This is a genomic window from Rubrivirga marina (genome assembly GCF_002283365.1).
GTDB lineage: Bacteria > Bacteroidota > Rhodothermia > Rhodothermales > Rubricoccaceae > Rubrivirga > Rubrivirga marina.
Map to the genome: position 1 here is coordinate 1,708,824 of NZ_MQWD01000001.1, position 56,055 is coordinate 1,764,878.

Here is a 56,055-nt window from a genome sequence, read left to right on the forward strand (position 1 = left end):
TCGTCCACTCGCCCCGCTCGCCGTGGACGATGGCCGCCGCGATCATGACGGAGCCGAGCCCGAGCGCGGCCCACGGCACGAGCGCGCCCCACCCGACGAGCGGGGCGACCACGAGGCCGAGCGCGCCGAGCACCTCGCTCAGCCCGATGGCCTTGATGGAGATCGGCCGGAACCCCTCGAGCGCGCCCATCCGGCCGAGCAGCGCCTCCTTCGGCTTGATCAGCTTGAACGTCCCGAGGCCGACGAAGACGGCGGCGAGGACGGCTTGCAGGATCCAGAGGACGACGGTCATGAGGGCACGGGGGGCGACCGGACGTTAACGCCGGGCGTGGCCCGTCGCGAACCTTTCGGCTGGGCCCGCAGTAAGGCGCGTCCTCTCACTCGCCCCATCCCACCATGATCGGAGGACTCATCTTTTGGCTCATCGTCGGTGCCGTCGCCGGTTTCCTGGCCGAGAAGATCATGAAAGCCGACATGGGCCTCGGCATGAACATCGTCGTCGGGATTGTCGGAGCGCTCATCGGCGGGCTGATCGTTGAGTACCTGACGCCGTTTGACGACGACGGGGGGCTGATCTGGAGCATCCTCGTAGCCACGCTCGGCGCTGTCGTCCTGCTCTGGATCGTAAACAAGTTCAAGGAGAAGTCGGCTGCCCGGTAGCCGTTCTCCCTTCCGCCTGCGGGCGGCCCGGCGCTGGTGTCTGGCCGCCCGCGCTCCGTATCCGCCTCGCCCCCCGTGCGCACGCTTCTCCTCTTCCCCCTCCTCGCGGCCCTCGCCCTCGCGGCCTGTGACGACGAGCCCGCCGACCCGGCAACGACGGTCGCGGTCCCCGAGGCCGACGTCGAGCGGTTCCGGGCCGAGGTGTTCCAGGAGACGCTCGGGCTCGACGCCGACCTCGCCCGCCTCGAGGCCGAGGCCGCCGCGGCCGACTCCGTGGCGCAGGCCGCGTACGCGCCCGTCCTCGACCGGCTCCGGGCCGACCGCCGCCGGCTCCAGGTCCGCATCGACAGCCTCCGGCCGGTCCCGCCCGTCCAGTTCGACTCGGTCCGGACGTCCGTGCGCGCCCAGACCGAGCGCCTCGCCGAGGCTGTCCGCCGCGCTCGTTACGACGCCGCCCCGACCTACGACGCGCTCCGCGCCGCCGCCGTCCGCGGCCTCGGCGACCTCGACGCCCGGCTCGCCGCGCTCCGCGCCGCGGCCACGGCCGACACGACGGGCCGCCAACTCCGCGCCGTCGACTCGCTCGCGGCCGACCGGGAGCGCCTGAGCGCCCGCCTCGGCGCCTACCCCGACACCTCCGCGGCCCAGTTCCCGCCGTTCCGCCAGTCGATCACCGACGGCGTCCTGGCCCTCGACCGCCGCGCCGACGCCCTCGCCGCGGACACCACTCGCGTCCGGCCCCAGCCGGAGAGCTGAGCCTCTGGGGCGGGGTCACGCCGCGAGCGGCTCTCGTTCCAGGGACCGCCGCGGTTCGTACGCCCGGGACGCAGACGTCGTGATCGAGACGGAGGGCGTTTCGGGCCGCGCCGGAGGGTCGAGAACGGGGAGGACCACGCGGACGACCTAGAGGTAATTGCAGAGGTCGGCTGAGGCCGATCAGCGCCCGCGCGAAGAGCCCGAGGCCCCGGTAGACCCCGACGAGCCGGTCACACCGGACGACGACCGCCGGTAGCTCAGGAGCCACGCGGACGTCCGGTCGACCCGCCACCGCTCCCGCTACGCCGTCCGGTCGGTCACAACGGGGCGGCCCCTCTTCGGGCGGTAGTGGGCCGGCCGGCGCTGGGCCGGGATGCACGCCCGGCTCCCGCGCTTGCGGAGGCGGCGCCGGGACGCGCCGCTGTAGTAGGCCCGGTCGCACGTGGGCCGGCCGGGCCTCGTCCGGGGGCGCCCCCTCGGCCGGGCCACGCGGACGGTCGCCAGCGTCGGCTCTGCCAGCCGAACCTCAGCTACCTGCGCGCTCTCGACAAGGAGCCCGATCGGCATGCCGTCGCCGTCGGCCACGAGCATCAGCTTCGTCCCCTTCCCCTTCCGAGTCAGCCCGACGCAGGCGCCCCCTGGGCGGGGCGGACGCCCGCCCGGCCGGGACGAACGTGCCGTCCAGGGACGCCTGCACGCACGGCCATGCGTGGGCCCAGCGGAGCTTCGCGTCGGCGTTGAGCGAGGGGAGGGACGCCCGCGAGGCCTGCTCCCACGTCGAAGCGGCCGAGCCAGCGCCACGCCGTCGTGGGGGGCGCGGTCTCGGCATCTCCACATGAAAACAGATGAGTCCCCGCCCTGTCGAACACAGGGCGGGGACTCATCTGTTTTCATGTGGAGATGCCGGGAGTCGAACCCGGGTCCGAAAGGCGCTACAGTCCAGGCGTCTACGCGCGTAGTCAGCGCTTTGAGGTCTTTGCTCCGCTGGCAGGGCCCGCTGACGGGCTTCCGGTGGAGCGCAGGCTGATTAGCTCTCGTCCGTCGGGCTCAGCCGGAGCCTTCGGGACCAGCTCACTCTAGTCGGTGCTCTGTACGTCGATAGTGAGCGTCCGGTGTACAGAACAGCTAGCGGCGTGTATTACGCGGCCAGCGAGTAGGAGTAGTCGTTCGCAGCTACAATTGCGTTCCGATGGGTGTCACGGGCGTATCGGACACCACCCGGCGCGCGGCCTGCCGCACGAGCCTCTCGTCGAAACCGTGTCATCCCCAAAGAACAGCCGGCTCGCAGGGCGCGCCGGGCAGTCCACAACGTACGCACACTCGACGGCGTGCCTACTCCGTCGCGTCTTCATCTCGGTCGCGCGGCGTCCCGAGGGGGACGAGGCCCCGTTCTGAGAGGGCCGTCGACAAGGGGCCGAGGACCGATCGGCGGAGGTCTCCGTCGAGGGCGTAGACCTTCGTTCGCCCGCCCAGCCAGGACCGCTTCTCGGCGCGGACGTAGACCCGGACGAACCCGCCGTCGAGCGGGACGAGGTCGAGCACCGCATCCGTCCGCGAGCCGAGGCCAGAGGCCACCTGCCTCGGTGCCGTCGTGACCACAGCGGGGTCGAGCGACTCCGCCAGCGCCCAGCCGGCGTCCGAGGCGGCCTCCTGCAGAAGCGTCGTCACGTCACTCGGCTCTGCGCGCACCTCGTAGTCCCGATAGGGCGGGCTGAGGCGCGGGGCGCAGGCCGTGAGGGCCAGGACCGAGAGCAGGACGAGAACGCGGACCATGACGAGCAGACTAGCACCACCGTTCTGCCAGCGCGAGGGACAAAAAAAGCCGGGCGGACACGCTCACCCGTACGTGTCCGCCCGGCGTGCGCGGGCCGAAGCCGCGGTGCGCACTAGGTATCGCTCTGTCACGTCCCCGGCATCGCGTGCCGCTTGGGACGTGCTGGATCTTCTGACAAGGGCCGTGCCAAGCGCCCGTCCGTTCGGAAAGCGTGGCCTCCGAGGTGCCCCGTGGACCCGGTTCGACCCCCACCCGGATTGGCCGTCCATCCCAGTGGACGAGGCTGTCGCCAATCCGGTACGCTCTCTGGTTGCGGGCCCCGCTCCGCTCGCAGAGGACTGCACTAGGTAAGAGGATCAGGCGCTTAGGGACACGGGCGGAGGCACGGGCGCGTGAAGCCTCGGTCAGAACCCCGCATCGGGTTGAGAGAGTTGGCAGGCGGCCCTACCTTTGCTCTCTACGGCCCGAACGACCTACTCACTCAACCTTAGGCCTCTATGCCCTGCGGACGCAAGCGCAAGCGCCACAAGATCGCGACCCACAAGCGGAAGAAGCGGCTTCGCAAGAACCGCCACAAGAAGAAGGGCCGCTAGGTCGGCCTCGGGTGGCCGATGGCCGCCTCTCTTCCCGGATCCCGTCGCGGTTTTCCGGTTCCAGGCCGCTCCCGGAATGGGGGCGGCCTGTTTCGGGTTCGACCGGAACGAGTCGGCGGGGTGAGGCCGTTATCTTTACCCAGCCCATCGCCCTGGTCCCCCCAGCCCTCTCATGAGCCAGCGTAGCCGCGCCATCCGCGCCTCCATCTTCGGGTTCCTCGTCGGCGGCGCCGCCGGCGTGACCGTCGGCCTTTTGCTGGCGCCCGACGAGGGCCGCCAACTCCGCCGCCGTGCGGCCTACCTCCTCGACCGCTGGGCCGGCGACCTCGCCGCCGTGGTCGACCGGCTCGACGGGGCCGGCGTCCCGTCCGACGCCCGCGCCCGCGCCGACGCCCTCATCGCCGACGCGCGCCAGCAGGCCGAGTCGCTCCTCTCCGAGGCCGACGCCCTCATCAGCCAGGCCCGCCTCGGGCGGTCTGGCGACGGCGCCTGACTCACCCCTCTCTGTCTTCGCGCGCCTCGCGCGACCTCTCCGCCACCGGCACACGTGCGTTTTACGATTCTCCTCCCGAGCGCGGAGGGCAAGGAGCCCGGGGGCAACCCGCTGGCCCCCGACATGTTCGACTACCGCTCGTCGAACACGTTCAACTACTTCAACCAGCTCAACCCCGAACGCCGCGCGCTTATTGACGCGCTCCAGGCCCAAATCAAGGGGGCCGACGAGGACGAGCTCCAGCAGCTCTTCGGCATCAAGGGGGACGCGCTCGAGGAGGCCGTCGAGGCCAACCTCCAGATCTACCGGAGCCCGCTCATGGCGGCTGTCGACCGGTACGGGCCGGGGGTGATGTACGCCTCGATGGACTTCGCCGGGCTCCCGACGGGCTCGCAGCGGCGCCTTCTCGAGAACGGCGTCATCTTCTCGGGTCTTTTCGGGCTCCTTCGGCCGGACGACCTCATCCCGGACTACCGGCTCAAGATGGACGCCAAGGTCGAGGGCATCGGGAAGGCCTCGGCCTACTGGCGGGAGCCGCTCTCGGACGCGCTCAACACGCTCGTCGCGGGCCACGCCGTCTGGAACTTGCTCTCCGGCGTCCATGAGACGGCCTGGGACGACGCCGAGACCTACGCCCGGATGATCCGGGTGAAGTTCTACAAGGAGGATGAGGACGGCGAGCGGGCGGCCGTGTCGCACGGGGTCAAGGAACTCCGCGGCGCGCTCGTCGCCCACATCGTCAACGAGACGGCCGACTCGGTCGAGGCGCTGGACGACTGGGAGGCCCCCGACGGGTACGAGGTCGACCCCGACGCGTCGGAGATCAACGAGAACGGCGGGGGGACCGTCGTGATGGTTACGAGCCCGGGGTGGGAGAAGCGCCGCGCAGCTCGCCGGAAGGCCCGCGCCGAGGCCGAGGCGGAGGCCGCTGCGGCCAAGAGAGCCCGTGAAGAGGACGACGACGATTAGGACGTGAGGCGTCGGGAATGGGAGAGTGTTCTCGCTCCCAGCCCCGTGCCCCATCCCCATTGCCTCTCCCACCATGTCCGTCGTCATCGGGATCGCTGGAGGCTCCGGCTCGGGCAAGACGACCGTCCAGCGGCGTGTGATGGAACGGTTCGGGACGCGTCGGATCGCGCTCCTCGACCACGACGCGTACTACCGGCCGCTCGACCACCTGCCGCCGGAGCAGCGTGCGCGGTTCAACTTCGACCACCCGGACGCGCTCGAGACCGCGCTCATGGTCGAGCACCTCGACCGGCTGCTGGCCGGTGAGACGATCGAGAAACCGACGTACTCATTCGAGACGCACAGCCGGCGCCAGGAGACGGAGACCATCCAGCCCCGGCCCGTCGTCCTCGTCGAGGGCATCCTCGTGCTCGCCGAGCCGGCGCTCCGCGAGCGGATGGACGTCAAGCTGTTCGTCGACGCCGCGGCCGACGTCCGGCTCATGCGGCGGATGGAGCGCGACCTCCACGAGCGCGGCCGGTCCGTCGAGTCCGTCCTCGAGCAGTACCGGCGGACGGTCCGACCGATGCACCTCGAGTTCGTCGAGCCCTCGAAGCGGCACGCCGACGTGATCATCCCGCGCGGCGGCCAGAACCAGGTCGCCATCGACATGGTCCTCGCGCGCGTCCAGTCGCTCATCGACCTCGACCGCTAGCGGCACCAGCCGGGAGTCCCACGGCCTCGGCACCGAGTTGGGCGGGGTTAGCGGCGAGCCGCGAGCCGCCGGATGCCGTCGTGGACGAGGTAGGGCTCGACCCGGTCCACCTCGGGGAGCCGCTCGGCGAGCCACACGCCCCATCCACCGGTCGCGAGGACGAGCGCGTTGCCGCCGAGCGCGTCGCGGGTCCGGCGGAGGAGGCCGGCCACGCCGTCGAGCACGAGCGCGCCGAGTCCGGCCTGAATGGCCGAGACGGTCGAGTCCCCGATGGGCCTCGGCACGTCCGGCCATGGCACGTCGGGGAGCTGACGGGTGTCGCGGGCGAGCGAGCGACGGAGGAGGTCGGGGCCGGGCAGGATGGCGCCGCCGAGGTAGGCCGGCTCACTCGTGACGACCTCCGTCGTGATCGCCGACCCGGCGTCGAGCGCGATGACCGCCCGGCCCTCCGCGAGCGCGTGCGCGCCGACGGCCGCGGCCAACCGGTCGGTCCCGAGCGTCCGCGGCGTCGCGTAGGCGAGGCGGAAGGGGAGGGGAAGGTCCACCGACACGACGACGGGCGCCGTGCCCGTGAGCCGCTCGACGGCCTCCGCCAGAACAGGGGTCAGGTCCGGCACGACCGACGCGATCCCGCCCGCCTCGGCCCGTCCCGCGACGCTCCCGAGGCGGGCCGCCCAGACCTCGGCGGGCGCGTCGTCGGCCGGGAAACGCACGGTTTCGCCCCACGCGCCGTTCCACACGGCCGCCTTGACGGACGAGTTGCCGGCGTCGAGGGCGAGGAAGGCGGGGGGGGGCAATGGGAGCTGGGGACTGGCAGACACGGGATTCACTCGCGTCGTGCCACCTGGATGGAGCGCCGCCGCCGATCCGTCTCTGCCAGTCCCCCGTTGGCTTCGCTGGCCCGTCGGCTCCCCGTTCTCATGTCCGTGAGCGCAGCGAGCTACAGTCTCTCGATCCGGACCGCGTCGATCCGGTTCGGGGTCGCTTTCGTGACCGTGAAGCGGTAGTCCTCGTGGTCGAACGTCTCGTGCTCGGCCGGGACGGAGCCCAGCCGGGCGAGCACGAAGCCGGCCACCGTGTCGTAGTCGCCGTCCCCAAGGTCGATGCCGGCCTCGTCGGAGAGGTCGGCGATCTCGACCCGGCCGTGGACCACGACGGTCCGGTCGTCGATCCGGCGGATGGGCGCCGCGACGGGGTCGTGCTCGTCGCGGATGTCGCCGAACAACTCCTCCAGGAGGTCTTCGAGCGTCACGATCCCGGCCGTCCCGCCGTACTCGTCGACGGCGACGGCGAGCGTCGTACCGCCCTGGAGGAAGTCGAACAGGAGGTCGCGCGCCGGCTTCGACTCGGGGACCACGCGGGCCGGGCGGAGGATCGAGCCCAGCGACTCCGGCGCGTGGAACAGGTCGTGCGCCAGGACCACGCCGACGATCTTGTCGACGTTCTCGCGGTAGACCGGCAGCCGGCTGAAGCCGGTCTCGATGAACGTCTTCCGGACCTCCTCGATGGAGGCGCCCTCCTCGACGCCTTTGATCTCGGTGCGGGGGATCATCGAGTCCTTGACGCGTAGGCTCCGGAGCTCGAACACGTTCGACAGGATCTCCGACTCCTCCTCGTCGAGGTCGAGCGTCCCCGTCTCGCGGCTCTCGCGGATGACGAGCTCGAAGTCACGCTGGAGGAACTGCTGCACCGTGTCGCCCTCGCCCCCGACGGCCTTGACGAGCAGCCCGCTGACCCACCCGGCGGCCTTGATGAGGACCCAGAAGAGCCGGTACGTCAGCTTGAGCGGCCCCGCTAGCACGAACAGCACGCGGACCGGCGGCTGGCGGAGCAGCGACTTCGGGAGGACCTCGCCGACCACGAGGACGACGAGCGCGGCGATCACAGTCTGTGTGATGAGGACCCAGGCGGTCGGGTCTGCGATCCCGAGCGTCCCGCCGAAGAACGCGGCGAGCGGCGGCTCCAGGGCCAGGCTCATGAGCGTCGAGTAGACCACGAGCGCGACGTTGTTGCCCACGAGGGTCGTCGTGAGGAACGTGCCGGGGTCGGCCATGAACTCCTGCACCACGCCGCCGACCCACCCGGCCTGCCGCGCGCGGGCCTCGGTCTTGAGCCGGTTCGCCGTCACGAACGCGATCTCCGATCCGGAGAAGAACGCGCTCAGGGCGAGCATCAGCAGGATGAGGAGGAAGACCGTCAAGGAGGCGACAGGGCGAGGAGCGGGCAGAGTCTACGTTTGGAGCGTCCGGCCGGCAGGGGCAGGCTGCGCCCTGACCTCAGCGGCCCTGGAAGTCGGGCGTCTCGCGGTTGAGGAACGCCATGACGCCCTCGGCGAAGTCCTCCGTCGCGGCGCACTGGGCGAAGAGGGCAGCCTCCTGCTGGAGCCCCTGGGGAAGCGGGAGGTCGGCCGCACGGAGGGCCTGGAGCGTCATCGCCACGGCGACCGGGGCCTTCGACGCGATCGTGAGGACGAACTCGCGGGCCGTCTCGAGGAGCTGGTCGGCCGGGACCACGCGGTTGACGAGGCCGACCTCGTAGGCCCGCTGTGCCGAGATCCGCGCGCCGGTCAGGAGCATCTCCGCCGCGACGCCGTGGCCGACGAGCCGCGGCAGCCGCTGCGTCCCGCCGAAGCCGGCGATGAGGCCGAGCTGGACCTCCGGCTGCCCGAACTGGGCCGCCTCGGCGGCCACGCGGAGGTGGCAGGCCATCGCCAGCTCGCACCCGCCGCCGAGCGCGAACCCGTTGACGGCCGCGACGACCGGCTTCGGCAGGCCCTCAATGGAGTTGAACACGGCCTGCCCGCGGGCCGCGAACCGGTGGGCGTCGAGCGGTTCCATGCCCGCGAACTCCGAGATGTCGGCGCCGGCCGCGAACGCCTTCTCGCCCGCGCCGGTGATGACGACGCCGCGGACGTCGGGCTGGCGTGCGAGGCGGAGCGCCTTCGACAACTCGGCCACGAGCTGCTGGCTGAGGGCGTTGAGCGCGTCGGGCCGGTCGAGCGTGATCGTGAGGACGCCGTCGGCGTCGGTCTCGGCGCGGAGGGTCTGGAACTCCATGATGGGGGATGGGAACTAGGAAGTGGGAAAGGACGGGCTCGCTCGCCAGCTTCGGAGGTACACGTGAGGGTCTGCCCGTTCCCCGTTCCCCAATGGCCCAGTCCCCGCGAGCGGAGCGAGCCGCTACCCCTCGCGCTGGCGGCGGCGGGCGGCGGCCTCGGTCTCCTCGGCGTCGCCCAGGACGTCGTCGAGGTCGTCGAGGAGGCCGGCGTCGATCCGCTCCTCGATCTTGCCCATCTCACCGGCCGACGACGCCTCGAAGGCCTCGAAGTCGAGCTCCGTGAGCGAGCCCATTCCGAGCGTCTCGTCGAGGACCTCCATCGAGTGCTGCGTCTCCTCGACCTCGCTCATGAGCGTGTCGAGCTGGAACGAGACTTCCTCCGGGTTCTGCATCGTGAGGCTCTGCTCGTAGACGTAGCGCGTGACGTCCTCGATGGTCTCGAGCTGGGCCTCGATGATGGCGAGGTTCTCCCCGGCCTTCTTGAACCGGTCGAGCCGCTTCTCGAGGATCGTCAGCCGCCGCTGCTTGATGGCGCGGACGCGCGGTGGGTCGCCCTGCATCTCGTTCTGGAGCGCCGTGATGGCGCGGACGATGTCGTTCTCGCCGGTCCGCTTGGCGAACTGGACGTAGCGCTCCTTGAGCTGGAGGAGGTTGAGGTGGGCGTCGAGGAGCCCGTCGAGCTTCTTGAGGTGGGCGTCGAGGAGGCCCTGGCTGGAATACGGGAGCTTGGCGTAGTTGTCCTTGATCGCCTTCTCCATGTTCCGGAAACGGACGTACCGCTTCTGGTCGTCCTTCGCCAGCGTCCGGAACACCTCGCGGTCGCGGGGCTGCTTCCGCCGCTCGTCGACCTTCCGCGCGCGGACGGCCCGCTTGTAGCGCTCGTTGCGCGGGAGCGTGCCGAGGTACAGGAGCTCGGCGGCCGCCGCGAACACGAGGAGCACGTTGGCCGTGACGCCGCCCGTGAGGAGGGCGATCACGAGCGCGAGGATCAGGAAGCCCAGGTTCACCGGGCTCATGAAGGCCTCCTTCGTGAAGTTGATCGACTCGTCGGGCATGGTGGGGGGCGGAGGGAAGGGTGACGCGTGGTGAACGTCGCTACGGGCGGTCACGCATCACGAACCACGCTACGAGTCACGGCTTCGGCCGATGGTCTTGGCGCCCTGGTCGGGATCGGCGGAGGGCTCGTCCTCGGGCGGCGGCGGCCGGCCGATGGTCTTCGCGGAGCCCGGCGTCGTCGCCGAGGCGGGCGCACTCGGGTCGGCGGCGTTCTGGGCGGCCTCCTCGATCGACGGCGACCCGCCGCCCATCGCCGCCTTCATCTGGCGGACGAGCGCTTCGGCCTCGGCCTTCGCCAGGTCCTCGCGGTCGACCTCCTCGGCGTTGCCGGTCTGGGGCGCGTAGCCCTCCGTCGCCAGCTCGAAGCGGGCCTCGGCGTGGGCCGCGTCCCGGAGGAGCTTGTCGGTCATGGCGTCCGTCTCGCTCTCGAGCGCCTCGTTCCGCATGTTCCGGAGCGCCTCGGCGGACGACGCCATGCGCTGGGCGCCGCGGTGGGTCTGCTTGAGCTGGCGGAGCTGGCGGAGGTGCGCCTTCTCCTCGGCCTTGATCCGTTCGAATTCTTCCTTGTCCATGAGGGGTGCGGGATGTGGGACGGAGGGATGGGACGCGAGAACATCCCGCATGGCTCCACCCCTCGCCCCTCGTCTATTCCGTTCGCGTCCGGTCGCGCTCGGCGGGGGCCTCCTCCGAGGCGGCGGGCTCGTCGGGGATCTGGAGCTGTGGGGCGGGCGCGGCCTCCCGGGCCGGCGGCTCCGACATCCCCATCTCGAGCTTGAACTGCTTCACGAGCTCGGCCGCCTGGAGCTCCTGGGCGTCCTCCTCGATCTGCATGGCCTCCGTGTCGATCGAGTCGAGCGCCATCTCCATCCGCGCCTCGTTCTTGGCCGACTGCTCGTTGACGCGGCGGACCATCTCGTCGTGCGTCGAGTCGACGCCGGCGACCTCGAACTGCTCGAGCGTGTCGGCGATCTTGGCCTGCCACTTGGCCCGCTCGTGCGCGCGGAGGGCCTCCTTGGCCTCGCCGATCTTCTTCTCGCGCTCGCGCATGAAGGCCTTCTTGACCTGGAGCGCCTTGTCGTAGGCCTGCTCGGCGAACTGGAGCTGCTCGCCCGTCCGCGCCTGGGCCTCCTTGACGCCCTGGAGTTGGACGGCGTAGCGCTGGGCGATGTCGTCACGGCCGGCCTGGATGGCGGCCTTGATCTTCGACGTGAGCGAGGTCTGCTCGGTGGTGTACTTCCGGTGCTCCTTCTGAAGCAGCATCACGTTGGCCTTCACCGTCGCGATGTTCTCGTTCATCTTCGGGACCTGATCGTTCAACTCGCGCATGTTCTGCTCGAGGATCAGGCGGGGGTCCTCCATCGCGGAGATGGCCCCCCCAAAGAGAGACTTGATGAGACGGGAGAATCGCTTCCACATGGGGCAGTCGGGTCGGGTGAGAGCGGACGCGGGAAACTACGGGGTGCGTCGCGGGCTCGTGTCGTACGGCGGTGCGGGAAAATGGTTGTCCGCTCGTTTCGCTCGCGGGACATGGGGAACGTGAGACGCGGAGGCTGGCAGAGGGTGCTCGTCGAGCGTTGGCGTCAGAGCAGCCAATCAGCCCGTTCCCTCGTGCTCCTCTCCCGTGCCCCCACCCCATCCCGTCCCGTCGAAGCGGTCGAGGAGGAGCGGGCGCGGGGCCGGCGGGGCGGCGCCGATGGTGAACGCGGCCCGGACCGCCTCGGTGTCGGCGCGGTCGGGGTCGGAGGCGTAGATCTGGGCGATCGTTTCGCCGGCCTCGACGGGCTCCCCAGGCTTTTTGTGGAGGACGAACCCGGCCTTCGGGTCCACGTCGTCCTCCTTCTTGGCCCGGCCGGCGCCGAGGTCGACGGCGGCGTAGCCGAGCGCGAGCGGGTCGATGTCGGTCACGAAGCCGGATTCGTCGGCGGTGACGGTCGCGACGGGCTCGCCCATGAGCGAGTCGGGGTCGTCGAGCGCGTCGACGTCGCCGCCCTGGGCCTCGACGATCTCTTGGAGGACGCCGAACGACCAGCCGTCGCGGAGGGCGGCGGCGGCCAGACCGCGCCCGGCCTCGGGGGTCTCCGAGGCCCCGCCGAGGTGGAGCATCTCGCCCGCGAGCGCGAGCGTCACCTCGATCACGTCGTCGCACGGCCCGCCGGCCGGCGTCTCCTCCTTCAGGATCCGGACGGCCTCGGCCGTCTCGGGCCCGTTCCCAATCGCCCGGCCCAGCGGGACGTCCATCTGAGTGAGCAGCGCCACCGTTGGCGTGCCGAAGCCGCGCCCGACGCGGACGAGCGTCTCGGCGAGCTGGCGGGCCCGCGTCTGGTCCTTCATGAACGCCCCCCGCCCGGCCTTCACGTCGAGCACGAGCGCGTCGATGCCCTCGGCCAGCTTTTTCGACAGGATGCTCGCGGCGATGAGCGGGATCGACTCGACGGTGCCGGTCACATCGCGGAGCGCGTAGAGGAGCTTGTCGGCCGGGGCGATCTCGCCCGTCTGCCCGATGAGCACGGCGCCGACCTCGCCGAGCACCTCGCGGTACCGCTCGATGCTGAGGCCGACGTCGAAGCCGGGGATCGCCTCCAGCTTGTCGAGCGTCCCGCCGGTGTGCCCGAGCCCGCGGCCCGAGATCATCGGGACGGGGACTTGGCAGGCCGCGACCATCGGCGCGAGGATCAGCGACACCTTGTCGCCGACGCCGCCCGTCGAGTGCTTGTCGACCTTGACGCCGGGCACGTCGCTGAGGTCGAGGACGGTCCCGCTGTGGAGCATGGCCCGCGTGAGCGCGACCGTCTCGTCGTCGCTGAGCCCGCGGAGGAAGGCGGCCATGAGGAACGCCGCCATCTGGTAGTCGGGCACGTCGCCGGCGGTATAGGCGGCGACGAGAGCTTCGATGTCGTCGGCGGCGAGCTCGCCGCCGTCGCGCTTTCGGGTGATCAGGCGGACGACGTTGAGGTCGGGCACGGGCAGAGGCGTTGCGGGCGGGTCCGAACGCGCCACGGGGTGAGGCGTTCGCGGGGTGTGGGGGAGGGCACAGGGTACGAGGCGTGCCCGTCCCGTTCACCCCGCGCAGCGTTCTCCCACCTCCTTTCGCCATGCGCCAGGTCTGGATCCCCCGCACCGGAGCCCCCGACGTCCTCGAGGTCCGCGAGGCGCCCGATCCCACGCCTGGCCCCGGCGAGGTCCTCGTCGCCGTCGAGGCGGCCGGGGTCAACTTCGCCGACGTCCTCGCGCGGCAGGGGCTGTATCCAGACGCGCCCGACCTGCCGGCCGTCGTCGGCTACGAGGTGGCCGGCACGGTCGCCCGCCTCGGCGACGGCGTGAAGGGACTTGAGGAGGGCGACCCCGTGGTCGCTCTGACGCGGTTCGGGGGCTATTCGTCGCATGTCGTCGCGCCCGCGGCCGCGGTGTTCCAACGTCCGGTGGGGATGAGCGCGGAGGACGGCGCGGCCATCCCGGTCAACTACCTCACGGCGTACCAGATGATGGTCGTGATGGGGAGCGTCCGCCACGCGCGGGAGCTGGGCGGGCAGCGGATGCGGGTCCTCGTCCACGGCGCGTCGGGCGGCGTCGGGACGGCCTGCGGCGACCTCGGGACGATCTACGGCGTCGAGCTGTTCGGGACGGCCTCGCCGTCCAAGCACGGCTACGTCCGTGAGCGGGGCTACCACCACGCGATCGACTACCGACACAGGGACTTCGTGGCGGAAGTGAGGGACCTGACCGACGGTGAGGGCGTCGACCTCGTGCTCGACCCGATCGGCGGGGCGCACTGGGGGCGGAGCCTCGACGCGCTCGCGCCGGCGGGCCGCCTCGTCGTCTACGGCGTGTCGTCGGTGGCGGGCGGTGGCCGGCTCGCGCTCGCGCGGATGGCCCTGAAGGTGCCGTGGGTCCGGACGAGCCCGTTCGCGCTCATGAACGCGAACCACGGCGTGCTCGGCGTCAACCTCGGTCACCTGTGGACCGCCCGCGACCGCGTCGCCGGCTGGGCCCGCTCCCTCCTCGCGTATGCCGAGGCCGGGAAGGTCCGCCCCCACGTCGACCGCGTGTTCTCGTTCGACGAGGCGGCGGAGGCGCACCGCTATCTCGAGGAGCGGAAGAACCGCGGGAAGGTCTTGCTCCGTCCGTAGGGCGGGATCGCAGGGGCGTCCCGGCGCACCGATCGCTCGCCGGGGCGCCCACAAACAGATCGAGGCGGGCAGCCTGGGGCCGCCCGCCTCGGGGGGATCGGTGCGGAGGGGCGGTTAGCCCTCGGCGTTGGCCGCTTCGGCCTCGGCCTTCGCGTCTTCCTCCTGGCTCGCCGCGGCCTGCTTTGCGTTGGACTTGCCGTAGCGCCGCATGAACTTCTCAACGCGGCCGGCCGTGTCGACCATCGTCTTCTTGCCCGTATAGAACGGGTGGTTCGACGAGTCGACCTCGGATTTGTAGTCGCTTCCCATCGTCGAGCGCGTCGTGAACTCGGTGCCGTCCGCAAGCGTGACGGTGACGAAGGGGTAGTCGGGGTGGATGTCGTTCTGCATCGGAATCGGGGCCTCTGGGCAGACACGGAAGGTAGCGGAGCCCTCGGGGTGGCCCAAGGGGGCGGGCGCGTGTTCCTCCGGTCTTCGCGCGGGCGCCTAGGCGAGGAACCGGTTGAGGAGGTCGAGGGCGAGGGCGCCGACGAGCGCCCCGGCCGCGAAGTCGATCCAGCGCGGCCCCCGGCCCTCTCGGATCGCGATGCCGGTCACGACGAGGAGCGCCGCCAGCACGAGCTGGGCCGTCGGGAGGCCGGGCGACTCGGGCGAGGCGCCGAGGGCCCCGTAGCCCACGAGTGCGAGAACGCCGAGCGCGGCGAGGGCCGTGCCGCTGGTCGTGCGGGGGGGGGAGTCGTCGGTCATGGGGGGCATACGCGCGAGCGTCTAAAACGCTTCCATCCCGAAGACGGCGTTCGCGAACAGGAGCTGGCCGTCGGCCCAGAAGCCGCGGAAGAGGGGAGAGTCGAGCAGGTACACCACCGACCCGCTGCCGATCTCCTCGACCCCGAACACGAGCGAGTCCTCCAGCCGGCCCTGGGCCTCGGCGCCGGCGAACCCGGCCGCCGGCGCGCCAGAGCGAACGACGCCCACGTTCCACCCGTCGCCGGGCTCGAAAAAGTCGGACGGGGCGACGCGGCGCTTGAGGACGTACGTCCAGTCGGGGTAGCCGAAGGCGAGCGGGTGCGAGTTGTCGAGGGCGACGCGGTAGACGGCGCCGGGCACGTCGCCGGAGGCGCTCTGGCGGTCGCGCTCGGCGTAGCGTCGGAGGCGGGCCTCGGCGGTCGAGTCGGCGTCGGGCGCGTCGCGCGTGTCGAGGCCGAACCCATCGAGGCCCGCGAGCGCCGTCGCCCCCCGTTCCATCGCGACCAGCCGGCCGCCGGCCCGCACCCACTGGCGGAGCACGTCGGCGCGGTCGGTCGTCAGCCACGCCCCGTAGCCGCCGTCGGGCATCACGAGCACCTCGACGCCGTCGAGGTCGGACGCCGAGACCTCCTCGGCGGTGAGGAGCGTCGCGGGGTACGCGACGACGGCGTCGAGCCAGTGCCAGACCTCGCCGAGCGCCGTCGGCGAGACGGGGGAATCCGCGAGGACGGCCACCTTCGGGCGGCGGACGAAGCCGACCTGGTTGGATCCAAGGTCTGGGCCGGCCTCGGCGAACCCGCTGGCGAGCGCGGCCAGCGGCCGGCCGGTCTCCGCGGCGGCGCGTCGCACGACCTCGTCGAACCGGTCGCCGAGGCGGCTGTTGCCGGCCCGCGTGACTACGAGCGTCCCGCGCCCGAACGTCTGACCGTTCGCCTCGAACGGCTCCGGCACGACGCGGACGCCGACGCCCTCGCGGAGCAGCCGCGCCAGTAGCCGCGCGTCGCCCGGCGCGCTCCACCCGGCGACGTAGGCATACGGCCGTCCGGTCGGGAGGGCCGGCTCCGGGGGGGCTGGGCCGCCGGTCGCCACGGCGGCCTCGGCCGCGACGCCTTCGACGCCGTAGACGTAGGGCAGCGCCCACGCCGTCGCGTCGTACGTCACGGAGTCGGCGAGGGCCGGGTTCGGCTCGAACAGGACGGCCGCCAGCCGGCCAGCCGGCTGATCCGTCGAGACGACGAGCGCGCCGGATTCCACCGCGACCCGCTCCGCCTCGGTCGGCGCGCCGAGGCCTCCACCGTAGCGGACGCCGCGGACGCTCTGGTCGCCGCGCGCCCAGCCGTAGGCGATGCCCTGGAGGTCGAGGAGGTCGGCGAGCGCGTCGAGGCGGGCGGGGTCGCCCTGCGCGACGTAGGTCGGGGCGCCTTCTGGCGCCGCTTCGAAGCCGGCCGCGAACTGGCGGCGGACCTCGGCGGCGTCGCGGGCGACCGTCCGCACGGTCTCGATCCCGGTCGCCACGTGGTGGTCGATCCGGTCCGCCAGCGTCAGCGTGTCGCCCTCGGCGGTTCGGATCGCGAGGCCGGCCCGGCCGCTGCCGCCCTGCTCGTACGTCATCCCCACGGCCCCGTTGAACGAGGGCCATGTGTCGCCGTAGGCGGGGTAGAACAGGTCGAACACCTCGCGGGTGAAGTAGAGCCAGCCCTCGCGGTCGAACACCTCGGCGTTGGCCCGGCCGATCCGCGTCTGGAGCTCGCGCTGCCACGGCGTGATGCGCGGGTGGAACGGCTCGGCGGCCGGCGCGAAGTAGTACGGGCTCTCGACGCCCTGCTCGTGGAAGTCGACGTGGACGGCGGGCATCCACTGGCGGTAGAGCGCGAGGCGGGCGCGCGTCTCGGGCTGCGTGCCCCAGGCCCAGTCGCGGTTCAGGTCGAAGAGGTAGTGGTTGAACCGCCCGCCGGGCCACGGCTGCTCGTGCTCGCGGGCGTCGGGGTCGGCGTTCGGCTCGGCCCCGTACCGCTGGCGGTAGCCGTGTACGTAGCGCTCGCGGCCGTCGGGGTTCAGGCACGGGTCGAGGATCACGACGACGTCGCCGAGGAGCGCGCGCGACTCGGGCTGTGTGAGGCGGTAGAGCGTCCGCAGGGCGGCCTCGGTGCTCACGGCCTCGTCGCCGTGGACGTTGTAGCTCAGCCAGACGACGGCTTTTTCGGGCACGCCCTCGCCGCGCGTGGCGCCGATCTGGCTCCGGCGCGTGGACTCCGCGGCTTCCGGGCTCTCGGCGACGACGGCCACGAGGAGCGGCCGGCCCTCGACCGTCTCGCCATACGGCGTCAGCGTGACGAGCGGGCTCGCCTCGGCGACGGCCTCGACGTAGTCCACCACGCGGTGGTGCGGCGTGAACCGCTCGCCGAGGGCGTAGCCGAGGAAGCCCTCCGGGGTGGGGACCTGCGCCGAGGCGGCGACGGCGAGGAGCGCGAGCAGGAAGGGGAGACGACGGGGCATGGGCGGGGCGACGGGCGAGCTCGAAGCTACCGGCGTCCGTGCCCTCTCTTCGCCCGCCTCGACGCCGAGGGAGAGGGAGTGGGACGTGAACTCAGGACAACCCCGGGGCAGGGGAGGGGCGTTGACGACATCCCCTCTTCCACCCCTCCCCTCCATTCCATGTCGGACGCCCAGACGCCCAACCAGTACACGATGCAGGACCCGCGGACGCAGTACCCGCGGCCGCCCTTCCCGCGTCAGCCCCAGGACGCGCCGGGGCTCACTACGAAGATGGACCCCGTGCCGGACCACGGCGAGGAGAGCTACCGCGGCTTCGGCCGGATGGAGGGCCGCCGGGCGCTCATCACCGGCGGCGACTCCGGGATTGGCCGCGCGGCGGCCATCGCCTACGCCCGCGAGGGCGCGGCCGTCGCCATCAACTACCTCGACGTGGAGAGCCCGGACGCCGAATCGCTGAAGGACCTCATCGAGGGAGAGGGCGGCACGCTCCACCTCCTCCCGGGCGACCTCACCGACGAGGCGTTCTGCACGACGCTCATCGACGACGCCCGCGAGGCGCTCGGCGGGCTCGACGTGCTCGTCATCAACGCCGGGAAACAGACGTCGCAGGAGTCGATCCGCGACATCACGACGGAGCAGTTCGACCAGACCTACAAGACCAACGTCTACGCCATGTTCTGGTTGGCCAAGGCGGCCGTCCCGCACCTCGAGCCCGGCTCGGCGATCATCACGACGACCTCGATCCAGGGCTACAAGCCATCGGCGAACCTCCTCGACTACGCCTCGACGAAGTACGCCATCATCGGCTTCACGAAGGCGCTCGCGAAACAGCTCGCCGAGGACGGCGTCCGCGTCAACGGCGTCGCACCGGGCCCGTTCTGGACGCCGCTCCAGCCCTCCGGCGGGCAGCCTCAAGACAAGATCGAGGAGTTCGGGAAGCAGGTCCCGCTCGGGCGTCCGGGCCAGCCGGCCGAGATCGCGTCGACCTACGTGTTCCTCGCCACGCAGGAGTCGGGCTACATCACCGGCGAGATCGTCGGCGTGACCGGCGGCGACCCGACGATGTAACGGCGACTGGCCCCGCCTCGGCGCCGAGGCGGGGCTAGCTGCGCTTGAGGGCGAAGCCGGCCGCGAGCGCGAACAGCGGGGCCCACAGGAACCACGGGCCGCCGGTCGTGACCGCGATCACGCCGGACACGAGGCTCGCGCCCGAGAGGAGCGCCGTCCGGAGGCCCGCCAGCGGCGACGCGTCGGGGCTCCGGATCCGCGACTCCAGAAAGCGGATGCCCTCGGCCATCAGCGTCGGGCTCTTGACGATGAGGTCGACCAATTCCGGCGCGCCGCGGAGGCTCTCCTTCAGGAGCGCCGCCGGGTTGAACTGGTGCAGGAACAGCTTGTTGACGTGCTTCCGACTCACCTCGGCCACGTCGAACCCCGGCAGGAGCGTCTGGCCGACGCCCTCGAACGTCACGAGCGCCTTCGTCATGAGCACGAGCTCGACCGGGAAGTACATCCGGTACTGGCCCGCCAGCCCCACCGACTCCATGATGAGCTGGCCGACGTTGACCTCGCCGTACTTCTGCGCCCGGTAGAACCGGCGACACAGCTCCGCGACGGCCCGCTGGAAGCCGCGCGGGTCGGCCTTCTTGCCCGCCTGCGACACCGACGCGAGGTAGCGCGCGGCGTTCTCGGCGTCGCCGGTCACGAGCGAGAAGTAGTAGTAGAGGAGCGTCCGCCGGAGGTCGCCGTCGAAGTAGCCGACCATCCCGAGGTCGATGAACCCGACCTTCGGGTCGACGCGGCCCTCGGCGTCGGGCTCGGCGTCGAGCACGAACATGTTACCCGGGTGGAGGTCGGCGTGGAAGAAGCCGTCCTGGTAGAGCATCCGGATGATCGTGAGCGCGCCGAGGTCGACGAGCTTCTCGCGGGCCTCGAGCGGCAACGCGCGGCTGGCGGGCGTGTCCGGCCGGATGCCGCGGAACCGCTCCATCGTCAAGACGAGCCGGCTCGAGTACTCCCGGTAGATCGTCGGGAACCGGATGTCGGGCTGGTCGGCGAAGTTGATCGCCATCTGCTCCGCGTTGTCGGCCTCCCGCCGCAGGTCGACCTCCCGGAGCGTGTACTCGGCGAACTCGTCGAGGACCTTCTTCGGCTGGTAGCGGCTGAAGAACACCTGGAGGAACGACCCGAAAAAGCCGAGCAGCCGCGAGTCCCGCTTGAGGATGACGTAGATGTGCGGCTTGACGACCTTCAGGATGACGTCGTCGCCGTCGACCGTCGTCGCCGCGTGGATCTGGCCGATCGACGCGCTCCCGAGCGGCTTCGGGTCGATGTAGCTGAACATCTCGTCGACCGGCCGCCCGAGCCCCTTCGCCACACGGTCGAGGTACTCCGGGAACGGCATCACCGGGAGCCGATCCAGGAGGTTCTTCAACTCCTCCGTGATGAACGGCGGCAGGAGGTCCTCGCGGAGCGCCAGCACCTGCCCGAGCTTGATGTAGGTCGGCCCGAGGAGCTCGAGGCGGCGGCGGAGCTGTTTCTCGATCGGCAGCCCGCGGATGTCGCGGCGGACGAGCGGCTTGACGAAGAACGCCGCCAGCTTGATGAGGAACAGCGGGAAGCCCTTGACGAACGCAAACTGCTCCCGGTCGCGGGCCACGGCCACGGCGCTCCCATACACGAGGCCGGTCGCGTGGCGGAGCGTCGTGAAGTAGCGCCGGACGAGCGACGGCGGCTCGCCGACGTCCATGACCTCGAACCCGGCCTGCCGGGCGACCTCGGTGCCGGGGTCGAGGGCCGGCACGTCGTGCGTGCCGTGGCGGCGGCGGAGGCGGGCGAGGCGCCGGAGGTCGGCGGCGACGGCCTGCTCGCTCTCGGCTCGGTGCGCGCGCGGCGGCGGGTCCGTCGGGTCGGCGCGGACGGGGCCGGGCGCGGCCTCGGCGTGGAGCGCGGCGCTGGGCGACTCGCCCGCGGGGCCGGCCGGGCGGGCGTCGCCCTCCTCGGCCGTCTCGTGCTCCGCCTCCGTGATCGACGGCTCGTCGCGCTCCCGATACTCCGCGGGCGCGTCGTCGTCCGCCGGTGCCCCGTCGCCCTCGAAGGGCGCCGCGCCCGCGCCGACGGCGTCGTCGGGCGGGTGGACCGGCCCGGCCTCGGAGGCAGGGACCGGCTCGCTGCGGTCGCGGTCGGAGGGCGGCATGGCACATGGTACCATCGGCCGCGCCGCGGGCTCCCTTGAGGGGGGCGGTAGGCGCGAGCGTCTAGGGATCGCTCGGCCCGTCTCACTGTCATCCTGAGCGGAGCGAAGGATCTCGCGTCCGCTGGCGGTCCGCTCGTCGTCAGCGGAACGCGTGAGTCCGACGAGATCCTTCCCTCCGCCGCTGCGCGCCTTCGCTCAGGACGACCGGGCGGGGACGCCGAGCCCGCCCGCCTCGGCGCCGAGGCGGGCGGAGTCGGGGGCCAGCGGTTGGCGACGCCGACCTAGCGGTTCCGGCCGAACTTCTCGTGGCTCGACACCCAGTCGTTGGCCGAGATCGCCGAGGCCAGGCTGATCTCACCGGCCAGCACGACGCCGGCGATGATCTCGGCCAGCTTCCGGACCTTGTCGCGGCCGTAGCACCCGAGCATCTCCAGGCACTCGCGCTGCGTGGCGAGGCCGGTCCCGCCGCCGTACGTCGCCACGATGAGGCTGGGGATCGTGATCGACAGCATGAGGTCGTCGTCGTCCGTGTGCTCGGCGTAGAGGATGGCCGCCGACGACTCGGAGACGTTCGCGACGTCCTGGCCGGTCGCGATGAACATGGCCGTGATGCCGTTGGGCGAGTGGAGCCCGTTGTTGTTGGCGCCCGAGAGCACGCTCCCGACGCCGGCCGCGACGCCCCAGTGGTAGGCCAGCCCCTTCGGCTCGACGCGCATGACCTCGCGGAGCACGTCGCCCTTGATGAGGCACTCGGCCGTGACCCGCTTGCCGCGTGTCTTCATGATGTTGACCATCGAGGCCTTCTTGTCGGTCGCGAAGTTCGACTCGAGGAAGAACCGCCGGATGGTGTCGTTCCGCTCCAGGATCCAGGAGCACGCGGCGAAGGTGGCCCGCCCGACCATGTTCTGCCCGGCCGCGTCGCCCGTCGAGAAGTTGAAGCGGCAGAAGGCGAAGTGGTTCGAGAGGTACGTGTCGATGTACTGGAGCTTGCCGATCGACGTCGTGGACTCGGCCTGGGCCGCGATCTCGGCGAAGTTCTCGTCGAGCCAGCCGCGGAAGTCGCGGGCCGCGCGGGCGTCCTCGAAGATGAAGACGGGCGCCCGCTGCATCGCGTCATCGGAGACCGTGCACTTCACGCCGCCCGACAGGTTGAGCACCTTCATCCCGCGGTTGTAGCTCGCGACCAGCGTTCCCTCGGCCGTCGCGAGCGGCACGAGGAACTCGCCCTGCGCGTGCTCCCCGTTCACCTTCAGCGGCCCGGCCACGCCGATCGGGACCTGGGCCACGCCGATGAAGCTCTCGACGTTGCCGGCCGCCACGTGCGGGTCGAACGAGTACGACTTGACGTGCTCGAACGCCTTGCCGGTGTACGCCTCCACGAACTCCTGGCGCTCGTGGATGGCGGCCTCGGCGTAGTCGTCCTGGGCGTCGCGCGGGACCGTCACGCGGTTCGGGCGGTCGGGCTGGACCGAGTCCTTGACCTTGAACGACAGGTCGCCCATCCCCTCGATGGCGAACCGGAGTCGGATCTCGTGGACGCCCTCCCCGGGCGTCACGCCGGGCACGTTCACGGTGACCACCTTCCGGAGCGGGAACGCGACCGGGTTCGACGACGAGACCTCCGAGGCCGGCAGGGTCGTCCCGTCGTCGAGCGACAGCGAGAGCTGGTCGGCCGAGACCTCGCGCCCGTCGACGGACACGCTCTGGAGGCCGGTCAGCTTGGCGTCGGTGAGCCGGTTCTTGAGGCTGAAGGCGAGGCCCCCGTCCGTGGGCGTGAGGCTCCCGTTGGTGTAGAGCTGGCGGAGGACGAGCGAGGGGATCTTCATCGGGCGCGGGGAGGAGGGAGGGCCATGGTACTCCGAAAGCGCTCCCGGGTCTCAACGAGCGGGGAGGCGCGCTCCGCCCTGGCGCGAGGGGCCGCGCCGTGGCGGCCTCGCCTCCTGGCGGAGCGCGCGTCCGGGCCCGCTCACACCTCTCGCCACATCACGAAATGGGGCCCGATGCCCGGGATGTCGAACTCGGGCCCGACGGCCATCATCCCGAGGCGCTCGTAGAACGGGACGGCCACGAGGCGCGCGTTGCACCACAGGAACCGCCCGCCGCCCTCGCGGACGACGGCGAAGCACTCCTCCAGCACGGCGCGCCCGAGCCCGGTCCCCCGCGCGGCGCCCGACGTCGCCATCCCGCGGAGGCGCCAACTCGCGCCGTCGGCGTAGGCCGCCTCGGGGATCTCGTCGCGGTTCGCGTCCGGCGGCGCCTCCGCGTAGACCGTCCCGACGCCGTCGGGCTCGGCGGCGCCGTCGCGGAAGGCGGCGACGTGGACGGCCACGGTCTCGTCCTGGTCGTACGTCGCCAGCCGGTCGGTCCAGGTCGGGCGGAGGGCCTCGGTCCGCAACGGGCGGACGACGGCGGCGGGGACGCGGCGGGCGGCGGGCATTGGAGGGGCGGTCCAGTGGGGCGGGGCCCGAAAAGCTACCCGACGCCGACCCGCTCGCGCCGCCGGAGGTCTCACGGGCATGGACCTGTTCGACCCGCCCCCCGACTCGCCCGAGGCCGCCGCCGAACCGACAGGTCGACGCAGTCAGGCCGACCGCCTCCGCGTCAAGGCGCTCCGCATCCACGAGATCCTGTGCGAGGCCTACGGCTGCCCCGTCCCCTACTTCTCCGATAAGGGCCCGCTGAGCGAATTGGTCTCGGCCCTCCTCTCGCACCGGACCAAGAACGCCGACAGCGGCCGCGCCTACACCCAGCTCCGCGAGCGCTTCCCGACGTGGGAGGCCGTCCGCGACGCGCCGGCCGAGGAGGTGGAGGAGGCCATCGCGCCCTGCACGTGGCCCGAGCAGAAGGCGCCGCGCATCCAGGCCGTCCTCCGCGCGATCACCGAGGCGCCCGAGGTCGACGGCCTCGGCCTCGACGAGTTGGCGGACTGGCCGGCCGACGACGCCCGCCGCTGGCTCCAGGCGTTCAAGGGCGTCGGACCCAAGACGAGCGCGGCCGTGCTCCTCTTCAGCCGGCTCCGGGTCCCCGCGCTGCCCGTCGACAGCCACCACCACCGCGTGGCCCAGCGGCTCGGGCTGATTCCGATGTCGATGGCGGTCGGCCCCAGCCACGACGCCCTCGCGGCCCTCGTCCCGGGCGACTGGGACGCGCAGCGGGTCTACGACCACCACGAGGCGCTCATGCTCCACGGGCAGAAGTGCTGCTACTACCGGCGCCCCGCCTGCTCCCGCTGCCCGGTCTACGACCTCTGCGTGTGGGAGGGGAAGGGGGCGCCTCCGCCCGACGCGGAGACGAGCTGAGGTGCCCCGCCTCGGCACCGAGGCGGGGGGAGCCGGGACCTACTCGACGTAGCCGAGCTTGCTCTGGCGCCGGTCGCGGCGCTGCGGGCGCTGGACCACGACCTCCGGCTCGCACACGCCGGCGTCGTAGTCGCCGACCTCGCGGATCACCTCGTCCCGGCTCGCCTCGACGCGCCGGCCCTCGAGCTCGCTCGCGATGACGCGGACGATGAGGCCGTTGAGCGGGGTCACCTGGTAGCGGGCGGTCTTCGGCTCGGCGTTGGGGAGGCCGACGCCGCTGTCGTCGGTCAGGAAGAGGTGACGGGACTGGGTCAGCACGGCGGGGCGCGCGTGACGTACTCGGCCTCGTCGGCCACGCCGGAGGCGGCGACGGGGTAGAGGCGGAGGCCGCGCGCGCGGGCCTCGCGGACGGCGGCCAGCGTCCGGTCCACGCGGTCGTCGTGCGGCGGGGCATCGGCGACGAGGAAGGCGACGCGGGCGGCCGTCCGGTCCGCCAGTCGAGGTCGAGCGCGGCCTCGAGCGCCTCCCCCTTGCGATCGGTGAAGAAACGGCGGAGGGAGAACGTTATCTGTTGCAACAAATACCTATGCCTCAACCCACTCCCCCCCCCCACCCCCATGGCCACGCTCCGCGACAAGGTCGACGACCTCAACAACCGCATCCTCCAGGGCGACATCCTCGGCGCCTTCGAGGACTACTACCACGACGACGTCGTGATGACCGACGCCGGCCAAGAGCCGCGCGTCGGCAAGGACGTCAACCGGACCTACGAGGAGGCCTTCGTCAACGGCCTCACCGAGTTCCGCGGCGCCGAGGTCAAGGGCGTCGGCGTTGACGAGGAGGCCGGCAAGGCCCTCGTCGAGTGGCACTTCGACTTCACCCACGCCGACTATGGCGACCAGAAGTACGACCAGGTCGCCGTCCAGACCTGGGAGGACGGCCAGGTCGTCGACGAGAAGTTCTACAAGCTGATCGTCTGAGCCCCGCGCTCCGTACGACACGGCCCGCCTCGGTTCATCACCCGGGCGGGCCGTCCTATGTCGGCGCGGTCGCGGAATCGGCCCGGCCGTCCGCCGGGGCTAGTACGGCGGGTTGAGCGTCTCCGGGTCGGCCGGGGCGTTCGTGAGCTCCCAGTCCTCGAACCGGGCGAGGTCGTCGCGGATGGCCTTCATGATGTACGCGACGACGACGGCGTCGTCCAAGAAGCCCGTTCCGAGGATGAAGTCCGGGATCAGGTCGGCGGGGGTCACGAAGTAGAGCAGGCCGGCCGCGACGAACACGATGCTCTTCCACGGGAGGTGCCGGTACTCGCCCTTGGCGACCGCGCCGGCGAGGCGGACGAGGCGGGGGACGTCGGCGCGGAGCGAGCCGATCCGGCTACGGTCTTCCCGGAGCTGGGACTGCGCGCGGCGGATGACGGCGCGGAGCCGGCTTGGGTGGTCGGCGAGCTCCTCGGCGTCCTCGCGGACGAGGCGGAGGCCGCGGCGGGCGGTGGAGCGGTCGGAAGAAGAGGCCACGTCGGGTCGGGGGAGGCGTGGGCATGGTACGTCGCGGAGGCCCCACGGTTGCCAGCCGGCTCCGTCCGCCCCCCGCCGGCCGGGTACCTTCCAGCGACTCCCCCAGACCGATGCGCCGCGTTTCCGCTTTCGCCCTCCTCGCCCTGCTCGCGAGTTTCGCCGACGCCCAAAACGTCGATCCCGTCGTCCACCTCCCCAACGACGTCGCGCCGACGCCGGCGGCCGAGCGGCTGGAGGCGGCCGCTCAGCGCGAGCGGCTGGCCGAGGCGTCGCCCGTCGCCGAGGTCCCGTTCCGCTCCGTCGGCCCGACGGTCATGAGCGGGCGCGTGACCGCCGTCGAGGGGCGCCCCGGCGACCCGTCCACGTTCTACGTCGCCTACGCCTCGGGCGGGCTGTGGGTCACGGACAACGGCGGCGCCAGCTTCGTCCCGCTCTTCGACCACATGCCGACGATCACGATCGGCGACCTCGACGTGGACTGGCGCGACCCCGAGGGCGACGGACCGACGCTGTGGGTGGGCACCGGCGAGGCCAACTCGTCGCGGTCGTCGTACGCCGGGACGGGCGTCTACCTCAGCCGCGACGGCGGCGCGACCTGGGAGCACGTCGGGCTCGAAGAGACCCAGCACATCGGCCGCGTCGCGGTCCACCCCGACGACCCGCAGACGGTCTACGTCGCGGCCACTGGCCACCTCTACTCGCCGAACCCGGAGCGCGGCGTCTACCGCACGACCGACGGCGGCGCGACGTGGGAGAGGACGCTCTTCGTGGACGACGACACGGGCGCCATCGACCTGATCCTCGACCCGACGAACTCGGATCGCGTCTACGCCGCGACGTGGACCCGAAGCCGCCGCGCGTGGGACTTCCGCGAGGGCGGCCCCGGCTCGGCCATCTGGGCGAGCGACGACGGCGGCGCGACCTGGGAACGCCTGAGCGTCGAGGGCTCCGGCTTCCCGACCGGCGCGACGGTCGGGCGGATCGGTCTCGACGCCCACCCGAGCGGCGTGCTCTACGCCGTCGTCGACAACCAGGCGCGGCGGCCGGACGAGCCGGACGACGACGAGCCGGCCGTCACCCGTGACCGCCTCCGCACGATCTCGCGGGCCGACTTCCTCGAGCTGGCCGAGGAGGACCTCAACGCGTTCCTCGACGCCAACAACGTCCCCTACAGCTACACCGCCGAGTCGATCCTCGAGGACGTCCGCGATGGCCGTCTCGACCCGGCCGACCTCATCGCGTTCCTGGAGGACGCCAACGCCCAGCTCTTCGACACGCCTGTGATCGGGGCCGAGGTCTACCGCTCCGACGACGGCGGCCGGAGCTGGACCCGGACGCACGAGGACACGCTCGACGACCTGTTCTACTCGTACGGCTACTACTTCGCCATCGTCCGCGTCGACCCGGCCGACGCCGACCGCGTCTACGTCCTGGGCGTCCCGCTCGTGGCGAGCGTCGACGGCGGCGCGACGTGGGAGCGCGCCGACGCCGAGCACGTCCACGTCGACCACCACGACCTCTGGTTCGACCCCGAGCGGCCCGGGTTCGCGCTGTCTGGCAACGACGGCGGCCTCAACCTGACCTACGACGGCGGCGCGACGTGGACGAAGCTCAACCGTCCGGCCGTCGGCCAGTTCTACACCGTCCAGGTCGACGACGCCGAGCCGTACAACGTCTACGGCGGGCTCCAGGACAACGGCGTGTGGGTCGGCCCGAGCACCTACGAGCCGTCGCCCGAGTGGCGGGCCGAGGGCGACTACCCGTACCGCCGGCTGTTCGGCGGCGACGGGATGCAGGTCCAGGTCGACGAGCGCGACGGGACGGTCTACACCGGCCTCCAGTTCGGCAACTACGTCCGCACGACGCGCGACGGCGGCCCCATCGAGCGGACCGTGCCGGAGCACGAGCTCGGCGAGCGGCCGTTCCGGTTCAACTGGCAGGCGCCGATCTGGCTCAGCCGCCATCTCCCGGATGTCCTCTACATGGGCTCGGACAAGGTCCACCGCTCGCTCGACCGCGGCGAGACGTGGGAGGCGCTCTCCGAGGATCTCACCGGCGGCGGCCGGCCCGGGGACGTGCCGTACGGGACGCTCACGAGCCTCCACGAGTCGCCGTTCGAGTTCGGCCTGCTGGCGGCCGGCACCGACGACGGCCACGTCTGGGTGACGGAGGACGGCGGCCGGACGTGGCGCGACCGCTCGGCCGGCCTGCCCGAGGATCTGTGGGTAAGCCGCGTCGAGCTCTCCGGCCACGAGACGCGCCGGCTCCTCGTCGCGCTCAACGGTTACCGCTGGGACCACTTCGACAGCTACGTCTACCGCTCCGACGACCTCGGGCGGACGTGGGAGCGGATCGGCCTCGACCTGCCCGCCGAGCCGGTCAACGTGGCGAAGGAGGACCCGCACAACCCGGACGTCCTCTACGTCGGAACCGACGGCGGGCTCTACGTCTCGCTCGACGGCGGCCAGTCGTTCTCGGCCTTCCACGGCCAGCGCGCCCGCCTCGGCACCGAGGTGGAGGAGGCCGGGCCGTTCGACGAGGTCGAGGAAGGCTCGCGGTTGCCGTACGTGCCGGTCCACGACCTCGTGGTGCAGGCGCGCGAGCGCGACCTCGCCGTCGGCACGCACGGCCGGTCGCTGTGGATCGCTGACGTGGGCCTCGTGAGCCGGCTCACGGCCGACGTGATGGCGCGGACGCTCCACGTCTTCCCGCCCGACACGCTGGAGCATCAGTCCAACTGGGGCGAGCGTGGCTACACCTGGTCCGACCCGAGCGAGCCGTCCGTCGATGTCGGGTACTGGACGACGGCGGCGGGCACGGCCCGCGTCCGCGTGCTCGACGCCGACGGCGGGGTCGTCCGCCAGTGGGACGACGCGGCGGAGCCCGGCCTCAACCTGATGGCCTACAACCTCGTCTCGGACGAGGCCCTCGAAGACGACGCCGAGGCGGGCGAAGACACAGGCGCCTTCTACCTCGTGCCGGGCACGTACACGGTCGAGGTGTCCGTCGGCGGCGCGACGGCAACGGCGCCGCTCGTCGTCGAGCCCGGCCCCGAGCTACGGAGCCGAGCGCGGAAGAAGATGCCGTAGGCCGGTGGAGGGAGGGGGGCGCCGACGAGGTGCCCGACGTCGGCCGCCTCGGGCGCTGTGTCGGACGAGTCCGACACGGCGGCGGTCGACGATCCGACGGGGAGGGGAGGGGATGTCCGCTGGTGACGGGGCACTATGTCTAGGAGGTTGAGAGCCGGGCCCACGCCCTTCTCTCCCTCTCCACCTCCCACACATGACCCCTCGATATTCCACCGCGTCCGTGCTCGGGCGGCTCCGCGGCCTCGTCTTCCTTTTTTCCCTTCTGTTCGCCGGCTCGGCGAGCGCGCAGGGCGGCGCCGTTCTCGGCGAGACGCTCCAGGACGTGCTCGCCGAAGTCGGTCCCCTCACCCCGGTCGAGATCGTCGTGACCTTCGACCAGCAGGGCCCCCTCTCCTTCGTCCAGCGGACGGCGCTCTCAGCGCTCGGCGGCGGCGGCGTCTTCTTCGAGAGCCTTCCGATGGCGGGCATCGTCGCGCTCCCGGCCCAGATCGGTCAGATCGCCCAACTCCCCGGCGTCGCGTCGGTGTGGCTGAACGAGGAACTGACCTACTTCAACGAGGGCTCACGCCAGATCACCGGCGTCGACCGGCTCCGCACCGACCCCTCATTCCGGACGAGCCAGGGCCTCCCGTACTCGGGGCAGGGCGTGACCGTCGTCGTCAACGACTCGGGCATCGACGCGACCCACGCCGACCTGCCGATGGGGTCGAAGGTCGTCGCCAACGTCCAGGGCGCCACGAACCTCAACGCGGTCTCGACGCTCCTCCCGATCACATACATCGAGGGGACGCCCAACACCGACACGAACTCGGGCCACGGCACGCACTGTGCCGCGACCGTCGCCGGCCTCGGCGTGCGGAGCGCGGGCCAGCACGCGGGCGTCGCCCCGGGCGCCGACCTCGTCGGCTACGGCTCGGGCGCCGTCATCGCCATCCTCGACGGGCTCGGTGGCTTCGACTACGCGATCACCCACCAGTTCAGCTTCCAGAACCCGATCCGCGTCATCACCAACTCGTGGGGCTCCGACGGCGAGTTCGCCCCGGAGAGCCCGATCGTCCAGGCGAGCTACCGGGCCTACCAGCGCGGGATCGTCACGCTGTTCGCGGCCTCGAACAGCGGCCCGGGCGAGGACACGCACAACATCTACGCGCAGGCCCCCTGGGTCCTGTCGATCGGCGCCGGCGACAAGATCGGCGGCCTCGCCAGCTTCTCGAGCCGCGGCAAGAAGGGCGAGGGCTACGACTTCCAGACCTTCGACGGCCAGACCTGGACCTACAAGAACGACATCACGGTCGTCGGCCCCGGCGTCGACATCATCTCGGCACGCGCCGCGACGAACCTCGGCGCCAACGGCGGCGACGCCGACGTCGACGCGATCCCGCCGGCCCAGCTCCCGTTCTACACGATGATCTCGGGGACGTCGATGTCGACCCCGCACGTGGCCGGGATCGTGGCCCTGATGCTCGAGGCTGACCCGACGCTCGGGCCGCTCGACGTCAAGCGGATCCTCCAGGAGACCGCCACCAACATGCCCGGCCGGGAGGCCTGGGAGGTCGGCGGCGGCTACGTCAACGCCTACGCCGCCGTCGCGGCCGTCCTCGGGCGCGACGTGAGCTCGGCCGGGTTCGTCAACAACCTCCGGACGTTCAACGCCAACGCCCTCACGACGCCGGGCTCGGCCTTCACCGTCGATCTCGACTTCTCGCCGGTCGGCGAGCGCGAGGTCCACGAGTTCCAGGTCGGGTCGGACGTGTCGCTCGTCAAGGCCCGCGCCATCGTGCCCTCGAACACGATCGCCGTCGTCCTCGAGTCGCCGACCGGCAAGCGGTACGGCTCGGGCATCACGCTCCCGCTCCTCGGCGAGATCGCCGGGACCTCAGGCCCGGGCGAGCCGGGGACGTGGAAGGTCTACATCTCCGGCATCGGCTCGGTCTCGGGCGTCGGGCTCGACCCGCTCGGCGTGACGAACGGGACAGCGCTCCCGGGCACGATCTCGGTCGACGTCGAGACGGTCCGGACGAGCGGGTTCTCCGGCCTCGGTGACATCGCCGGGCACCCCGCACAGGCGTTCATCCAGAACGGTGTCTCGCGGCGCGTCATCGATGGCCGTGCGAACGGGACGTTCGGGCCGAACGCCCCGCTCCTCCGCCAGGAGCTCGCGCAGTTCCTTGTCATGGGAGCCGGCGTCCGCCAGACGATCGGGTCGCCGGTCTTCACCGACGCCGTCGCGACCGGGCTCGCGCCGTACGCCCGGGCCGTCGCCGCCAGCGGCGCCGCGCTGAAGGACCGGCAGGGCTTCGCGCCCGGCCTCGTCCGTCTCCAGAACGGCCAGTTCAACGGGACCGGGACGGTCAACCGCGCCGACCTCGCGTACTCGCTCGTGGGGGCCCTGGGGCTCCACGGCGTGGCATCTGGCTACACCGGCGACGTGTTCGTCTCCTACGACGGCCAGCGGATCAAGCTCTCCGACTCGAACGCGATCCCGCAGAGCCTCAGGGGTTACGTCCAGCTCGCGCTCGACGCCGGGCTCCTCAACGCCCGGTTCGCGCTCACGCAGGGGCCGTTTGACCTCGAGCCCAAGCTCACGGCCAGCTTCTCGCCGGGCGAAACCGTCACGCGCGGAGCCTACGCCGTCGCCGCCGTCCGCCTGCTCGACGTCTACGGCCCGACCGACCCGGCCGCGCAGTCGACGAACGGTGGGACGCAATCGTCGGGCTTCGGTCTCCCGGCCCTCGCCACGGCCGATGACGCCGGCGCCCTCGCCCTCGACGGCGCTGCGCCGAACCCGACCGCGGGCCGCGCCCGGATTGCGTTCTCGCTCGCTGAGGCCGGCCTGGCCCGCCTCGCCGTCTACGACCTGCTCGGCCGTGAGGTCGCCGTCCTCGCCGACGGCCCGCTCGCCGAGGGCGCCCACGAGGTGAGCCTCGACGCGTCGGCCCTCGCGACTGGCTCCTACGTGTACCGGCTCACGGCCGGTGACCAGTCGCTCGTCCGCCAGCTGACGGTGGTGAGGTAACCCCCGGCGGACGACAGAGCGCGCGGGGCGTGGCCATCACGGTCGCGCCCCGCGCCGTTTTGGGGGCCGGGTGCATTTGCCTTGGCGCCGAGGCGGACGGGGTGGGGCGATCCCCGGCATGGGGGGGGCGGGCTAACAGCCGCGCGCCGACCGGCGATACCCCGTGGGCTCGGGCCCGACGGGCCCCCCACCACAGCACCGGGCTTCATGTTCACTCTGTCCCTGGCCGTCGGCCTGGCCGCGCTCGCCGGATCTGTCGCCCTGTTCCGAGAGTCGAGGCGCGGGGAGGACGCGGCGGACCTGCCGCCGAGCCACCCGTCGCTCCCGTCGCTCGCCGAGCCGAGGCGGACCGACTGACCGGATCAACGGCCGCGGGCTTTGTCGAAGGCCTCGGCCAATCGCTCGCCGGCCTCGCGGTCGAACTGCTCCAGCATCGGCTCGTCGTCGTTGCGGGAGCCGTCGAACGGCGACTCCCCGCCGTCCTCCATCTCGATCACGAGCCGGCCGTCCTCGTAGCGGACGTCGCGGACCTCGTCGAGCGGGACGCTCACGGCCATCGCGAGGCCCTGCGCCACGGCGCCCGTCACGGCTTGCGCGATGGTCCTTCCCAGGCCGCTCTCGTCTCCGGTCTCGTCGGCCATCTCCGACTGGATCCGCGCCCGGAGCTCCGGCGAGAGGCGCGTGTAGAGGACGCTGTCGGTCACGCCGAGCTCGATCTCGCCGTCGCGCGTCGACACGGCGTCGATGGGCGTGCCCGGCAGGCGCGACGAGAGGTCGACGTCGTCGAGGTCGAAGTGGAGGTCGGACGTCTCGCGCTCGACCTCCTCGGCGACGTTCTCGTCGGGATCGGGTGATCCGCAGGCGGCGAGGGCCGACAGGCCGGCGACGCTGAGGAGGGCGGTGAGGAGGGAGCGGCGCATGGCTCGGGGGGAGGGAGAAGACCCCGCTGGGACGCGGCCTACTGGCTCAGGGACTGGCGACGCGTCTCGGCGAACGCCTCGGAGGGCCGCCACTGAGGCGCGAGGTCGCTCGCGGCGAGGGCGTAGCCGAGACGGAAGGCGACCCGCGTCTGTTGCAGGATGCCGCCGAACGACAGGTCGTCGGTGAGCTCGTCCGCCGGCTGGTGGTACCGGTCGGCGCGGTAGGCGTCGCGGACCTGCTGCCCGTAGTCGGCCGGGCGGTTCCGGTAGCGGTCGCCCGTGTTGACGAACACGGCCGGGACGCCGCCCCGCGCGAAGGCGAGCTGGTCGGACCGGAAGAAGAGGCCCTGGCTCGGCGCGGCGTCGCCGGAGACCGTCATCCCCTCGGCCGCCGCCGCCCGCTCCAGGAGCGCCCGCAGGTCGCTCCGCTCCGACCCGATGCCCACGATGTCGTCGGTCTCCCCGAAGAGGTTGCCGCTGTCGACGTTGACGTTGGCGACCATCTGGCCGAGCGGGACCGGCGGGTGCTCGGCGAAGTAGGCCGACCCGAGGAGCCCGGCCTCCTCGGCCGTGAACGTGACGAAGTAGACGGTCCGGTCGAGGGGGCCGCCGTTGGCCTCCCGCGCCTCGACGAACGCCTCGGCGATCTCGATCATCATGGCCACACCCGAGGCGTTGTCGATGGCCCCGTTGTAGATCCCGTCCTGCCCGGCCGCGACGAGGTCGTCGTTCGTCCCGAGGTGGTCGTGGTGGGCGCCGTAGACGATGGCCTCCGCGCTCCGCCCCGGCAGCTTCGCGACGACGTTCTGGCCGACGAGGCTCGCGGTCTGCTCGACCTCCATCGAGACGCTGGCGGTCACGGGCAACTCGACGGGCGTGAAGCCCCGCGTGCCGGCCCGCTCCATCCACTCCTCCAGCGACGCGCCCGACATCTCGGCGAGCGCCGCGCCCGCGTCCCGGCTGATCCAGCCGCGGACCTCGAGCGCGCCCTCCGGCGGCTCGGCGCCGGACGGGTGCGCCCCGAACGCGTCGTCGGCCACGACGCCGAACGGGTAGCCGGCAGTCTCCTCGGTGTGGATGAGGAGGATGCCGCGGGCCCCGCGCCGGCGGGCCTCCTCGTACTTGTAGGTCCAGCGGCCGTTGTACGTCATCGTGTCGGCCTGGAAGAGGGTCGGCTCTTCGGCCGTCGCGGGCGGGTCGTTGACGAACGACACGACGACCTTGCCGGCCACGTCGGTGCCGGCGTAGTCGTCCCAGTCGTAGCCTTCGGCCGTGATGCCGTAGCCGACGAACACGAGGTCGGCGCCGTCGAGGGCGACCGACGACGCGTCGGCGTCGGTGCCCAGGGCGGCGTCCTCGACGAAGTCGAACGAGGCCGGCTCGCCCGTGTCCGGCGTGAACGTCAGCGGCGAGGCGTCGGTCACGCGGACGCTCCGGAGCGGGACGTCCTGGGTGAACGACCCGTCGGGCATCCCGCCCTCCAGGCCAACCCGCTGGAACTGCTCGACGATGTAGTCGACGGTGAGCTGCTCGCCGGGCGTCCCGGTCCCACGCCCGCCGAACTCGTCGGACGCCAGCCGCGCGATGTGCTCGCGGAGGCCGACCGTGTCGATGGCGGCCAGGGCCGCCTCGGGCGCGTCGGGGGCGGAGGAGGCGTCGAAGGCGACGACCTCGGCGGGGGAGACGTCGCCGCCCTCTTCGCAGGCGGAGAGCACGACGGGGCCGGCGAGGAGCGGGAGGAGAACGAGGAGGCGGCGCATCGGGGTAGGGGCAGTCCGCCCAGAGTCTACGCCGGCTCGCCATCGCTCGGCCGTGCCCGCCTCGGTCGTGTGCCCACCGAGGCGGACGGGGGAAGCCCCTGCTCAGTCGTCGCCGGGCGTGGTCGGGTCTTCGTCGACGGCCTCGTCGCCGTCCTCGACGCGGGGGCTCGACTTGAGGCTGTCGTCCATCTCGCGGCCGACGTAGGCGTTGCCGGCCTCGGCCACGCGGGCGCCCTCGTCGACCTCCTGGGCGGCCGGGGCCGCGTCGTCCTCCGGATCGATGGCGTCGTCGTCCTGGTCGGCTTCGGGCGGCTGGGGGCGGCTGGCCTGGCTGTCGGAGGCGGAGTAGCGGTGGCCGGAGGGTGTCGACTGGTCGGGGTGCATGGCGCGGAGGGGGAGAGGCCGGGTCGAACCCGCCGCGCGCGCTGCGGTTGCGCGCCGCGTCGGAGACCGAGGCGCCCGGCGGTACGTTGGAGGTCTCCCCGAGCGTCCCCCCGACCATGGCTCGACTGATTCTCTTCGCCCTGCTGGCGGCGTGCGCGGCCGTCGCGTCCGCGACGCCGCCGACGGCCCGCCTCGCCGACGCCCTCGACCGCTACCATGCCGTAGCCGAGGCGGGCGGATGGGGCGTGATCCCCGACGGCCCACTCGTCCGACCCGGCGAGGCCGACGTGGCGCAGGTGCCGGCCCTCCGCCAGCGGCTCCGCGCCGAGGGCGTGCTCGGCAGCGCCGGCGTTACAGGCGACGTGCTCGACGCCGACCTCGCCGCCGCGCTTCGTCGCACGCAAGCCCGCCTCGGGCTCGACGATGATGGGATCATCGGTCCGAAGACGCGCGCCGCGCTCAACGTGCCGGCCGGCCATCGGGCTCGCCAGATCGAGCGGTCGCTGGCCGCTCTCGACACGCTGGCCCTCCCGACGTCCGGCCGGTGGGTTCTCGTCAACGTGCCCGAGTACCGCGTGCGGGGCTTCGAGAACGGCCGCGAGGCGATCGCGATGAAGGCCGTCGTCGGCGCCGACGCGGATGGCTGGCGGACGCCCCGTTTTTCCGACGAGATCGAGTACCTCGTCTTCCGCCCCTTCTGGAACGTCCCGACCTCGATCGCCGTCGCGGAGCTCGTCCCGCAGGGGCCGGAGCGGCTCGCGGCCGACGGGTTCGAGCTCGTCCGCAGGTTCTCGCCCGACGCGGAGGTCCACCCGATGACGGCCGAGAACCTCCAGCGCCTGGTCGACGGCCACCTCCTGATCCGGCAGGCCGCCGGGCCCTCGAACGCGCTCGGGCTCCTCAAGGTGATGCTGCCCAACGCCCAGAACATCTACCTCCACGACACCCCGGCCAAGGCGCACTTCGCCCGCGACGAGCGCGCCCTGAGCCACGGCTGCGTCCGGCTGGAGCGCCCGGCGGCGATGGGCGCGTGGCTCCTCGAGCCGCAGGGCTGGGACGAGCCGGCCGTCGCGTCGGCGATGGCCGAGGGCGGCTACCGGCAGGTGGACCTCGACCGGCGCGTGCCCGTCGTGATCGCGTACCTCGCCGCCTGGGCCGGCGACGACGGCGCCGTCTGGTTCGCGTCCGACCCGTACGGCCGCCTCGGGTAGCTCTGCCTCGGCCCCTCCGCCTCGGTGTCGAGGCGGAGGGGGGCAGAACGTCCGCGCCACCCGCACGGCGGGGTGGGGCGGTCCACCAGACCGGACGAACACCCGGCGAAGGGCCAAACAGGCAGGGGGCGGCATCCGTCCAAAGGGTAGACCACCCCCGACTATGCTTCAGCCCTACGCCCTTCTCGCCTGTCTCCTCGCCCTCGTCGCCTGCGGCGACGCGTCCTCGACCGCGCCCGTTTCGGGCGTGGACGGGACGGCCCCGGATCCGAGCGCGTCCGTCTCCACGACCGACCGGTCCGACGCTCCCGTCCGCCCCGTCGTCGACTCCTCGGCGACGTCGCCGGCCATGTCGGCCGACTCGCTCGTCGCGGCCCGAGCGCGGCTGGAGGAGGCTCGAGCGCGCTACCGCCGGATCGCCGACGGCGGCGGCTGGCCGACCATCCCGGAGGGCGACCTCGTCGAGCCCGGCGACTCGGCTGCCGCGCAGGTCGAGGCGCTCCGCCAGCGGCTCGCGGCGACCGGTTCCCTCGGCGACGCCGCCCAGGCGGGGGCGGTCTACGACGGGCCGCTCGTCGCGGCGCTCGCCCGGTTCCAGGCCCGCCACGGGCTCGTCGTCGACAGCCTCCTCGGGGGCAACACGCGCGAGGCCCTGAACGTGCCGGCCTCGGAGCGCGTCGCGCAGATCGAGACGACGCTCGACCGCTGGGACGACCTGCCGGACGTCCCGACCGGGCCCGACGCCCGCTACGTCATGGTCAACGTGCCCGAGTACACCGTGCGCGCGTTCGAGGGCGGTGAGGAGGCGCTCCAGATGGAGGTCGTCGTCGGCGCCGGCTACGACGACCGGGCGACGCCGCTCTTCCACGACACGATGGAGCACGTCATCTTCCGGCCCTACTGGAACGTCCCGCCGTCGATCGCGACCGAGGAGCTGGTGCCGGACGGGCCCGCGGCGCTCCAAGAGAGGGACTTCGAGATCATCAGCCACTACGCGGTCGACGCGACGGTCTACGACATGACGGCCGCGAACCTCCAGCGCGTGGCCAACGGCTCGCTCCGGATCCGCCAGGGGCCCGGCCCCGACAACGCGCTCGGGCTCGTGAAGTACATGTTCCCCAACGACTACGCGGTCTACCTCCACGACACGCCGGCCGACCAGCTCTTCGAGGAGGCCGACCGTGCGTTCAGCCACGGGTGCATCCGGCTCGAACGCCCGGCCGAGTTCGGCGCGTGGGTCCTCGGCCCGCAGGGCTGGGACGAGGCCCGGGTCCGCGAGAACATGACGACCGGCGATCGCCAGCGCGTCGAGCTCGAGGAGACCATCCCGGTCTACATCGTCTATCTCCCGGTCTGGGCCGACGCCGACGGCGAGGTCCACTTCTCGCAGGACGTCTACGACCTCCTCGGATAGATGGCCCAGATCCCCGTCGTCCGAACGCGCCCATCGTTGACGCCGGCGCTCCTCGCCCTGCTCGCGATGGCGGTGGTGGCCCTCGGCGCGCTGTGGTTGGTCCAGCCGGAGCCGGAGCCCGATCTCCCGCCTGCCGAGCCCGCGCCTGAGGGCTTCCTCGACGGCGCCGCCGGATTCGCCGTGCAGGTCGACGACCTCGCCATCCCCTATGACACGTTCGCTGTGACGGCGCTTCCAGGCGACACGCTCCGCCTCGAGGCCCTGTTCGTGGCGGACGCACAGGCCGGGGCCTCCGACGGGACGCTCGCCGAGGCCGGACCGCGCACGTGGCGCTGGGCGGCGCCCGAGACGCCCGGCCTCGCCCGCATCGAGGTCACGAGCGCCGAGGACGAGACGATCTCTCTCCACGCGTTCACGCTCGTCCCCTTCGACCACGAGTCGGACGCCATCGGCGACTACCGGATCGGGGACTACGAGGACGAGCCGATGGACGGGAATCCGGCCTACGAGGAGCCGCCGGGCTTCGTCCGCGTCACCCGGGAGCTCGCCGACGTCGACGTCGCGCCGCACTTCGAGCTCGGCCAGTTCCTCGCCAAGCAGGAGTCGGACTGGCCGAAGTACCTCGTCCTGAGCCCAGAGCTCCTCTTGAAGCTGGAGCGCGTGCTCTACGCCGTCAACGAGGCGGGTGTCGAGGCCCACACGCTAACGGTCCTCTCGGGCTACCGGACGCCGGCCTACAACGCGGCCATCGGCAACGAGACGACCTACAGCCGCCACCTCTACGGCGACGCCGCCGACGTCTTCGTCGACGCCGACGGCGATGGCGTGATGGACGACGTGACAGGTGACGGCGCCGTGACCGAGGCCGACGCCGAGTGGCTGGCGGCCGTCGTCGAGGACCTGGCCGACCAGCCGTGGTACGCGCCGTTCGTCGGCGGGCTCGGGATCTACGGTCCGGCCCCGCACCGGGGCCCGTTCGTCCACGTCGACACGCGCGGCGAGCCCGTTCGCTGGTAGTCGCCCCCGGGTGCGTCCGCCTCGGGCCCGAGGCGGGCGGAGTCGCGATCTTGCCGTTCCTCCCTCCGGTCCCGATGTCCACTCCCGACTACCGCCTCGTCGGCAAGCAGGTCCGCGTCCACCTCTACACCCGCGAGGGCCGGGTCCTCGGCGCCATCGAGGGCCGCGTGGCCGACGTGTCGCCGGGCGTGACGGTCGGGCAGGACGCCGAGGGGCGCGACATCAAGAAGGACCTCGTCTACGTCGTCGACATCGTGCCGGGCCGCGGGCCGGACGGGGAGGAGGTGCCGTACAAGAACTCGGCGGGCGCCGAGGGCGAGGGCTGGTTCGCGGTCCAGGACGTGACGGTGATCGACGGCGACGGGCCGCCGGTCTTCGCCAACTGATGCGGCGGGCGAATGGGCCCCGCCAGTGCGGTGGGCCGCTCAGTCGTCGAGGTCGGTCAGGTCGAGGATCGGCATGCCGGGCATCATGGGGGAGGCGCCGCTGAGCACCGTGCCCAACCCGAAGCCCGAGAGGCTGTTGTCGTCGGTCCCGTCGTCGGTCGAGGCCACGTTGAAGTGGCCCGTCACCGTGTCCCGACCTGACGGGAGGTGGCACCGGCCGGTCGACTCCTCGGGCCACTGGAGGACCTCGAACTGGAACGACCCCGCGATGCGGCCCTGCTCCGCGCGTTCGAGCACGAGCCGGCCCGCCGTGCAGGTCACGGCGGGGCAGTCCGACCCGGCGGCGGCCTCTCGCGCCCGACGGCGCTCCTCGTCGGTCATGGTGCAAACGTCCCATCCGTCGTAGATCTCCTCCAACTCGGCCATCCCGGCGAGCCCCCGGGGGATCTGGCCCGGCCCCGCGTCGAGCGCGCCCGTGAACCCGGACCGCATCACGTCCAGCATCTCGGCGGGGAACGGCGCCACGTCGAAGCCCGGCGCTTCGTCCTCGGGGTACCGGTCGCGATCGACGGCGCCGGGGATCATCTGCGCGCCGCCCTCGCGGCCGCTGAGCGTCGCGTGGAGCGTCATCTGGCACTCGTCGCCCGCGGCGTCGCCGACGAAGGTGGCCATCAGCTCCGTGGTGTTCCGACTGCGCGCCTCGGCGGCGGCCCGGTCGATGCTGGGTTGGCCCTCCGCCTGGCCCTGGGCGATCGCGGCGCGGGCCTGCGCGCGGATCTCGTCGATCTGCTCGCGCGACATCCCGCTCTGCTGGCCCTGGCGCTCCAGCCGTTGCATCATGATCTCCAGGTCGTCCAGCATCTCCTCCGCGTCCTGGGCCATCTCGGGGAGGGCCCGGTCGATGTCGTTGCCCATCTCGTCCGGCGTGACGAGGTCGAAGACGGCGCGGGAGTCGCTCCCGCCGCGGCACGACCACGGCCCCGGCCCGTTGACGGCGAACCCGGGCGGCAGCTCCCCGCCGACCTCGCCGGGCGTCGGGTCGTCGTCGACGTCGCTGCCGTAGAACCCGTCGACCTCGACGCGGAGCGAGAACTCGGCCGGCTCCGTGTCCGCGGCCTCCTCGGCCACGTTCGCCACGCGGACGAGGTACTCGATGGCGCCATCATCGGTGGGGGTGGCGAGATCGGTCCGCTCGACGGCCGTGTACGGCGTCGCGTCCTCGGCGGGGCGCCCGGCCACGTCGTCGTCCACGATGAGGTGGAGCGCGTCCCGGTCAGTGCCACCCTCGGCCTCGAGCGTGAACCGGACGTTGTACGGGATCGGGCTCGCGTTCGTGGGAAGCTGGACGCGGACGCGCCACGCGCGCGTGGCCAGCGGGCCGAGCGGCTCGTCCTGGGTCGCGGTCTGGTACAGCCCGGGGGCCTCCAACTCGACCTCCTCCAGGTCGCCGTAGAACCGGTCTGCTGTGAGGTACTGCGCCACGACCTCCGGGTAGAGATCGTAGAGCCCGCCGCGGTACGGCCCGATGGCGTCGTAGGCCGCGGCCGCCGCCCGCAGCCCGATGTCGACGTTGGCGACCCCGCCGTCGTCCCACGGCTCGACGCCGTTGAAGAGGAACTGGGTGTAGCTCACCTTCTCGGCCGGCGTCCGGCCGATGAGGTCGCCGATGGCGTACCAGAGGTACCACGTCCCGTAGTCGCAGGCCCACGAGACCGTCTCCATCGACGTCATGTCGGGCTCGACGCTCGACATCCGGTGCTCGTACGGCTGCGACCCGTGCACGAGGGGCTGGTCGAACTCGCGGACCCACGCGGCGCGGTACGACCCGTTGAACGGATGCCCGTAGGGGACGCCCTCCCGACCCTCCAGCCAGCGGATCTGGACCATCGCCGCCGTCCCCTCAACGAGCCAGTCGAGGTCGCTGTCGCCGAGGCAGCCCTCGACCTCGGACGGATCGCTGTCCAACCGACTCACCAGCGACGGGCTGGCGCCGTACTGGACGCCGTGGTACAGCTCGTGGACGGCCGAGGCCTCCATGAGCCTCCACGTCGGGGTGTCGGCCGACAGGAAGCCGGGGTGGGTCGTCAGTTTCATGAACCCACCGATGGAGTGCGAGGAGCCGATGGCCGACGGGTCGCTTCCTAGGAACCCGACGTAGGGCTCGCCACTCCCCACATTGACGTCGCCGTCGGGCGTGAGCACGAGGGGGCTCGGGAGCTGGAGGGACTCGAACCATCGGCTGGCGCTGGCCAAGAGCGCCTGGTGCTTCGCGGCGAAGGCCACGCGCTCCCCCTCGGGTTCGCCGTATCCGCTCTCCTCGAGGATGGTCCACTCGTTCGTCGGCCACTGGGCCGAGGCGGGCAGGGCGAGAACGAGGGCGAGCAGGGCAGCGAGCGTCAGGCGGCGCATGGCAGGAAGGGGAGTGGAGGGGACGCGCGGTCACGGAGCGCCCCGCCGGCGGCGAGCGCCATCGGGGCGAGGGGGGCCGCCTCGGCGGCCGGGCAGGCCTAGAGCCGGACGAGCTCGACGCGTCGGTTCTGCGCGCGGCCCGCCTCGGTGTCGTTCGAGGCCACGGGCTGCGTCTGGCCCATCCCGGCCGACTCGAGCCGGCTGGCCGCGATCCCGAGGCCCGTCAGCATCGTCCGGACGGCGGCGGCGCGGCGCTCGCTGAGGCTCTGGTTCGAGGCCGCGTCGCCCGTGTTGTCGGTGTGGCCCTCGATCCGGATGCGGAGGTCGGGGTGCTCTTCCATCATGGCTGCGATCTCCTGTACGACGGCGAACGACTCGGGCTGGAGCGTCGCGCTGGCCGTGTCGAAGAAGATCCCCTCGGTCACCACGCGGCCCTCGGCCTGGAGCGCGCCGTAGAGGTCGCGCCCGCCGGCCGCCACGCGGATGCTTGCGAAGTAGATCGGCTTCTGGCGGACGTCGGTGAGCTCGAACCGGAGCCGGTCCGAGCGGCCGAGGTCGGCGTTCGGGACGTTCGCCACGCGCTCCTCGCCGACGAACACCTTGACGTACGCGCCGTCGGCCATCACGCGGATGGGGAGCGTCTGCGTCTGAATCCGGCGGTCGTCCTGGACCGCCTCGACGACGCCGTCCTCACGGACGAGCCGCCCGACGCCGGTGCCGGCGTAGTTGTCGACGACGATCGCGTTCGTCCCGGCCCGCTCGCCGTCGGGGCCGACGAAGAAGAACCGGAAGTCGTTGTAGTCCTCGTTCCCGAAGTAGTCGATCTCGACGGTGAACGTCTCCGGCGCCGTCTCGGGCAGGACGACGTCGAACTCGCCGTCGGTCTTGGCCTGGAGCGCCCGGCCGCCGGCGTACGACACGATCTCCATCGAGCCCTCGCGGAACGTGAGCCGGCGCGGGAAGTCGCCGACGTTGTCCCGCGAGAAGTCCTCCTCGAACAGGGCGCGCTCGCCGGGCACGAAGTCGTAGTTCGCGTCGACGCCGCTCACCCCGGGCCCGCCGGCCCGGACGACGGCGTCCTCGGCGTTGGCCGTGGTGACGGGCGTGCCGCTCCGGTCGACGGGCGTGCCGCGGGCGTCGGTCATCACGACGGGGGCGCCGTCGCGTTGGGCCCGTTCGATGCAGGCCTGGTCGGTGAACACGCAGCGGACGGCGTTCTCGCCCGCGTCGAACATGCCGTCGATGGCCGACCGGACGGCGCGGTCGGTCCGGTAGTCGACCTGGCGGTCGACGGCGCGGCCGGCGGCGTCGGCCATCCGGTCCACGGTGGCGGCGCAACTGCTGAGGACGAGCGCCGACGCGACGAGGGGCAGGGCCAACGCGGTCAGCGCGAGGGGAGTGGGTCGGGACATAGGTCTGTGGGGGGTGCACCCCGTACTACGAGAGTTGGGGGCGACGCATGTCACCGCCTGTTGCCCCCGTCCAGTGCACGCGAGGGGCCGTTCCGGACGGGGGCGCCGACCGGATCGTGCTCGTCTCCCGCCGCCTCGGCGCCCCGATGGGGCCGGCCCGGGATCCGCCCGAGGCGAGACGAGCCAGGGGCGGGGGGACGTGTGGAGGCCTCCCGCGGACGGGCCAGGCTCCGCGCATCCTTCGCACACGCGACGCACGGGTGTCGCTCCGGAGCGCGATCATCGCAGACGTCTCCGGCGGGAGCGTCGCCCGCCCTCGCCCCTCCGCTCCGTGGTCGACTCCCTCTCCGCTCCGCCCCTCGAGGAGGCCCCGCTGCCACCGCCCGTCCCGGGGCGGGGCCTGCGCGGGCTCGTCCGCGACCTCGGCGCCTCGCTCCGCGGGACCGACCGTGACTACACCGAGGGCCCGCTCGGCCAGGCGCTCCTGCTCCTCGCCGTGCCGATGGTGCTGGAGATGGTCATGGAGTCCGTCTTCGCCGTGGTCGACGTGTACTGGGTGGCGTCGCTCGGCGCCCCGGCCGTGGCCGCCGTCGGCCTCACGGAGTCGGTCCTGTCGCTGATGTACGCCGTGGCGATGGGGCTGGCGATGGCGGCGACGGCGCTCGTGTCGCGGCGGATCGGGGAGAAGGACCCCGAGGGCGCCTCGCGGGCGGCGGTCCAGGCCGTGGCCGTGGCGGTCGCGGCGTCGCTCCCGTTCGCCGCCGTCGGCGTGTTCTTCGCGGCCGACGTGCTCCGGCTCATGGGCGCCGACGCCGAGACCGTCGCCATCGGCACGGGCTACACGGCGTGGATGCTCGGCGGCAACGCCGTCATCATGCTGATCTTCGTGCTCAACGCCGTCTTCCGCGGGGCCGGCGACGCGGCCATCGCCATGCGCGTGCTGTGGCTGGCGAACGGGATCAACCTGGTCCTCGACCCCCTCCTCATCTTCGGCTGGGGGCCGTTTCCGGAGCTCGGCGTGACCGGCGCCGCCATCGCCACGACGACCGGCCGCGGGCTCGCCGTCCTCGTCCAGCTCGTCGTGCTGATGCGCGGCGGGAAGCACCTCCGCGTCCTGTGGGAGCACGTCCGCCTCCGGGCCGACGTGATGGGCCGGCTCCTGAAGACGTCGGCCGGCGGGATCGCCCAGTTCGCCGTGGCGACGTCGTCGTGGGTGTTCCTGGTGCGGATCGTGGCCGAGTTCGGGGCCGAGGCCCTCGCGGGCTACACGATCGCCATCCGCGTCTTCCTGTTCACGCTCCTCCCGGCGTGGGGCCTGTCGAACGCGGCGGCGACGCTCGTGGGGCAGAACCTCGGGGCCGGCAAGCCGGACCGCGCCGAGCGCTCGGTGTGGGTGGCGGGCGGCGTGACGTCGCTCCTCCTCGGCCTCGTCTCGATCGGCTACATCGTGTTCGACGAGGCCCTCATCCGCCTGTTCACCGACGAGGCCGCCGTCGTCGCGGTCGGGGCCGACGGGCTCCGCGTGATGGCCTACGGGTACGTCATCTTCGCGTGGGCCATGGTGCTCCCGCAGGCGTTCAACGGGGCCGGCGACACGCTCACGCCGACGTGGATCAACCTCGGCTGCTTCTGGGCCTTCCAGGTGCCGCTCGCGTGGGGGCTGGCGATCCCGCTCGGGTGGGGGGTCGACGGCGTGTTCTGGTCCGTCGTCCTCGCCGAGTCGCTGATGGCGGCCGTCGCGGCGGTCCTGTTCCGACGTGGGACCTGGAAGGCGACCGTCGTTTAGCCCCGCCCGCCTCGGCGTCTCGTTGGGGCGACCGAGGCAGGCGGGCGCGAAAAACCGGGCGGCGTTGACGGACGGGGGGGCTGCTTCTCGGTAGGGGAGGAGGGGGACGCTCCCCCGACCCACCAGCCCTCCCGACGATGCGGTTCATGATCTTTCGCAAGGCCGACGCCGACACCGAGGCCGGCCTCCTGCCCTCCACTGACCTCCTCGAGGCCATGACGGCCTACAACGAGTCCCTGGCGCGGGCCGGCGTGCTCCTCGACGGCTACGGCCTCAAGCCGTCGGCCGAGGGCGCCCGCTACGACCACGACGGCGGCACCTCGACCCTCACCGGTGGGCCGGTCGCCGGAACGGACGCGCTTGTGGCCGGCATCACGGTCATCGATGCGCCCTCCCTCGACGACGCCGTCGCGTGGGCCCTCCGCTGGCCCCGCGAGGACGGCGACGTGACGCTCGAGGTCCGCCAGGTCCACGAGCCCCTCCCGTCGTTCCGCGCGCCGCGGCCCGACGGGCGCCCCCGATTCGTCGCGCTCCTCATGCACGACGAGTCGGCGGCGCCCGCGCCTGACGCCGCCGAGCAGGCCGCGATGGCCCGGTTCATGGCCGATGCCGCCAACGCGGGCGTGCTCCTCGAAACCGGCGGGTTGCATGCCACCGGCGACGGCGCCCGCGTCAAGTACACCAACGGCGACCCCAACGTCGTCCCCGGCCCATTCCCCGAGCCCAAGGTCATCGGCGGCTACGCCGTCTACCAGGCCGACTCCCTCGACGCGCTCCGGCCGTGGTGCGAGCGGTTCGGCGGGGTCGTCGGGACCGGGACGAGCGAGGTCCGCCCCGTCTTCGCCGACGCGGACTTCGGCGGGGCTCTGACGCCGGAGCTCCAGGAACGCGAGAAGGCCCTCCGGGCGCAGAGCGACGTGTGAGTCCGCCAGCCCGGATCCGGCCCTCCCGCTTCGGCGCCGAGGCGGGGGGGGCGGGGCGGCGGAAGCGGAGAGCGCCCGCGACGGGACGATGAGCGTGTCCACACGGCCCGGGTCGCCGTCGAGCGCAGCGGGTGCCTGGACGGGCCGGGCGCGAACCATCTGGCGCACGCCCCGTCACGTCGACGACGCCGGCGAGAAAGGCACGTGCCATCCGCCGCTCCGGGATAGGTTTGCGCGCCCTCCGGACACGCCGATGCACACGCACCACGCCATCGACTACCTCGAGTTCACCGTCCGCGACTTGGGCGAGGCCAAGCGGTTCTACACCGCCGCCTTCGGCTGGACCTTCACCGACTACGGCCCGACGTACGCGGGCATTCAGGGACCGGAGCGCGAAGTCGGTGGGATGGCCGAGGCCGAGGCGCCCCGGACGGGCGGACCGCTCGTGATCCTCTATTCCGACGACCTCGAGGCCAGCCAGCGCGCCGTGGAGGCCGCGGGCGGGACGATCTCGACGCCGCCGTTCTCGTTCCCCGGCGGGCGCCGGTTCCACTTTCTCGACCCGAGCGGGAACGAGCTCGCGGTCTGGGGAGAGGCCGAGTAACCGCCGCGCCGGCACGGACGCCAGCGGGGCGGAGCGGTCTACGCCGCGCCCGCCGGCGCCATCGGCCGGGTCTGAGCCTCATCGTCCTCCGCCTCGGTGCCGAGGCGGGCGGAGCCGTCGGGGAGCGGCTCGCCCGCGGGGACCGTCTCCAGCGAGACGCCCCCGCCCGGCGCCGCGTCGATCACGACGGCGTCGCCCTCGGCCACGAGGCCGGAGAGGATCTGCTCGGCCAGCCGGTTCGCCACCTGCCGCTGGAGGACCCGCTTGAGCGGGCGCGCGCCGAACGCCGCGTCGAAGCCCTCCTTGGCCAGCGCGTCTTTCGCCGCGTCCGTCAGCACGAGGCGGACGCCCTGGCGGGCCGCCAGCCGCTGGGTGTTCGAGAACAGGATCTCGACGATCTGGCGGATCTGGTCGCGCCCGAGCGGTCGGAACACGACGGTCTCGTCGATCCGGTTCAAGAACTCCGGCCGGAGCCGCTGGCGCAAGAGCGCCGTGAGCTCGTCCCGGAGCGCGTCCATCTCGGCCTCGGTGATCTCGCGGTCGGTGCCGAGCTTCTGCGTGATCAGCTCCGACCCGAGGTTCGAGGTCATGATGATGATCGTGTTCGTGAAGTCCACCACGCGGCCCTTCGAGTCGGTCAGGCGCCCGTCGTCGAGGACCTGGAGGAGCACGTTGTAGACCTCCGGGTGCGCCTTCTCGAACTCGTCGAGGAGCACGACCGAGTACGGCCGGCGGCGGACGGCCTCGGTCAGCTGCCCGCCCTCGTCGTAGCCGACGTAGCCGGGAGGCGCACCCACGAGCCGCGAGACGGTGTGCCGCTCCTGATACTCCGACATGTCGATCCGCACGAGCGCCGACTCGTCGTCGAACAGCTGCTCGGCGAGCGCCTTCGCCAGCTCCGTCTTGCCGACGCCGGTCGTCCCGAGGAAGATGAACGAGCCGAGCGGCCGGCTCGCTTCTTGGAGCCCGGCGCGGCTCCGGCGCACGGCGTTCGCCACGGCCTCGACGGCCTCGGGCTGCCCGACGACGCGCTTCTCGATCTCGTCCTCCAGGTGGAGGAGCTTCTCGCGCTCGGTCTCCAGCATCTTCGAGACCGGGATGCCCGTCGCCCGCGAGATCACGTCCGCGATGTCCTCGGCGTCGACTTCTTCTTTCAGCATGGCCCCGCCCTTCTGGACGTCCGCCAGCTTCTGCGTGGCCCCCTCTATGGCCTGCTCCAACTGGGGGATCTGGCCGTACCGGATCTCGGCGACCTGCCCGAAGTCGCCGTGGCGCTCGAGGTCGGCCGCCTCGATCTTGAGCCGGTCGATCTCGGCCTTCGAGTCCTTGATGGTCGTCACGAGGTCGCGCTCCTGCTCGTACTTCGCGCGGAGCCGGTCGCGCTCCTCCTCGAGGTTGGCCAGCCGCTCGGTGATCGCCTCGACCTGGGCGTCGTCGCCCTCGCGCTTGACGGCCTCCCGGGCGATCTCCTGCGTGCGGATTTCTCGCTCGACCTGATCGAGCTCCTCCGGCGTCGAGTCGATCTCGATGCGGAGCCGGGACGCGGCCTCGTCGATGAGGTCGATGGCCTTGTCGGGGAGGAAGCGGTTCGTGACGTAGCGGTCCGATAGCTCGGCCGCGGCCACGATCGCGCCGTCCGTGATTCGGACGCCGTGGTGGACCTCGTAGCGGTCCTTGATCCCGCGGAGGATGGCGACCGTGTCGTCCACGCTCGGCTCGTCTACGAGGACCATCTGAAAGCGCCGCTCCAGGGCCTTGTCCTTCTCGAAGTACTTCTGGTACTCGTCGAGCGTCGTCGCGCCGACGGCCCGGAGCTCGCCGCGCGCGAGGGCCGGCTTGAGGATGTTGGCCGCGTCCATGGCGCCCTCGCCGCCGCCCGCGCCCACGAGCGTGTGGATCTCGTCGATGAACAGGATGACCTCGCCGTCGGAGTCGGTCACGTCCTTGACCACGGCCTTGAGCCGGTCCTCGAACTCGCCGCGGTACTTGGCCCCCGCGATGAGCGCGCCCATGTCGAGCGCGAGGATCCGCTTGCTCTGGAGCCCTTCGGGCACGTCGCCCTCGACGATCCGGATCGCCAGCCCCTCAGCGATCGCCGTCTTGCCGACGCCGGGCTCGCCCACGAGCACGGGGTTGTTCTTCGTCCGCCGCGAGAGGATCTGCAAGACCCGCCGGATCTCGTCGTCGCGCCCGATGACGGGGTCGATCTTGCCCTTCCGGGCCGCCTCGTTGAGGTCGCGGGCGTAGCGGTTGAGCGCGTCGTACTTGGACTCGGCGTAGGGGTCCTGCACGCGCTGCCCGCCGCGGACGTCGCGGAGGACCTTGAGGAGCGCGTCCTTCGTCACGCCCTGGCTCTGGAGCGCGTTGGCGGTCGCGCCGTCGCCCTCGGCGAGCGCCATCAGCAGGTGCTCGCTGGCGACGTACTCGTCGCCGAGCGCCTCGGCCTCCTTGAGCGCCCGGTCGAACGCCTTGTTGAGGTCGGTCCCGACGTACTGGCCCGACACGCTCGCGCCGGTCACGGTCGGGAGCTTGTCGATGGACCGGTCGGCCAGGGCCGCGAGCGTGCCGGCGTTGGCGCCGAGGCGGGAGAGGAGGGTCGGGACGAGGCCGCCCTCGTCTTGGAGGAACGCCTTGAGGAGGTGGGGCGGCTCAATGCCCTGGTGGTTCTTGGACTGCGCGATCTCGGCCGCCTGCTGGACGGCCTCCTGCGCCTTGACGGTAAACTTCTGGAGGTTCATTCGGGTCGGGTGTCGGGTCGCCGGGCGGGCCCGGCGGTCGGTGTCAGTCTCGCCCAATGACGAGCGAAGGGCGTGCCAGGGAGGAGGTGACTGTCACCCTGTCATCCGTTATTGGGACGGCCTTCGCACAACCCGCGGGCCGCCCGTGTCTGCCGTCACACGACACTGCCGCGGGGCCGGTTCGCACCCATCCGGGCCTCCGTCCGTAGCCTCGCCTCCTCTCGCCCCCTGTGCCATGCGTGCGCTCCTGCTTCTCCTGGCCGTCCTCACCACCGGATGCTTCAACGTCTCCACCGACGGCGAGCGCGTCGAGGGCTCCGGCACCGAGGGCCGGCGGACCGTTGACGCCGACGGGGTCCGCGAGGTCCGGCTGGCGGCGCCCGGCACGCTCGTGATCACGCCGGGGGCGGCGCCGCTCGTCATCGAGGGCGACGACAACCTCGTCGACCGGCTCGAGGTCGAGGTCGACGATGGGGAGCTGTCGATCCAGGTCCCGCCCGGCGCGTCGTTCCGTCTGGACCGGCCGCTCCGGATGCGCATCGGGGTCGAGCGGCTGGAGGGCGTCGAGGTTGCCGGCTCGGGCCGGGTCGAGGCGTCTGACGTCCAGACGGACGACCTCGACGCTGCGATCGCAGGGGCTGGGGCGCTTGCGCTCGACGGGCTCCGGGCGGAGGCCGTCGACGTCCGGGTGGCCGGAAGCGGCGACGTCACGTTGTCGGGCCGGGCCGGGCGCCTCGACGTCGAGATCGCGGGCTCCGGCGACGTCGACGCCAGCGGACTGGCCGCGGGGGAGGCCTCCGTGTCGGTCGCGGGCAGCGGCGACGTGACGGTCCGCGTCGAGAAGGCGCTCGACGTCGAGATCATGGGCTCCGGCGACGTCCACTACTTCGGCTCGCCCACGGTCTCGCGCCGCGTGATGGGCTCCGGTGACGTCTCCCGCCGCGGCGACTGAGCGGAGGCGTCGCGGGGCCGCCACGCCACTCGCGAGCGCCGCGTCGGCGTCCCCGAACGGTACGCGGGGGGGATGTGCCGCAGGTTTAGTCGGCCCTACCCCCGCCGATACCGGGCGGGTCCCACCTCGACCGGCCCGTGCCCGACCCGAACCGCCCGTCTGCCACCGTCATTGCGTTCCGTTGGATCTTGCTGGTCGGCGCCCTGGCCGTGCCGGCCTTCTGGCTCGTCTACCACGCCATCGACCCCGACTACGTCGATCCGTTCGCGTACCGGGCGGGGTACGGCGGGTTCATGCTCGCCTTGTGGTCGCTCACCTACGTGAGCTCGATCGTCCGCCGGACCGTGTGGGCGTTGGCACTCATCGCCTCGACGGGTCTCGTCGTCTACTTCACGTGGCTGGGCGCCCTCAACGGTCTCGACGTGCCGTGGACGGTCGGCGTGCTCGCGGCAGGGAGCGCCTCGGTCCTCGCCGTCGCCCCCTACGCCCGGACGGTGCGGCAGGTGTGGGCGGCCGTCGGCCTCCTCGTCGGCGCGCTCATCGGGGCGCTCGTGGCCGTCGGGGCCATGAGCGACGGGGCCCTCATGATCGGCGGCTACTTCGTCGTTCTCGCCACGCTGGCGGGGATCGGGGCCACCGCTCAGGTCCGCATCCGCCGAGCGCTCTGGGAGGGCCGCGAGGCACTGAAGTCCCGCGAGCGCCTGCTCCGGACCGTCATCGACGCCATCCCGGAGCACATCTATGTCAAGGACCGCGAGGGGCGGTGCCTCGTCCGCAACCGGTACAGCGCCGAGCACATGGGGTTCGACGACCCCGCCGAGGCCGTCGGCCTCACGGTGTTCGACCAGTCCGAGGACCCCGAGGTGGCCGCGGGCTACTGGGAAGAGGAGGAGCGTGTGATGGAGACCGGCGACCCCGTCCTCGACCACGAGGAGCGCTACGCGTACGATGGGAAGACGGGGTGGCTCGAGACGTCCCGGATCCCGCTCCGCGACGAGAACGACGCCGTCGTCGGGCTCATCGGCATCACGCGCGACGTGACCGAGAAGAAGGAGGCTCGCGCGGCGATCCTCGAGGCCAAGGAGGCCGCCGAGGCTCGCGAGGCCGAGGTCGCCGAGCAGCGCCGCCTGCTCCGTACCATCGTCGACGCGGTCCCGGACTTCATCTATGCCATGGATCGGGAGGGCCGGTTCACGCTCCGGAACAAGGCCAGCCTCGCCCCCCACGGCATCGACGACCCCGAGGCGGCCGTGGGGATGAGCGAGTTCGACCTGTTCCCGGAGGACCTCGCCCAGACCTACTGGACCGACAACCGCCGTGTGATGGAATCTGGCGAGCCGCTCATCAACAGGGTCGAGTCGACGCGGGACGGCGGGTTCGTCTCGACGACGAAGGTCCCCCTCGTTGGGCCCGGCGGGGAGATCACGGGCCTCGTCGGCATCTCGCGCGACGTGACGGCCGAGAAGGCGGCCGAGGCTGGGCTCATCGAGGCCAAGGAGGCCGCCGAGGCCGCCCAGGTGGCCGCCGAGGACGCGACGCGGGCCAAGAGCGAGTTCCTCGCCAACATGAGCCACGAGATCCGGACGCCGATGAACGGCGTGATCGGGATGACGTCGCTCCTCCTCGACACGGCCCTCGATTCCGAGCAGCGCGACTTCGTCGAGACCATCCGGACGTCCGGCGACGCGCTGCTCACGATCATCAACGACATCCTCGACTTCTCGAAGATCGAGGCCGGGATGCTCTCGCTCGAGACCCACCCGTTCGAGATCCGGACGTGCGTCGAGGAGGCGCTCGACCTCGTCGCCCCGCCGGCCGCCGCGAAGGGCGTCGAACTGGCGTACCTCGTCGAGGACGGCGTCCCGCGGACCGTCCGGGGCGACGTGACGCGCGTCCGCCAGGTCCTCGTCAACCTCCTCTCGAACGCGGTCAAGTTCACCGAGGCGGGGAGCGTGTGCGTCCGCGTCGACTCGGCCCCGCCCGACCCCGAGGCGGGCACCCTCGCCGACGTGCGCTTCGCCGTCGAGGACACGGGCATCGGGATCGCGCCCGACAAGCTCGAAGCCGTGTTCGAGTCGTTCTCACAGGCCGACGCGTCGACGACGCGCCAGTACGGCGGCACCGGCCTCGGCCTCTCGATCTGCCGCCGGCTCGTCGAGATGATGGGCGGCGAGGTGGGCGTCGAGAGCGAGCTCGGCGTCGGGTCGACGTTCACGTTCTCGATCGAGGCCGAGGTGGCCCCGTCCGAAAAGCGGGTGTTCCTCCGCAGCGAGCAGCCGGCGCTCCAGGGCCGCCGCGTGCTCGTCGTCGACGACAACGACGTGAACCGGGAGATCCTCTCGCGGCTCTCGACGCGCTGGCGGATGCACCCGGTCGCGGTCCGCTCGGGCGCCGAGGCGCTCGCGGCGTACGAGGCGTCGCTCGCCGAGGGCCGGCCGTACGACCTCGTGTTGCTCGACATGCAGATGCCGCAGATGGACGGGCTCGACGTGGCCCGCGGGATCGTCGCGCGCGCGCCGGGCCGCCCGCCGGTCCTCGTCATGCTCACGTCGATCCACCGGGAGGGCTCGCTCCGCGACGAGGCTCGTCAGGCCGGCGTCCACGCCGTCCTCTACAAGCCGACGAAGCCGTCGCAGCTCTACGACGCGCTCATCGAGGCGTTCGAGGGCCGGCCGGCCGCGCGGTCGGTGCCGGAGGCGTCCACGCCGCCCGCGCCTCGGACGGCCGACGCGCCGACGGCTTGGGTGGCCCGTCCCGCCGCGCCCGAGTCGTCTGCGGGCAACCTGCGGATGCTCCTCGCCGAGGACAACGTGGTCAACCAGAAGGTGGCCGTCCGTCTCCTCGGCCGCCTCGGCTACACCGTCGACGTGGTCGCCAACGGGGCCGAGGCCGTGGCCGAGGTCGAGCGCCGCGCCGGGTTCGGCGAGGGCTACGACGTCGTGCTGATGGACGTCCAGATGCCGGTGATGGACGGGCTGACGGCCACCCGCGCCATCCGAGCGTCGGGGACCGTCACCGACCAGCCGCACATCGTCGCGCTCACGGCGAACGCGATGGAGGGCGACCGCGAGGCGTGCCTCGACGCCGGGGCCGACGACTACCTCTCGAAGCCGGTCCAACTCGACTCGATGCGCGAGGCGATGGACCGCGCGGCCCGACGTCGGAGCGCGGCCTCGACCGCCCGCGACGTCGTCAGGGCGTAGCGGCGGCGTCGGCCAGCCCCTCGGCCTCGGCCCACTGGCGGAGGCCCTCGGCGGCACGCTCCGAGAGGGTCGGGACGGAGACCTCGACGACGACGTAGAGGTCGCCCTTGGCCTTGGCCGTCTCGACGCCCTGGCCCCGGACGCGGAGCCGCGTGCCGGGCTGCGTGCCCGGCCGGATCCGCACCCGGACTGTCTTGCCGGTCGCCGTCCGGACCTCGCGCGACGTCCCGAGCATGGCCTCGACCGCCGTGACGGTCTCGGTGGTGACGAGGTCGTCGCCGTCCCGCTCGAACCGGCCGTCGGGGGTCACGCGGAACGTGATGAACAGGTCGCCTGGGGCACCGCGCCCGCCGGGCGACGGCTCGCCGCGGCCCGCCAGCTTGATCTTGAGCCCGTCGCGGGCCCCCTTTGGGACCGTGATCCGGACCGTGTCGCCGGAGGGCGTGCGGAACTCGCGCGGTCCGCCCTGGAGCGCCTCCTCGAACGTCAGCCGGACCGTCGTCTCGACGTCGCGCCCGCCGCGGTACCGGGTCTCGCCGGGGCCGCCCGCGCCCCCGAAGAACTGGTCGAAGATGCCACCGAGGCCGCCGCCCCCGCCGAACGTGAACGCGTCGTCGTCGAAGCCCGGCCCCGCGCCCGTCGCGTCGACGCGGACGTAGGTCCCGTCGGGCGTGCGGTAGAACCGGCCGCCGGCCGCGCCGGGCCCGCCGAAGCCGTCGAACGGCGTCCCCTCGTACTGCCCGCCGTAGGGGTCGCGGCGGGCCCGGTCGTAGGCCTTCCGCTTGGTCTCGTCGCCGAGGACGTCGTAGGCGGCCTGGACCTCCTTGAACCGTTCCTCGGCCGCGGCGTCGCCCGCGTTCCGGTCGGGGTGGTACTGCTGGGCGAGCGTACGGTACGCCTTCTTGATCTCCTTGGCGGAGGCGTCCTCGGCGACGCCGAGCGTTTCGTAGTGGTCGGGGAGGGCGGGCACGGGTCGGGGAGGGGGGCGCCGTGTGTACCGCCCGGTCTGCCGCTCCTGTTCCGCCGGGCTGCGGCGCGGTCAGGTGCCGCCCGATTCTGGCCGGCCGGGGAGCGGACGTGAGGGCGGGTGGTTTTCCGGCTGCCCGACCCTCCGGCCGGGTCCCCTCTCCCGACTCACCCGTCCCGGGTCCCCTCATGACGTTTACGTGGTATTGGATCGGCGTCGCCTCGATGGCCGCCGGCTCGGCCTACTTCGGGCTCGCGGCCGCGCGCGCGACCGAGCGCCGCTGGCAGGTCCTCTGGTCGCTGTACTTCTTCATCTGCCTGATCGCGTTCGCCCTGTACCTCGTCATGGCGACCGACTACGGGGCGTACCTCGCCGAGGGCGGGCACAACACGGTCTGGATCCGGTACGTCACGTGGTTCCTGTCGACGCCGCTCCTCCTGCTGGCGCTGACGTACCTCGGCCGCTCGACGTCGACGCTGACCGGGGGACTCCTCGGGGCCAACGCGTTCATGATCGCGACGGGCTTCGTGGCGACGGTCCTGACCGAGGACACGCCGGCCGCACTCCACCTCGTCTGGTGGACCATCTCGACCGGGGCCTACCTCGCGATCGCGTGGGCCTTCCTGGGGCGGTACAAGCGGGAGGCGAAGGCGGCCCTGCCCGCCTCGGCGTCCGTGTTCGACCGGCTCGTCCTCGTCCACCTCGTGCTGTGGACGGCGTACCCCGTCGTGTGGCTCCTCTCGCCGGAAGGGCTGGCCGTCTTCGGCGGGCCCGTCGAGGCCATGCTCTACGCGATCCTCGACATCGCCGCCAAGGTCGGGTTCGGGTTCCTCGCCGCCAACACGCTCCGGACGATCGAGCAGAACGGGGAGGCCGGCACGTTCGCCCCGTCGCGGACGGCGACGGCCTAGGTGACGCCGACGCTCGCTCCGGGCCTGGAGGTCCGCCCCGACCCGGAGTACGCGCGCCGGGCCGCCGCCGTGGGGGCGTGGGCCCGCGGCGCGCTGGCGGTCGCGGTGGGCCTCGCCCTGCTCGGCGTGTTCGGCGGCGGCGGGCCGCTCACCCGGACGACGGTCGCGGGCGAGGGCGGGTTCGCCGTCCGCTACGACCGGTTCGCGCGGCTCGACGCGCCGGTCGCGGTCGAGGTCCGGCTGCCCCGCGGGGCGTCGGCGATGACGTTCGAGGCCGACTTCGCCGACGGGCTCCAGGTCGAGGCCGTCTCGCCCGCCGCGCGCGCCGAGGCGGCCGTGGCGGGCGGCGTCCGCTACGCGTTCGACGCCGCGCCCGGGGCCGCTGTCACGGTCCACGCCCGGCCGCTCCGGTTCGGCGTGCTCCGCGGGGCCGTCGCGCTCGACGGCGGCGAGCGGCTGGCCGTCCGCGCCGTCGTCTACCCCTGAGCCCATGGACGCCGTTCTCCGTGGGGCCGCCGTCTACCTCTTCCTGGTCGTCGTGTTCAGCGCGCTGGGGCGGCGGACGCTCGTGCAGACCACCAACTTCGACCTCGTGCTCCTCATCATCATCGGGCAGTCGACCCAACTCGCCCTCCTCGGGGACGACTACTCGGTGACGAACGCGGCCCTCCTCATCCTGACGCTCCTGGGGCTCCACCTCGGGCTGGCCGCGATCAAGGACCGGCTGCCCCGGGCCGAGCGCGTGCTCGGCGGCGGGCCGCCCGTCCTCGTCGTCGCCGACGGCCGCCTGCTGAAGGACCAGGCCGCGGCGGTCGGCGTCGGGGCCGACGACGTGCTCCTGGCGGCCCGCCGGCTCCACGGGCTCGAGCGGATGGCCCAGGTCCGCTACGCGCTCGTCGAGCGGACCGGCGAGATCTCGGTGGTCCCGGCGTAGGCCCTACGCCGCTGCCGCCTCGAGCGCGGCGAGGTCGATCTTCTGCATCGTGAGAAACGCGTCCATCGCCCGCCCGGCTCCGGGGCCGGCCATCATCTCGCCCATGGTGTCGGGCACGATCTGCCACGAGAGGCCGAACCGGTCCTTCAGCCAGCCACAGTCGCTCGGCCGGCCGCCGCCCGCGATGAGGCCGTCCCAGTAGTGGTCGATCTCGGCCTGGTCGGCGCAGGTCACGACGAGCGAGACGGCCTCGTCGAACGTGAAGTGGGGGCCGCCGTTGAGCCCGAGCATCGGCTGGTCGGCGAGGTGGAACGCGACCGTCAGCACGCTCCCCTCCTCGCGGCCGTGGACCTCCTGGCCGGTGCCGGGCGTCCGCACGACGTGGTCGATGCCGGAGTCGGGGAAGAGCGACGTATAGAGCTCGGCGGCGTCGAGGGCCAGGCCGTCGAACCAGAGGCAGGGGGTGAGGAGGCGGAGGTCGGCCATGGCTAGAGGGTTGTGAGGTGGAGGAGGTTGCCGTCGGGGTCTTTGAACCACACGAACCCGTCGTCGCCGCGGCGGTGGACGTCGCCGTCGAGCGTGAGG

General features: G+C 72.2%; 51 protein-coding genes and 1 other RNA gene (2 of these 52 running past the window's edge). 24 read left to right on the plus strand and 28 right to left on the minus strand.

The window, feature by feature from the left end; all coding sequences use genetic code 11:
• Positions 1-292, minus strand: the 5' portion of a protein-coding gene (locus tag BSZ37_RS07105; protein WP_095509881.1) for a DoxX family protein. Its footprint begins 77 nt before the window's first position; only the first 292 of its 369 coding nucleotides appear in the window; it begins with the start codon at positions 290-292; its stop codon lies beyond the left edge, outside the window.
• Between the two features lie 104 nt (positions 293-396).
• Between BSZ37_RS07105 and BSZ37_RS07110 the strand changes: the two genes are divergently transcribed.
• Together BSZ37_RS07110 and BSZ37_RS07115 are read left to right on the plus strand one after the other, a co-directional pair.
• Complete coding sequence (locus BSZ37_RS07110; protein ID WP_095509882.1) at positions 397-660, plus strand: GlsB/YeaQ/YmgE family stress response membrane protein; 264 nt, start codon at positions 397-399, stop codon at positions 658-660.
• Positions 661-735: 75 nt separating this feature from the next.
• Positions 736-1,416: a hypothetical protein gene (locus BSZ37_RS07115; RefSeq protein ID WP_095509883.1), complete on the plus strand. Its 681-nt coding sequence runs from the start codon at positions 736-738 to the stop codon at positions 1,414-1,416.
• A 300-nt stretch (positions 1,417-1,716) separates the two neighbouring features.
• Here BSZ37_RS07115 and BSZ37_RS22780 read toward each other — a convergent pair whose 3' ends face one another.
• From BSZ37_RS22780 to BSZ37_RS07130, 3 genes are all read right to left on the minus strand, one after another.
• A complete protein-coding gene (locus BSZ37_RS22780) occupies positions 1,717-2,310 on the minus strand; it encodes a transposase (protein WP_342761182.1) in 594 nt (197 codons plus the stop codon).
• Positions 2,309-2,684: a transfer-messenger RNA gene (gene ssrA / locus BSZ37_RS07125) on the minus strand. Before ssrA ends, BSZ37_RS22780 begins: the two co-directional genes overlap by 2 nt.
• 64 nt (positions 2,685-2,748) lie before the next feature.
• Positions 2,749-3,189, minus strand: a complete 441-nt coding sequence (locus BSZ37_RS07130) for a hypothetical protein (protein WP_095509884.1) — start codon at positions 3,187-3,189, stop codon at positions 2,749-2,751.
• Positions 3,190-3,955: 766 nt separating this feature from the next.
• On the opposite strand from BSZ37_RS07130, the gene BSZ37_RS07135 reads away from it, so the two are divergent.
• The 3 genes from BSZ37_RS07135 to udk all read left to right on the plus strand — a co-directional run bounded on the left by BSZ37_RS07135 (position 3,956) and on the right by udk (position 5,939).
• Entirely contained in the window at positions 3,956-4,276 is a 321-nt protein-coding gene (locus tag BSZ37_RS07135; RefSeq protein ID WP_095509885.1) for a YtxH domain-containing protein, read from the plus strand.
• A gap of 54 nt (positions 4,277-4,330) precedes the next feature.
• The gene (locus BSZ37_RS07140; RefSeq protein WP_095509886.1) at positions 4,331-5,245 is read left to right on the plus strand and encodes a YaaA family protein; all 915 of its coding nucleotides are present in this window, start codon (positions 4,331-4,333) and stop codon (positions 5,243-5,245) included.
• Between the two features lie 73 nt (positions 5,246-5,318).
• Entirely contained in the window at positions 5,319-5,939 is a 621-nt protein-coding gene (gene udk, locus BSZ37_RS07145) for a uridine kinase (RefSeq protein WP_095509887.1), read from the plus strand.
• 47 nt (positions 5,940-5,986) lie between these two features.
• Here udk and BSZ37_RS07150 read toward each other — a convergent pair whose 3' ends face one another.
• From BSZ37_RS07150 to BSZ37_RS07180, 7 genes are all read right to left on the minus strand, one after another.
• Positions 5,987-6,736, minus strand: a complete 750-nt coding sequence (locus tag BSZ37_RS07150) for a type III pantothenate kinase (RefSeq protein ID WP_179299511.1) — start codon at positions 6,734-6,736, stop codon at positions 5,987-5,989.
• 143 nt (positions 6,737-6,879) lie between these two features.
• On the minus strand, positions 6,880-8,139 hold the full coding sequence (locus tag BSZ37_RS07155; RefSeq protein WP_095509889.1) for a hemolysin family protein: 1,260 nt from the start codon (positions 8,137-8,139) through the stop codon (positions 6,880-6,882).
• Positions 8,140-8,215: 76 nt separating this feature from the next.
• Positions 8,216-8,995, minus strand: coding sequence for an enoyl-CoA hydratase/isomerase family protein (locus BSZ37_RS07160; protein WP_095509890.1), 780 nt, complete (start codon positions 8,993-8,995; stop codon positions 8,216-8,218).
• 123 nt (positions 8,996-9,118) lie between these two features.
• A complete protein-coding gene (locus BSZ37_RS07165; RefSeq protein ID WP_095509891.1) occupies positions 9,119-10,051 on the minus strand; it encodes a hypothetical protein in 933 nt (310 codons plus the stop codon).
• A gap of 69 nt (positions 10,052-10,120) precedes the next feature.
• Complete coding sequence (locus BSZ37_RS07170; protein ID WP_095509892.1) at positions 10,121-10,624, minus strand: hypothetical protein; 504 nt, start codon at positions 10,622-10,624, stop codon at positions 10,121-10,123.
• 73 nt (positions 10,625-10,697) lie between these two features.
• Complete coding sequence (locus tag BSZ37_RS07175) at positions 10,698-11,468, minus strand: PspA/IM30 family protein (RefSeq protein ID WP_095509893.1); 771 nt, start codon at positions 11,466-11,468, stop codon at positions 10,698-10,700.
• Positions 11,469-11,645: 177 nt separating this feature from the next.
• Positions 11,646-13,013, minus strand: a complete 1,368-nt coding sequence (locus BSZ37_RS07180) for a thymidine phosphorylase (RefSeq protein ID WP_095509894.1) — start codon at positions 13,011-13,013, stop codon at positions 11,646-11,648.
• Positions 13,014-13,144: 131 nt separating this feature from the next.
• On the opposite strand from BSZ37_RS07180, the gene BSZ37_RS07185 reads away from it, so the two are divergent.
• Positions 13,145-14,179, plus strand: a complete 1,035-nt coding sequence (locus BSZ37_RS07185; RefSeq protein ID WP_095509895.1) for a synaptic vesicle VAT-1 family membrane protein — start codon at positions 13,145-13,147, stop codon at positions 14,177-14,179.
• A 114-nt stretch (positions 14,180-14,293) separates the two neighbouring features.
• Here BSZ37_RS07185 and rpmE read toward each other — a convergent pair whose 3' ends face one another.
• From rpmE to BSZ37_RS07200, 3 genes are all read right to left on the minus strand, one after another.
• Complete coding sequence (gene rpmE, locus BSZ37_RS07190) at positions 14,294-14,569, minus strand: 50S ribosomal protein L31 (protein ID WP_095509896.1); 276 nt, start codon at positions 14,567-14,569, stop codon at positions 14,294-14,296.
• A gap of 96 nt (positions 14,570-14,665) precedes the next feature.
• On the minus strand, positions 14,666-14,926 hold the full coding sequence (locus BSZ37_RS07195) for a hypothetical protein (protein ID WP_095509897.1): 261 nt from the start codon (positions 14,924-14,926) through the stop codon (positions 14,666-14,668).
• A 21-nt stretch (positions 14,927-14,947) separates the two neighbouring features.
• Complete coding sequence (locus BSZ37_RS07200; protein ID WP_095509898.1) at positions 14,948-17,422, minus strand: M14 metallopeptidase family protein; 2,475 nt, start codon at positions 17,420-17,422, stop codon at positions 14,948-14,950.
• A 159-nt stretch (positions 17,423-17,581) separates the two neighbouring features.
• Here BSZ37_RS07200 and BSZ37_RS07205 point away from each other — a divergent pair, with 159 nt between their 5' ends.
• Positions 17,582-18,490 carry an SDR family oxidoreductase gene (locus BSZ37_RS07205; RefSeq protein ID WP_095509899.1) on the plus strand — a complete coding sequence of 303 codons (909 nt, stop codon included), beginning with the start codon at positions 17,582-17,584 and terminating at the stop codon, positions 18,488-18,490.
• Between the two features lie 34 nt (positions 18,491-18,524).
• Here BSZ37_RS07205 and BSZ37_RS07210 read toward each other — a convergent pair whose 3' ends face one another.
• The 3 genes from BSZ37_RS07210 to BSZ37_RS07220 all read right to left on the minus strand — a co-directional run bounded on the left by BSZ37_RS07210 (position 18,525) and on the right by BSZ37_RS07220 (position 23,055).
• The gene (locus tag BSZ37_RS07210) at positions 18,525-20,618 is read right to left on the minus strand and encodes an ABC1 kinase family protein (protein WP_095509900.1); all 2,094 of its coding nucleotides are present in this window, start codon (positions 20,616-20,618) and stop codon (positions 18,525-18,527) included.
• Positions 20,619-20,899: 281 nt separating this feature from the next.
• Positions 20,900-22,444: a hydroxymethylglutaryl-CoA reductase gene (locus BSZ37_RS07215; protein ID WP_095509901.1), complete on the minus strand. Its 1,545-nt coding sequence runs from the start codon at positions 22,442-22,444 to the stop codon at positions 20,900-20,902.
• A gap of 140 nt (positions 22,445-22,584) precedes the next feature.
• Entirely contained in the window at positions 22,585-23,055 is a 471-nt protein-coding gene (locus BSZ37_RS07220; RefSeq protein ID WP_179299512.1) for a GNAT family N-acetyltransferase, read from the minus strand.
• A 79-nt stretch (positions 23,056-23,134) separates the two neighbouring features.
• On the opposite strand from BSZ37_RS07220, the gene BSZ37_RS07225 reads away from it, so the two are divergent.
• Positions 23,135-23,917 (plus strand): endonuclease III domain-containing protein, encoded by a 783-nt coding sequence (locus tag BSZ37_RS07225; RefSeq protein WP_095509903.1) that lies wholly within the window; start codon positions 23,135-23,137, stop codon positions 23,915-23,917.
• A gap of 39 nt (positions 23,918-23,956) precedes the next feature.
• Here the strand turns inward: BSZ37_RS07225 and BSZ37_RS07230 are convergent, their stop codons facing one another.
• A complete protein-coding gene (locus BSZ37_RS07230) occupies positions 23,957-24,235 on the minus strand; it encodes a hypothetical protein (protein WP_095509904.1) in 279 nt (92 codons plus the stop codon).
• Positions 24,236-24,534: 299 nt separating this feature from the next.
• On the opposite strand from BSZ37_RS07230, the gene BSZ37_RS07235 reads away from it, so the two are divergent.
• Complete coding sequence (locus BSZ37_RS07235; RefSeq protein WP_095509905.1) at positions 24,535-24,897, plus strand: nuclear transport factor 2 family protein; 363 nt, start codon at positions 24,535-24,537, stop codon at positions 24,895-24,897.
• Between the two features lie 99 nt (positions 24,898-24,996).
• Here the strand turns inward: BSZ37_RS07235 and BSZ37_RS07240 are convergent, their stop codons facing one another.
• Complete coding sequence (locus BSZ37_RS07240) at positions 24,997-25,434, minus strand: DUF1232 domain-containing protein (RefSeq protein ID WP_095509906.1); 438 nt, start codon at positions 25,432-25,434, stop codon at positions 24,997-24,999.
• 110 nt (positions 25,435-25,544) lie between these two features.
• Here BSZ37_RS07240 and BSZ37_RS07245 point away from each other — a divergent pair, with 110 nt between their 5' ends.
• The 3 genes from BSZ37_RS07245 (at position 25,545) to BSZ37_RS21925 (ending at position 31,896) form a co-directional block, all read left to right on the plus strand.
• On the plus strand, positions 25,545-28,523 hold the full coding sequence (locus BSZ37_RS07245) for a WD40/YVTN/BNR-like repeat-containing protein (RefSeq protein WP_095509907.1): 2,979 nt from the start codon (positions 25,545-25,547) through the stop codon (positions 28,521-28,523).
• Positions 28,524-28,716: 193 nt separating this feature from the next.
• Positions 28,717-31,539, plus strand: a complete 2,823-nt coding sequence (locus BSZ37_RS07250; protein ID WP_095509908.1) for a S8 family serine peptidase — start codon at positions 28,717-28,719, stop codon at positions 31,537-31,539.
• Between the two features lie 207 nt (positions 31,540-31,746).
• Positions 31,747-31,896, plus strand: a complete 150-nt coding sequence (locus tag BSZ37_RS21925; RefSeq protein ID WP_179299513.1) for a hypothetical protein — start codon at positions 31,747-31,749, stop codon at positions 31,894-31,896.
• 5 nt (positions 31,897-31,901) lie between these two features.
• On the opposite strand, the gene BSZ37_RS07255 is transcribed toward BSZ37_RS21925, so the two are convergent.
• The 3 genes from BSZ37_RS07255 to BSZ37_RS07265 form a co-directional block, all read right to left on the minus strand.
• Positions 31,902-32,459 (minus strand): hypothetical protein, encoded by a 558-nt coding sequence (locus BSZ37_RS07255; protein ID WP_095509909.1) that lies wholly within the window; start codon positions 32,457-32,459, stop codon positions 31,902-31,904.
• A 38-nt stretch (positions 32,460-32,497) separates the two neighbouring features.
• Positions 32,498-34,219 carry a M28 family peptidase gene (locus BSZ37_RS07260; RefSeq protein ID WP_095509910.1) on the minus strand — a complete coding sequence of 574 codons (1,722 nt, stop codon included), beginning with the start codon at positions 34,217-34,219 and terminating at the stop codon, positions 32,498-32,500.
• Positions 34,220-34,321: 102 nt separating this feature from the next.
• The gene (locus BSZ37_RS07265) at positions 34,322-34,603 is read right to left on the minus strand and encodes a hypothetical protein (protein WP_095509911.1); all 282 of its coding nucleotides are present in this window, start codon (positions 34,601-34,603) and stop codon (positions 34,322-34,324) included.
• Positions 34,604-34,719: 116 nt separating this feature from the next.
• Here BSZ37_RS07265 and BSZ37_RS07270 point away from each other — a divergent pair, with 116 nt between their 5' ends.
• The 4 genes from BSZ37_RS07270 (at position 34,720) to BSZ37_RS07285 (ending at position 38,631) form a co-directional block, all read left to right on the plus strand.
• Positions 34,720-35,814, plus strand: a complete 1,095-nt coding sequence (locus BSZ37_RS07270; protein WP_095509912.1) for a L,D-transpeptidase family protein — start codon at positions 34,720-34,722, stop codon at positions 35,812-35,814.
• A gap of 163 nt (positions 35,815-35,977) precedes the next feature.
• Positions 35,978-37,228, plus strand: coding sequence for a L,D-transpeptidase family protein (locus tag BSZ37_RS07275; RefSeq protein ID WP_095509913.1), 1,251 nt, complete (start codon positions 35,978-35,980; stop codon positions 37,226-37,228).
• Entirely contained in the window at positions 37,229-38,245 is a 1,017-nt protein-coding gene (locus BSZ37_RS07280; RefSeq protein ID WP_095509914.1) for a D-Ala-D-Ala carboxypeptidase family metallohydrolase, read from the plus strand.
• A 74-nt stretch (positions 38,246-38,319) separates the two neighbouring features.
• Positions 38,320-38,631 (plus strand): hypothetical protein, encoded by a 312-nt coding sequence (locus BSZ37_RS07285; protein ID WP_095509915.1) that lies wholly within the window; start codon positions 38,320-38,322, stop codon positions 38,629-38,631.
• A 39-nt stretch (positions 38,632-38,670) separates the two neighbouring features.
• Here BSZ37_RS07285 and BSZ37_RS07290 read toward each other — a convergent pair whose 3' ends face one another.
• Both BSZ37_RS07290 and BSZ37_RS07295 read right to left on the minus strand, forming a co-directional pair.
• On the minus strand, positions 38,671-41,040 hold the full coding sequence (locus BSZ37_RS07290; protein ID WP_095509916.1) for a hypothetical protein: 2,370 nt from the start codon (positions 41,038-41,040) through the stop codon (positions 38,671-38,673).
• Between the two features lie 98 nt (positions 41,041-41,138).
• The gene (locus BSZ37_RS07295) at positions 41,139-42,452 is read right to left on the minus strand and encodes an OmpA family protein (protein WP_095509917.1); all 1,314 of its coding nucleotides are present in this window, start codon (positions 42,450-42,452) and stop codon (positions 41,139-41,141) included.
• A gap of 331 nt (positions 42,453-42,783) precedes the next feature.
• Between BSZ37_RS07295 and BSZ37_RS07300 the strand changes: the two genes are divergently transcribed.
• The 3 genes from BSZ37_RS07300 (at position 42,784) to BSZ37_RS07310 (ending at position 45,765) form a co-directional block, all read left to right on the plus strand.
• Entirely contained in the window at positions 42,784-44,238 is a 1,455-nt protein-coding gene (locus BSZ37_RS07300; RefSeq protein ID WP_218830430.1) for an MATE family efflux transporter, read from the plus strand.
• Between the two features lie 146 nt (positions 44,239-44,384).
• Positions 44,385-45,161, plus strand: a complete 777-nt coding sequence (locus tag BSZ37_RS07305) for a YciI family protein (RefSeq protein ID WP_218830431.1) — start codon at positions 44,385-44,387, stop codon at positions 45,159-45,161.
• 253 nt (positions 45,162-45,414) lie between these two features.
• The gene (locus BSZ37_RS07310) at positions 45,415-45,765 is read left to right on the plus strand and encodes a VOC family protein (protein ID WP_095509919.1); all 351 of its coding nucleotides are present in this window, start codon (positions 45,415-45,417) and stop codon (positions 45,763-45,765) included.
• A 38-nt stretch (positions 45,766-45,803) separates the two neighbouring features.
• Here the strand turns inward: BSZ37_RS07310 and clpB are convergent, their stop codons facing one another.
• Positions 45,804-48,503 carry an ATP-dependent chaperone ClpB gene (clpB, locus tag BSZ37_RS07315; protein WP_095509920.1) on the minus strand — a complete coding sequence of 900 codons (2,700 nt, stop codon included), beginning with the start codon at positions 48,501-48,503 and terminating at the stop codon, positions 45,804-45,806.
• Positions 48,504-48,738: 235 nt separating this feature from the next.
• Between clpB and BSZ37_RS07320 the strand changes: the two genes are divergently transcribed.
• Together BSZ37_RS07320 and BSZ37_RS07325 are read left to right on the plus strand one after the other, a co-directional pair.
• A complete protein-coding gene (locus BSZ37_RS07320) occupies positions 48,739-49,455 on the plus strand; it encodes a head GIN domain-containing protein (RefSeq protein WP_179299514.1) in 717 nt (238 codons plus the stop codon).
• Between the two features lie 137 nt (positions 49,456-49,592).
• Positions 49,593-52,658 (plus strand): response regulator, encoded by a 3,066-nt coding sequence (locus BSZ37_RS07325; RefSeq protein ID WP_143537583.1) that lies wholly within the window; start codon positions 49,593-49,595, stop codon positions 52,656-52,658.
• Here the strand turns inward: BSZ37_RS07325 and BSZ37_RS07330 are convergent.
• Positions 52,648-53,628 (minus strand): DnaJ C-terminal domain-containing protein, encoded by a 981-nt coding sequence (locus tag BSZ37_RS07330; RefSeq protein WP_095509923.1) that lies wholly within the window; start codon positions 53,626-53,628, stop codon positions 52,648-52,650. The genes BSZ37_RS07325 and BSZ37_RS07330 overlap by 11 nt on opposite strands.
• A gap of 185 nt (positions 53,629-53,813) precedes the next feature.
• Between BSZ37_RS07330 and BSZ37_RS07335 the strand changes: the two genes are divergently transcribed.
• Genes BSZ37_RS07335 through BSZ37_RS07345 form a run of 3 tightly spaced genes read left to right on the plus strand, consistent with a single transcriptional unit; the run spans position 53,814 to position 55,470 of the window.
• Positions 53,814-54,536 carry a bacteriorhodopsin gene (locus BSZ37_RS07335; protein ID WP_095509924.1) on the plus strand — a complete coding sequence of 241 codons (723 nt, stop codon included), beginning with the start codon at positions 53,814-53,816 and terminating at the stop codon, positions 54,534-54,536.
• A complete protein-coding gene (locus tag BSZ37_RS07340) occupies positions 54,537-55,022 on the plus strand; it encodes a hypothetical protein (protein WP_095509925.1) in 486 nt (161 codons plus the stop codon).
• A 4-nt stretch (positions 55,023-55,026) separates the two neighbouring features.
• A complete protein-coding gene (locus BSZ37_RS07345) occupies positions 55,027-55,470 on the plus strand; it encodes a DUF421 domain-containing protein (RefSeq protein WP_095509926.1) in 444 nt (147 codons plus the stop codon).
• A gap of 3 nt (positions 55,471-55,473) precedes the next feature.
• Here the strand turns inward: BSZ37_RS07345 and BSZ37_RS07350 are convergent, their stop codons facing one another.
• Positions 55,474-55,956 (minus strand): VOC family protein, encoded by a 483-nt coding sequence (locus BSZ37_RS07350; protein ID WP_095509927.1) that lies wholly within the window; start codon positions 55,954-55,956, stop codon positions 55,474-55,476.
• A gap of 2 nt (positions 55,957-55,958) precedes the next feature.
• Positions 55,959-56,055, minus strand: the end of a protein-coding gene (locus BSZ37_RS07355; protein ID WP_095509928.1) for a VOC family protein. It continues 281 nt past the right edge of the window; the window shows 97 of its 378 coding nt (coding positions 282-378); its start codon lies off the right edge, out of view; the stop codon is at positions 55,959-55,961.

Excerpts from the sequence above, each read along its gene's own strand:
- BSZ37_RS07110 (WP_095509882.1), top strand. The coding sequence starts at position 397 with ATGATCGGAGGACTCATCTTTTGGCTCATCGTCGGTGCCGTCGCCGGT.
- BSZ37_RS22780 (WP_342761182.1), bottom strand. The coding sequence starts at position 2,310 with ATGAAAACAGATGAGTCCCCGCCCTGTGTTCGACAGGGCGGGGACTCA.
- BSZ37_RS07130 (WP_095509884.1), bottom strand. The coding sequence starts at position 3,189 with ATGGTCCGCGTTCTCGTCCTGCTCTCGGTCCTGGCCCTCACGGCCTGC.
- BSZ37_RS07135 (WP_095509885.1), top strand. The coding sequence starts at position 3,956 with ATGAGCCAGCGTAGCCGCGCCATCCGCGCCTCCATCTTCGGGTTCCTC.
- udk (WP_095509887.1), top strand. The coding sequence starts at position 5,319 with ATGTCCGTCGTCATCGGGATCGCTGGAGGCTCCGGCTCGGGCAAGACG.
- BSZ37_RS07160 (WP_095509890.1), bottom strand. The coding sequence starts at position 8,995 with ATGGAGTTCCAGACCCTCCGCGCCGAGACCGACGCCGACGGCGTCCTC.
- BSZ37_RS07165 (WP_095509891.1), bottom strand. The coding sequence starts at position 10,051 with ATGCCCGACGAGTCGATCAACTTCACGAAGGAGGCCTTCATGAGCCCG.
- BSZ37_RS07170 (WP_095509892.1), bottom strand. The coding sequence starts at position 10,624 with ATGGACAAGGAAGAATTCGAACGGATCAAGGCCGAGGAGAAGGCGCAC.
- BSZ37_RS07175 (WP_095509893.1), bottom strand. The coding sequence starts at position 11,468 with ATGTGGAAGCGATTCTCCCGTCTCATCAAGTCTCTCTTTGGGGGGGCC.
- BSZ37_RS07185 (WP_095509895.1), top strand. The coding sequence starts at position 13,145 with ATGCGCCAGGTCTGGATCCCCCGCACCGGAGCCCCCGACGTCCTCGAG.
- rpmE (WP_095509896.1), bottom strand. The coding sequence starts at position 14,569 with ATGCAGAACGACATCCACCCCGACTACCCCTTCGTCACCGTCACGCTT.
- BSZ37_RS07195 (WP_095509897.1), bottom strand. The coding sequence starts at position 14,926 with ATGACCGACGACTCCCCCCCCCGCACGACCAGCGGCACGGCCCTCGCC.
- BSZ37_RS07200 (WP_095509898.1), bottom strand. The coding sequence starts at position 17,422 with ATGCCCCGTCGTCTCCCCTTCCTGCTCGCGCTCCTCGCCGTCGCCGCC.
- BSZ37_RS07205 (WP_095509899.1), top strand. The coding sequence starts at position 17,582 with ATGTCGGACGCCCAGACGCCCAACCAGTACACGATGCAGGACCCGCGG.
- BSZ37_RS07210 (WP_095509900.1), bottom strand. The coding sequence starts at position 20,618 with ATGCCGCCCTCCGACCGCGACCGCAGCGAGCCGGTCCCTGCCTCCGAG.
- BSZ37_RS07215 (WP_095509901.1), bottom strand. The coding sequence starts at position 22,444 with ATGAAGATCCCCTCGCTCGTCCTCCGCCAGCTCTACACCAACGGGAGC.
- BSZ37_RS07220 (WP_179299512.1), bottom strand. The coding sequence starts at position 23,055 with ATGCCCGCCGCCCGCCGCGTCCCCGCCGCCGTCGTCCGCCCGTTGCGG.
- BSZ37_RS07225 (WP_095509903.1), top strand. The coding sequence starts at position 23,135 with ATGGACCTGTTCGACCCGCCCCCCGACTCGCCCGAGGCCGCCGCCGAA.
- BSZ37_RS07235 (WP_095509905.1), top strand. The coding sequence starts at position 24,535 with ATGGCCACGCTCCGCGACAAGGTCGACGACCTCAACAACCGCATCCTC.
- BSZ37_RS07245 (WP_095509907.1), top strand. The coding sequence starts at position 25,545 with ATGCGCCGCGTTTCCGCTTTCGCCCTCCTCGCCCTGCTCGCGAGTTTC.
- BSZ37_RS07250 (WP_095509908.1), top strand. The coding sequence starts at position 28,717 with ATGACCCCTCGATATTCCACCGCGTCCGTGCTCGGGCGGCTCCGCGGC.
- BSZ37_RS21925 (WP_179299513.1), top strand. The coding sequence starts at position 31,747 with ATGTTCACTCTGTCCCTGGCCGTCGGCCTGGCCGCGCTCGCCGGATCT.
- BSZ37_RS07255 (WP_095509909.1), bottom strand. The coding sequence starts at position 32,459 with ATGCGCCGCTCCCTCCTCACCGCCCTCCTCAGCGTCGCCGGCCTGTCG.
- BSZ37_RS07260 (WP_095509910.1), bottom strand. The coding sequence starts at position 34,219 with ATGCGCCGCCTCCTCGTTCTCCTCCCGCTCCTCGCCGGCCCCGTCGTG.
- BSZ37_RS07265 (WP_095509911.1), bottom strand. The coding sequence starts at position 34,603 with ATGCACCCCGACCAGTCGACACCCTCCGGCCACCGCTACTCCGCCTCC.
- BSZ37_RS07270 (WP_095509912.1), top strand. The coding sequence starts at position 34,720 with ATGGCTCGACTGATTCTCTTCGCCCTGCTGGCGGCGTGCGCGGCCGTC.
- BSZ37_RS07275 (WP_095509913.1), top strand. The coding sequence starts at position 35,978 with ATGCTTCAGCCCTACGCCCTTCTCGCCTGTCTCCTCGCCCTCGTCGCC.
- BSZ37_RS07280 (WP_095509914.1), top strand. The coding sequence starts at position 37,229 with ATGGCCCAGATCCCCGTCGTCCGAACGCGCCCATCGTTGACGCCGGCG.
- BSZ37_RS07285 (WP_095509915.1), top strand. The coding sequence starts at position 38,320 with ATGTCCACTCCCGACTACCGCCTCGTCGGCAAGCAGGTCCGCGTCCAC.
- BSZ37_RS07290 (WP_095509916.1), bottom strand. The coding sequence starts at position 41,040 with ATGCGCCGCCTGACGCTCGCTGCCCTGCTCGCCCTCGTTCTCGCCCTG.
- BSZ37_RS07295 (WP_095509917.1), bottom strand. The coding sequence starts at position 42,452 with ATGTCCCGACCCACTCCCCTCGCGCTGACCGCGTTGGCCCTGCCCCTC.
- BSZ37_RS07305 (WP_218830431.1), top strand. The coding sequence starts at position 44,385 with ATGATCTTTCGCAAGGCCGACGCCGACACCGAGGCCGGCCTCCTGCCC.
- BSZ37_RS07310 (WP_095509919.1), top strand. The coding sequence starts at position 45,415 with ATGCACACGCACCACGCCATCGACTACCTCGAGTTCACCGTCCGCGAC.
- clpB (WP_095509920.1), bottom strand. The coding sequence starts at position 48,503 with ATGAACCTCCAGAAGTTTACCGTCAAGGCGCAGGAGGCCGTCCAGCAG.
- BSZ37_RS07320 (WP_179299514.1), top strand. The coding sequence starts at position 48,739 with ATGCGTGCGCTCCTGCTTCTCCTGGCCGTCCTCACCACCGGATGCTTC.
- BSZ37_RS07335 (WP_095509924.1), top strand. The coding sequence starts at position 53,814 with ATGACGTTTACGTGGTATTGGATCGGCGTCGCCTCGATGGCCGCCGGC.
- BSZ37_RS07345 (WP_095509926.1), top strand. The coding sequence starts at position 55,027 with ATGGACGCCGTTCTCCGTGGGGCCGCCGTCTACCTCTTCCTGGTCGTC.
- BSZ37_RS07350 (WP_095509927.1), bottom strand. The coding sequence starts at position 55,956 with ATGGCCGACCTCCGCCTCCTCACCCCCTGCCTCTGGTTCGACGGCCTG.